Genomic DNA, 56,487 nt, shown 5'->3' on the forward strand with positions numbered 1-56,487 from the left:
AATATTGATAAAGGGAGGTATGAAATATGGAAAAAGTATATCAATACAGCAAACTTTACAAATATTTTAAAGAAAAAATAGAAAACGGATATTATAAGCCGGGAGACTTAATACCTCCGGAACCTGAAATAGAAAAGATGTTTGGCGTAAGCAGAACTACCGTAAGAAAGGCTGTTGACCTACTTTCAAGAGAAGGATTTTTAAAAGCTCAACAAGGTAAAGGAACGGTTGTAACAGACAATAAAACAATGCAAAGTTTAAATCATGTAACGTCTGTTTCTGAAACATTACGACATAAAGGTTATGAAGTTAAACCTAAAAATATATTTATAGATTCCGTTGCTGCGGATGATTTTATTAGTGAAAAACTTGGAATAGAAAACGGAACTGTAATAATAAGAATTCAAAGAATACAGCTTGCAAACAATATTCCAATAGCAATAGTAAAAAATTATTTAAGAAAAGAAGATGTTCCGGATATCATTAAAAAGCAGGATGAAATCACATCTTTATATGCATTCCTTGAAAGAGAATATGGAATAAATTTCGATTCTGCAACAGAATTAATTTCTGCAAAGAATGCAACTTTTGAAGAAAGTCAAATGCTTGATGTTGCGGTTGGAACAGCTTTAATCGAACTTAAAAGAACATGTTATATGGGACAAAAACCTATATGTATAGACCATTCAAAAATCGTTGGAAGTAAATATGAACTTGAAATAGAAATGGTTGGTAGAGAAAAATAAAAAGAAACGCATGGCGTTTCTTTTTTTTTATTTGATTAATAAAATATTTAGTATATTATATTAATTAGTGTTACAGAATGATTTATAATTTAATGTTAATACTACATATATTAGTATAATATTAAATAATATCAATTAAAATATAATATATCTGAGTAGGTTTAAAATATAAATTCTTGATTTTCTTTTGTGATTTCATGAATATTTACATTTTTATATTTTTCTTTTATTTCTTTTAAATCCTCAATATATCTTAAATCTTCTCTAAAATGCATAGGAAAAACATCTTTTGTTTTAATTTCTTTTAAGAAGAAGTTAATGGCAAGTGTTGAGTTTTCATTTAATCTTCTATCCACCGGAATAAATGCATAATCAATAACTTCATTTTGTAAATATTCTTTTAACTTCATTATTTCATCTTGATAGTCTTTAGCTTCTTTTTCTTGTGTTTTTTTATCATCATTTTCCCAGTGCCACCAGTTTAAATCTCCGCTGTGGAAGAATATTTTTTCTTCTGCTTTTATTAAAAAACTTACTCCAAGGTCTGTTGAGCCAAATGTTTTTATTTTTATTCCATTTGTTTCAATTTCATCATAAGGCTTTATAAATATAATATTATCTTTTTTTCTTACTTTTATATCATCACTTAAAACACATAATCCTTCTTTTAGAATAAAATCGTTAAAGTGATCCATATGAGAATGAGTAGCAAAGCAAATTACTTTTTTATCTTTACTTTCAATTTTTATTTTGTTCATGGAATCAATTACAAAAATATAATCATCAAGTTCAATTAAAAATCCGCTGTTATACAAATATTTTACTTTCATTTTTTAACCTCCGCTTCACCAAATTATATCAAACAAGGGTTTAATTATAAAGGCAAATATGATAATATATAATTTAAGTTTAAAAATATTTTTATTAAATCGGAGGAAGATATGAAAGCAATTATCACAGTAATCGGGAAAGATAAAACAGGGATTATTTATAATGTTTCAAAAGTACTAAACGACTATGACGTAAACATTGAAGATATTTCTCAAACAGTTATGCAGGATTATTTTACAATGTTAATGCTTGTTAAAATAAACGAAAATAAAGCTTCTTTTAAAACAATTAAGGAAGAACTTGATAAATTATCTGAAGAAATTGGTTTATCAATAAGAATTCAAAAAGAAGAAATATTTGATACAATGCATAAAATTTAAGGAGTAAAACAATGATTATACAAAAAAAAGATGTAATGGATACAATCAAGATGCTTGATACCGAAAATTTGGATATCAGAACAACTACTCTTGGTATTTCTTTGCTTGATTGTTTTGACAGAAATTATAAAGTTGCAACAAATAAAATTTACGATAAAATAACAACAATTGCAAAAGACTTGGTAAAAACAGCAGATACTGTTGCCGATGAATATGGTATTCCAATTGTAAACAAAAGAATTTCCGTAACTCCAATAGCTCTTGCTTGTGCAAACAGTGTTGAAGAGTGGGTTGAGTATGCAAAAGCACTTGACAATGCAGCAAAAGAAGTTGGCGTTGATATTATCGGCGGGTATTCTGCTCTTGTTCAAAAAGGATGTACAACAAGCGACGTTTCATTCCTTGAATCAATTCCATATGCCCTAACAGAAACAACAAATATGTGTTCAAGTGTAAACCTTGGAAGTACAAAATCAGGAATAAACTTTAATGCTGTTAAGAAAATGGGTCCTATAATCAAAAAGACTGCATACATGACAAGAAATGATAACTCATTCGGTTGTGCAAAATTTGTAGTGTTTGCAAATGCCGTTGAAGATAATCCATTTATGGCAGGAGCTTTTCATGGTGTAGGAGAAGCTGAAAAAGTTATAAATGTCGGTGTAAGCGGTCCTGGTGTTGTTAAAACTGCACTTGAAGGAATGAAAGGTGCAACAGTTGACGAAATTGCTGAAACAATAAAAAGAACAGCATTTAAAATAACAAGAGCCGGTTCTTTAATAGGACACGAAGTAAGCAGAAGACTTGATGTTCCTTTCGGAATTTTAGACTTGTCTCTTGCTCCAACACCTGCAATAGGAGACAGTGTTGCTGAAATTCTTGAAGTAATGGGACTTGAAAGATGCGGTGCTCACGGAAGTACAGCTGCTCTTGCAATGCTTACAGACGCAGTTAAAAAAGGCGGTATCATGGCATCAAGTCACGTTGGGGGATTAAGCGGAGCTTTTATTCCTGTAAGTGAGGACAACAGAATGATTGCTGCAGTTGAAGACGGCTGTCTACATTTTGATAAACTTGAAGCAATGACAAGCGTTTGCTCTGTTGGACTTGACATGATTGCAATTCCATGGGAAACACCTGAAGATACAATTTCAGCTATGATTGCCGATGAATCTGCAATTGGTGTAATAAACAATAAAACAACTGCTGTTAGAGTAGTTCCTGTATATGGTAAGAAAGTCGGCGATAAAGTTGACTGGGGCGGACTTTTCGGAAGTGCACCTATTATGGAAGTAAACAGCTTCAGCAGTTCTGATTTCATTCAAAGAGGCGGAAGAATTCCATCTCCTGTACATTCATTCAAAAACTAAAGAAGGGAAAAGTATGAGACCTACATTAAAGATTAATTTAAACAAAATATACGATAATGCAATAACCGTAAAAGAAACTCTTGGAAAATACGGTGTAGACGTAACAGCTGTTACGAAACTACATTCCTGCAATGAAAGAATAGTTAAAACATTAATGGAAGCAGGAATAAAGAAGTTTGGGGATTCAAGAATAGAAAATCTTGAAAATATTAAGGATTTAGATGCTGAAAAATGGCTTATAAGACTTCCAAGCATTTCAATGGCAGATGAAGTCGTAAAATACAGCGATGTATCCTTAAACAGTGAATATGATACGGTAAAAGCATTAAACGAGGCTGCAAAATATCAAAACAAAACTCACGATATATTATTAATGTTTGATGTGGGCGATTTAAGGGAAGGATATTTTGAAGAAAAAGACATCGTTGAAAATGCTAAAAAAATGAAAAATCTTTCCAATATTAATATAAAGGGTATAGCTACAAACTTAACCTGTTACGGGGGAGTTTTGCCTGATGAAAAAAATCTAACTCATCTTGTGAATGTAAACAAACTTCTTGAAAGTGAGTTAAACCAAAAGCTTGAAGTGGTTTCAGGCGGAAATTCAACAAGCTATACTTTATTTAGAGAAGATAACCCTATTGAAGGAATAACCAATATAAGAGTCGGTGATACGATTTATTTTGGTAGAGACTGTACTTACAGAAGCCATATTGACGGTATGATAAAAGACGCTTTCATATTAAAAGCCGAGATAATAGAAATAAAAAATAAACCTTCAATTCCAATAGGCAAAAGAGGTTTTTCTGCCTTAAATTCAAAACCTGAATTTGTTGATGAAGGTATAAGAAAAAGAGCGATTTTATCTGTAGGAAAACAGGATATAGACCTTGATATGTTTCCTCTTGATACAAATACAAAAATCCTTGGAGGAAGCAGCGATCATTTAATTATAGATATCACAGACAGTAAAAATGATTATAAAATCGGTGATACATTTGAACTTTTTATGTATTATACGGCTACACTTAGAGCCTTTACTTCAAAATATGTTGTTAAGGAGTTTATAGACTAAATGGAAGAAATATATTTGGATAACGCCGCCACAACCATGTGTTATAAAGAAGCGGCAAAAGAAATAGAAAAATATCTTTTATATGACTATGCAAATGCATCAGCCGTTCATAAAAAAGGGTTTGAAGCCGGTAAAATATTAAAAGAAACAAAAGATAACTTACTTAATTTTTTAAACATAAAAGAAAATAGAAGAGTCATTTTTACATCCGGTGCAACGGAAAGTGTAAATATGGCTATTAAAGGAACAATAAGAAAAATCAAACATCCCGAAAATATCAATATTATTACAACTAATATCGAACATCCTTGTGTTACAAATGTATTTCATTATTATGAAGATTTGAATGTAAAAATAAAATATGTTCCAGTTAATAAAAACGGTGTAATAAATTTAGAAGAATTAGTAAACAGTATTGATAAGAATACAAAACTTATAAGCATAATTTATGTAAACAACGAATTTGGTGTGGTTCAGGATGTTGAAAAAATAATAAAAAAAGTAAAAGAAAAAAACGAAAATGTTCTTGTTCACATAGACGCAACTCAAGCTGTTGGAAAAGTTGATTTAAAACTAAAAGATGCTGATATGATTTCCTTAAGTGCTCATAAATTCCATGGTCCAAAAGGAATAGGAGCTTTAGTATTAAAGGAAAACATAACTCTTCTTCCACTTCTTCACGGAGGTGGGCAACAGGAAAGTTACAGAAGCGGAACAATAAACACTCCTTTAATTGCAGGCTTAAACGAAGCAGTTAAAATTACAAATAAAAACTTTGAAGAAAATAAAAAGATTTTTAAAGATTTGTTTTTATATACGGTAAATAAACTATCTTCTGAGATTAAAGATTATCATATTAATACTCCTTATGAAAAAGCCGATATTTCTTATCATATTTTAAATGTAAGTTTTAAAGGTATAAAAGGAGAAGTACTTCTTCATATGCTTGAAGAAGATAATATTTATGTTTCCGTTTCAAGTGCTTGTTCTTCAAGAAACACAACAGTAAATAGCATATTAAAGGCAATAGATGTTGATGATGATTTAATAAACGGAACTATAAGAATAAGTTTTAGTGAATTTAATACAAAAGAACAAATTGATGTTTTTATTACAAAATTAAAAGAAAACATAGAAAGATTACATCTTTTAAATAAAATGAGTAGGTAGAAAATATATGAATAAAATAATAATGGTAAAATATGGAGAAATAAGCCTAAAAGGTCTTAACAGAAAATTCTTTATAGATTTACTTCAAAAAAATATTAGACTTTCTCTAAGAAAATTTGAGAATGTAAAACTGCATACAATTCAAAGCAGAATTATAGTAAGCGGATATAATGAAACTGATGAAGAGGCCATTATAGAAAGGCTTAAGAAAGTATTTGGGATTGTATATCTTACAAAGTGCTACGAACTTGAAAAGGATATGAACAAAATCAAAGAAGTAGCTCTTAAAGTAATGAAAGAGGGGAATTACAAAACTTTTAAAGTAGAAACAAAAAGAAGCGATAAAAAATTCCCTATGAAATCTCCTGAAATAAGTAAAGATGTAGGGGCTTATGTACTTATCAATACAGATGATTTAAAGGTTGACGTAAAAAATCCTGATACAATTTTAAAAGTTGAAATAAGAGAAAATGCATATGTTTATGCAGGAGATATAAGATGTATTGCTGGACTTCCTGTAAACAGCAGCGGAGTAGGCGGACTTCTTTTATCAGGTGGACTTGATTCTCCTGTTGCAGGATACTTAATGAATAAAAGAGGAATGAAAGTTGTAGGACTTCATTTTCACAGCTATCCATTTACAAGCATGGATGCAAAAGAAAAGGTTAAAGACCTTGCAGAAGTTTTAAGCGATTATAACATGGGTATAACTCTTGTAAATGTTTCTCTTACAAAAATTCAAGAAGCAATTATAAAAAACTGTGAAGGCGAATATTTAACCGTAATTCTTAGAAGATATATGATTAAAATTGCCAACAGATTAAAAGATAAATTCGATTTAAAAGCTCTTATAACAGGTGAAAGCCTTGGACAAGTTGCATCTCAAACTATTGAAGGAATTTCTTGTACAAATGCTTGCTCTAAGTTACCTATTTTAAGACCATTAATTGCTTTTGATAAAACTGAAATAGTGGATATATCAAGAAAAATCGGTGCTTATGACATTTCAATAAGACCATATGAAGACTGCTGTACAATATTCGTTCCAAAACATCCTATAATTAAACCTAAACTTGAAAGAGTTTTGGAAGAAGAAGCAAAACTTGATATTGATGATTTGGTAGATGAAGCAGTAGAAAATATTGAAATTATTAAATTATAAAAATAAAACTGAATAAACGACAAATTAAGGCTTATTTTTTAAATTATTTGGAGTAATATATAAAAAAACCGTTTAAGGAGTTAAGTTTTGAAATATACTATTACACAAGCATCAAATATTTTAAATTGTAAGCCTTATTTATTAAGATTTTATGAAGATGAGTTCGGGCTTGAAATTCCAAGAAGTTCAAACAACAGAAGATATTATACAACAAGGGAAATAGATATTTTTCGTTACATAGAATCTCTTAAAGACGAGGGAAAGAAAAACAAAGAAATTAAAGAAACTTTATCGGAAAGCAAAAATAAAATTATTTTTGAAGAGATTGAAGAAGAAAAACCGAAAGAAGAAGAAAATAACATAACCTGCCTTATAAAGACAATAAATTCTCTAAGAGAAGAAATAGAAGAATTAAAAAAACAGGATAACTTCAAACAAAGAGATGAACTTATTACAGAAAACGCAAGGCTTAAAATGAAATTAAAAGAAAAGACTTATGAAAATTCAATTTTAAAAGAAAAATATAATGCCTTAAAACAATCAAGAAAAAGAAGCCTTTTTAAATTTGAATAAACAAGGAATAACTTTCCAGTGTATTTTAAAATATTACGTCCATAATATAAGTATAACACTTATAAATGGAGGTGAAACAAATGACTAAAAAAGAAGCTAGAAAAGGCTTAGACCAATTTAAAAAACAAGTTGCCAGTGAACTTAGCATTAACCTTAAAGAAGGATATAATGGTAATTTAACTAGCAAAGAAGCCGGTTCAATCGGTGGTGAAATGGTTAAAAGAATGGTTGAATCTTACGAAAACTCTATGAAATAGTAAGACTTAATCATTTTGATTAATATAAAAAGGAAACGGTTTTCCGTTTCCTTTTTTAATTTAGTGAATTATTTGTATTTATGTTTTAAATAGGTATTTTTAATAAGATTAAATTCATGTTTATAAATTAGTATTTTTAATAAAATCTTTTCTTAATGAATATGTTATATAAAATATCTATAAAAATACTCTTTATTAAAGGTTAAATGTATTTAAAAAGATTAAAAACTATTGACAAAAAGGGGCTTTATACATATACTGGTATTAAGTGGTTATATGTGGTTATAGCACATATTATATAAGGAGGCGTTAATATGGCTTATGTATCAATGAAAAAAATGTTAAACGACGCAAGAGAAGGCTCTTATGCAATAGGAGCGTTTAACATAGTAAATTACTTAACGGCAAAGGCTGTGGTAAGTGCCGCAGAAGATTTGAACGTACCTGTTATTTTACAAACTTCGGTAAAAACAGTAAAACAATTTGGAATTGAAGAATTTATTTCTTTCTTAAGACCTATATGTGAAATGGCAAAGGTTGATGTTGCCATTCATTTGGATCACTGCACAGACATTGAATATGCGAAAAAATGCATAGATGCAGGCTGGAGTTCTATTATGTTTGACGGTTCTAAAACACCTCTTAAAAAGAACATAGAAGATACTTTAATTGTTAAAGATTACATAGCAGGTAGAGATATTACTCTTGAAGGCGAAGTAGGAAGTATTGTAGGTGTTGAAGATGATATAGTCGTTCATGCAAACGATGCTGCTTATGCAAATAAAGAAGACTGCGAAAAATACTTAAAAGAAACTGGAGTAGATTTCCTTGCTCCTGCAGTTGGAACGGCTCACGGGGTATATAAAGGAGAAATAAGATTAAACTACGATTTATTTAAAGAAATTGATTCCATTTCACCTGTACCTTTGGTTCTTCACGGTGGAACAGGCTTAAGCGATGAAATGTTCAATACTTTAATTGATTTAAGAGCAAGCAAGGTAAATATTTCAACAGCAATAAAAATTGCTTACTGCGATAGTATGTATGAATACTCTTCTACTCATAGGGATGAACATAATCCTTTAACATTGGACGATTATGTATATAAGAAAATTTATGACCTTGCATACAAACACATAAATTTCTTTACACTTAGAAAGGGGAGCGTAAACAATGAGTGATTATAATTTTAAACCTAATTATTTATGTGATATGCATTGTCACACTACACGTTCGGATGGACTTTGCACACCAAAGGAACTTATTGATTTGGCAGCAAAATCAGGAATGAAAGTTTTAACTATTTCTGACCATGATATGCTTCCTCCAAAAACAGTAGAAGTAGACGGAAAAGAAGTTGACAGTGTAGAATATGCAAAAAATAAAGGTGTACATTTATTAAAAGCCTGTGAATTTTCATGTGATACTGATGTTGATGATGTTCACATGGTTGCATATGGCTGTGACTTTGAGGATAAAAAAATTAAGGAAGTAATGGAAGATATAGCAAACAGCAAAATAGAAAGCTATAAGGATTTCTTAAAAAGATTAAATGAGTGCGGATATGAAATATCTCTTGATGAAGTTCTAAATTACGGAGGACAACAAAGGAGCGAAAAAGAACTTCAAAAGAAACTTATTTTTAACTTAATGGCAGACAAAGGATATACAAAAACATGGTCTGACGCAAAGAAACTTTCTAAAAAAGATGAAAGATTAAATGTTAGAAGAAGAAAACCAAATCCTGTAGACATAATAAAAATAGTTCATGATGCAGGCGGTATAATAGTTCTTGCTCATCCTTACTTAATAGCTGATAAAGTGGTTTTAGATGGAAAAGAAGTATCAAGAAGCGAATATATAGAAAATCTTATTAAAAACGGTTTAGACGGCGTAGAGGCAAGTTATACCTACGATAAAACAAGCTACACCGGAAACATGAAAAAAGAAGATATAATAAACGAAGTAAGAAATACATATAAAGATAAAGTAAAAATAATCTCAGGCGGGTCTGATTTCCACGGAGACCATAAAAAAGATTCTGACAATCCAAGATTTATAGGTGAATGCGGAATTGATTATGATTATTTCATTAACAACGAATTACTAAAAAAACTTATATAAACAAAAGGAGAATAAAATGGCAGTAGATTTTAGTAAACTAACCAAAAAAGATGTGGGTAAGCTTTTTGATTATGCGAGCCTTGCAAAAGATTTAACGGAAGAAAAAGTAAGAATGGGATGTAGAGAAGCAATTAAATATAATTGTAAGGCATTTTGCTTTTCTTCTTCATACTGGACAAAAGTAGTTGCAGAAGAACTACAAGGAACAGACTTACTTGTAGGCGCTGGAATAGGTTTCCCTCTTGGACAGCAAACAAGCGCCGTAAAAGCTTTTGAAGCTGAAGAAGCTGTAAAAATGGGAGCTACCGTTCTTGATAACTGCATGAACGTGGGGGCAATGAAAGATAAAAAATACGATGAAATAAAACAAGAATTTAAAGATTACGTTAATGCTGCAGGCGGAGTACTTACAAAAATGATAATAGAATGTTGTATGCTTACTGATGAGGAAATAAAAATAGCCTGTGAACTTTGTGCTGAAACAGGAATTGATTATGTTAAATCATCTACAGGACACTACGCAGGACCTACTCTTGAACAAACAGTATTAATGAGAGACTGCTTAAAAGGAACAAATACAAAATTAAAAGTTTCAGGAGTAAAAGCTCCAAAACCTCAAAATGCTTATGCATACTTAATGGCAGGTGCAGAACTTATAGGAACACAAGATGCTCCAATGATTATAGATGCTCTTGATTTAATGAGGGAAGTTGGTATTGTGCCAAAATATGAAGGTTAGATAATAAAATCCTTTCAATAAAAACTTTTTAAGTTTTAACACGGTAAATTTTTACCGTGTTTTTTTATATTTTTTATCTATATGCAAAAGATAAACAGAAAGGAGGTTATTATGTTAAATAAACAAAAGATAGCTATAATCGGTCTTGGCATGGTTGGTTCAAGTATTGCATTTTCCTTAATGCAGGAAGGAATTTTTTCCGAAATTGTCTTAATTGATAAAGACAGAAAAAAAGCAAAGGGAGAGGCTATGGATTTAAGTCATGGGATACCTTTTTGTGAAAGTATTAATATTTATGAAGGGGACTATGATGATATAAAGGATTGTTATGTAGTTATTATAACAGCAGGAGCAAATCAAGAAAAAGGGGAAACAAGACTTGACTTGATAGATAAGAATTTAAAAATATATAAGTCCATTATTCCAAATATTACAAAGACAAGTTTTGAAGGAATACTTCTTGTTGTTTCAAATCCCGTTGATATTTTAACTTATGTTACTCTAAAACTATCCGGATACGATAAAAAAAGAGTAATAGGAAGCGGAACGGTTCTCGACAGTGCAAGATTTCAGTATATGCTGGGAAGACACTTAAATGTTGACAGTAAAAGTATCCATGCATTTATTATAGGAGAACATGGAGACAGTGAACTTGCTGTATGGGATAGTTCAGATATAGGAGGAATGAAAATAAATAACTTCTGTGAACTTAGAGGACATTTTAATCATGAACAAGCAATGAACGAAATATTTAGCGGTGTAAAAAACAGTGCATATGAGATAATTGAAAGAAAAGGTGCTACTTATTATGGTATTGCAATGGCAGTAAAAAGAATATGTACTGCTCTTGTAAAAGATGAACATTCCATTCTTCCCGTTTCAAGCTATATTGACGGTGAGTATGGTTTAAATGATATATGTATAAGTATTCCAAGTATAGTTTGTATGAAAGGGATTGATAAAGTTTTGGAAATTCCTCTAAGCAAAAGGGAAGATGAAAATTTATTTAATTCTGCATCTAAACTTAAAGATGTTTTAGAAAGTCTTAAATTGTAAGAAATCTTTTGTAAAAAAATAAAGGGGATAACCCTTTATTTTTTATAGTGTTCAATTGCTTCATCTACATCAAAAGTCATTTTTCCGTCATCAAAAACGAAGAAAGGAACTCCTATTGTACTTCTTTGTCTTACCTTTGCAAATTCGTTAAGATTATCTCTTAGTTTTAAAAATTCTTTCATTGAAGTTGTATCTTCAGTTATTTCAATAAGTTCATAATTAATGTTTTTTTCTTTTAAAAGTTTTTTTGCATTTATACAATCTATACAACTGTTCATACCATACATTTTAAAACTCATATTTAATACCTTCTTTCTGTTTTATATTATGTCATAAATTAAAATGTGATATTATTTAAAAACAAAATATTTTTGACCATTGTAACTTACAATATACAAACACATATCGACTATTATTTTTGCATAATATACATTTATTCCAAGATATAAGTTTGCGCCCTTTGTAAGTATTCCGCTAAGTCCTGCAACAATAAATACCAAAACATAGTATTTAAACATTGTTTTGCCAACGTGACCGTCATTTTTAAAAACGAACTTTCTGTTTAAAGTATAATTAAACAGGGAAGAAATAAGCCTTGCAATGTATGTTGCGGTTATTGTAGGTATGCCGATAAATGTAAACAGACAAAAACTTAAATAATCAAGTATGGCAGAAGAGGTGGAAGAAAGAATATATTTTATAATTCTTTTATATACTCTGTAAGAATCCCTTAAAGTATCATAGTGAGAGGATTCATTATCGTTTATGTATACAACGCTTATTGGCTCTTGAATAACCTCAATATGTCTATTCTTAAGCTCAAGCAAGATATTCATTTCAAATTCATATCTTTCGCCTTCAATGTCTATTATTTTTTTAAGCATTTCAACACTAAATCCTCTAAGACCTGTTTGTGTGTCTACTATTTCATCTCCGTTATTTAAAAATTTGAAAATCTTTCTTGTTACTGTATTTCCAAATAAACTTCTAAGAGGTGTTGTTTTGTCGAAATGTCTAACGCCCAAAATAAGTTTGTCGGGATTTTCATCGAGTATTTTTTCGATATTCAAAATATCTTTTGGTAAATGCTGTCCGTCTGCATCTGCGGTAACAGCGCTTAAATTATGTTTAATACAATATTCAAATCCCGTTTTTAAGGCTCTTCCTTTACCTTTATTTTCTTCGTGAACAAGAACTGTACATCCCAAATCCTCGACTTGTTTAAAAATATCCTCAAATTCTTTTCCGCTTCCGTCATTTATAATGAGAATTTTCTCATCATGTTCAATTAATTCTTTTACAACTCCGATAAGTTTTTTATCGGGTTTGTAGGCAGGAATAAGAATAACAGGATTTATGTTTTTGTACTTCATAAATTCCCTACCTTTTAATATATGTCTTTTTTATATTTTACCAAAAAAACATAAAAAAATAAATGATAAAAAAAATTATAATTATTCTAAAAATTTTGATATAATATTTTAGTATTTAAAAAAGGGAGGCTTATAATGAACAATCAAAAAAACGGGGCAATATATATCGTTATGGCTGCTTTTTTATGGAGTTTAAACGGTGTACTTATAAAATACATTCCATGGGATGCAATGGCAATAAGCGGGGTTAGAGCGTTTTTATCTACAATTACTTTAATTTTAATTAAAGGAAGCATGAATTTTAAAATAAATAAACACGTTATATGCGCCAGTATATCATATATTACAATGGGCATTTTATTTGTGTACGCAACAAAACTCACCACTGCCGCAAATGCAATAATACTTCAGTACACGGCTCCTATATTCGTTATAATTTTATCAATTATATTCTTTAAAAGTTTCCCTACAAAAAAACAGGTGTTTACGGTTATACTTGCATTTATAGGTGTAATAATATTCTTTATGGAAAAAGTAGGTTCAGGAGCAATGCTTGGAAACATTCTTGCAATTCTTGCTGGGATTGGATATTCCGGTGTATTTATCTTTAATTCATACGAAGATTCAAATACTTTAGATGCGACAATTTTAGGTAATGGTTTAATATTTTTAATTTCAGTACCGACATTACTTCAAAATAATCAACCGGCTCTTAATATGGCAGGAGTATTTGGAATAATTATTCTTGGTATATTCCAAATGGGTGTATCTTATGCCTTATTCTCAAAAGGTATAGAAAGAACGGAAAGCGTAGATGCTTCCTTAATTTCAATGTTAGAAGCAATATTAAATCCAATTTGGGTTGCTCTTGTAATAGGGGAAATCCCAAGTATAACGACTTTTATAGGTGGTGCACTTGTTTTAATAGCGGTTATGTATAATATTTTAAATGGCAAAAATGATAATTCAGGACTTGAAAATCAAGGTCAATGATGATATAATACATAAGGTATTTTGCCGATGTGGTGAAATTGGCAGACGCAACGGACTCAAAATCCGTCGATAGCAATATCGTGTGGGTTCGAATCCCACCATCGGCACCAGCTTGGATATATTACTGTAAAGCCTAAATGGTTTTACAGTTTTTTTATTTTATAAATATTTATTCAAATATTTCAAAGTGCGGTATTTAATTAAACTTATTTTTAATATTTCAGTAAATTATTTTTTGTTTATAAATATTCTTTTCAACTTAAAAATTTTCAATGCAAAATTATTTGAATAATAAAATTTATATAAACATTAAAGTTTGATATTTTAAATAATTTGATAATATGATATTATTTTGTAGCTTTATATTTAGGATATAAGTTTAATAAATATTTTAAAGGAGAGCTTATTATATGAAAGATTGTCATGTGCATACTAATCTGTCTCATGATGGAATATCTACATTCAAAGAGTACATCGAAACTTCTAAAGAAAAAAATGTTGATGAAATAACTTTCACTGAACATTGGGATGATTATACAGGTTTAGATACAAAATTAAAAATGTTAGATGTGTCAGAATATAGAAAAGAATATTTAAAATATAAAGATGATTCTATATTAAAAACAAATTTTGGCATTGAAATAGGATTACAGCCAGATATTGTAGATAAAGTTGAAACAATGGTAAAGCAATATCCTTTTGATTTTGTTATAGGCTCATCTCATATTACTTGTAAAAAAGATATGGCAATGGATAAAAGTTTTTTTAGTGGTTTATCCAGAAAAGAAGCTTATTTAAAATATTTTGAAGAAGTTCTTGAAAATATAAAATTATATAATGAGTTTGATGTTTATGGTCATATTGATTATGTAGTAAGATATGGGGGATATTCTAAAAAGAAAATAGAATATGAAGAATTTAGTGAAGTATTAGATGAAATATTACTATTACTAATAAGAAAAGATAAAGGAATAGAAGTTAATACTTCAGGGCTTAGATATAACTTAGGTAACCCTCATCCAAATTTTGATATAATCAAAAGATATAAACATTTAGGGGGAAAGATAATTACGGTAGGTTCAGATGCTCATAAGGCTGATGATATTGCTAATAATTTTAATATTGTATTTGATATCCTTGAAGATATCGGCTTTAAAGAAATTGCATTTTATCATAATAGAAAACCTGATTTTTATAAAATAAGTTCTTTAAGATAATATAAATATTATTCTTTTTATAATTTATAAACTACTTTAAAATAATTAAAGTAGTTTATTTTTGTTTTGAAATTTCATAACTATTATCTATAAATTTATAAATCTCTTTTGTATCAATTGTATCGTCTAATTTTAATGTTATCCAATTTTTTTTATTCATATGATAGCCTTTAAATATTTTTTTATTGTCTATAATACTTTCTATTTTATCTTTTTGATATCTTAATACAATTATGTCTACTAGTTTATCCGATTCAATTTCAAGTTTCTTTTCTTCTAAAATCAACAATAAACCATACCACTTATTATTTATCTTATTTCTCCAAATTGCATTTGTGGGAAATTTCTTCCATAAAAATTCTAAATCATCATCATATTTATCTTTTATGTATTTAATGACTTCTTTTGTTTGCTTATTTTTAAATATATTTGAAACACTACATTTTTCAATAATATCATTTAAAATATCTTCATATTCTTCTTTTATTCTACCTATGAATTTACCGCTGGAATTTTTAATATCTACCATGACATATTCATCATTAGTCATTAAATCCAATACTTTGGAAGTCTTTTTTGACTTTGAAATGTTAATTATAACTTGAAAGTTATTGTCATTAATATTTTTTTTAAATGTATATGTGTTTTCTTTACAAATAAATCCGTATTTTATAAGTTTATCATATTGTATTTTTCTATTTTTAAAAAGCTCTTCTATATTTCTCATATTTATTTCTCTTAATATTTAATTATTATAAAAGGACTGCCAAGCAGTCCTTCCTTTTTTTATTCACTTCTAAGAGCAAGTACGGGGTCTTCTTTTGCCGCTTTTTTAGATGGAATTATTCCGCCTATTAATGTTAAAACAATACTTAAAATTATAAGAATTATTGCTGCGCTAATAGGTAGGGAAGCTTTTACATTTGCTCCATCGGAAAGAATATATATAAGTTTATTTATAGGTATAAGCGCAAGTAATGAGATTCCAACACCCAAAACTCCCGCAAGAGCACCTATTATAATGGTTTCTGCATTGAATACCTGCGAAATATTTCTCTTTGAGGCTCCCATTGCTCTTAATATACCAATCTCTTTTTTCCTTTCAAGTACACTTATATAAGTTATTACACCAATCATAATGGAAGAAACAACAAGGGAAATAGATACAAAGGCTATAAGAACATAACTTACGGTGTCAACTATGTTTGTAACTGAACTCATCAGCGTTCCTACCATATCCGTAAATGAAATTACTTTATCTTCATTGCCTTCTTTTTCCATTCTTTCGTTATATTCGTTTAGTAAATTTGTTATTGATTTATTTCCTTCAAAATCTTTTGGATATATATCAATACCACTTGGTTCATTAGGATTTGCATAGTTTAATTTCTTCAAGTTATTTTCATAAGTAACGCTTTCTTTTGAAAGAAGGGAAGTAAACAGTTCCGAAAGTTCCTCTTCGCTCATGTTCATTTTGAAAGCTCCCGCAAAAGTTGAAGGGTCGATACTTATGGCATTTGAAATTGATTCGCTTAAACTTTGCATGCTTTTTTGCATTTGTGCTTGAATGGAATAACTTATTTGACCAGTTACTTCACTCATGTATTTATCCATAATGTCATTAACTTGTTCTTCCACGTTTTGTGATTTTATAATCTCTGATAAATTCTTTATTATGATTTGTCTTGCTTCGTCGGTTTTAAGGTAATCATTTATTGATTGGGCTAAGTCTTCAGAATTGCTTAAATCATTATCTTTTGCATATTCGCCATATCCGTCTAATACTTCAGAGAATATATTCTGCATTTCTTCATTTGAAATGGAACCGCCATTTTTGATTGTTTCATTCAGCCTTTTGTTTATAATGTCATTAGCTTCACTTGAACTTAAATATTCTGAAAGTCCTTTACTTACTTTGTTTACGTCACTGTCAGGATTGTTTTTTACGTATTCTTCATATCCCTCTAAAAGTTCTTTAATTATCTTTTGAGTGTCTTTATCGGTTATTGTAAAATCAATTTCATTTAAAATATCATTTAAGTCAAGTTCAGGCAGAGATTTTTCATTAATAAGCCCGCTTAAATCACCAAAATCTACTTTAATTTTACTTTGGTCAAATTTAAAAGCAGACTGTAATGCATTTGTATCAACTTGCATTAGTGAGTTCATATCAAAAGCATTATCATTTCCTTCATCATCAAAACTTTTACCTGTAAATACGTTTATATCAGGATTTTTAAGTTGTTGTTTTACTATCTCGCTGTTTTTGGCATTATCCATAACATGAGTTGTAAGGCTTTGTGGGTAACATATTCCCATTGATAACATAATGCTTGATGCATCTTCTTTAGGTTGTACTACTCCAACGATTTTTAAGTCTTCACCGTTTTTTACGACCTTTTTCATGTATTCTGTATTATCGGTTTTATCACGCCATAGGTTATAATTTGAATCATATTCATAACAGTCGCTGTTATCAACAAGTTTAAATGTTTTTCCTATTATATCATCATATGAGTATTCACCGAGATTTTCAGGAACAGTTACGTTTTTATCATTTGAAAAATCTTTTACCCATTTATCAAGTTCGTCATAATCCCTAAGTCCCAAAGTATAAAGTAAAAAGTCGCTCATTCCACCATTTGATGATAAAACAAGTACACATTCATTGTAATTTTCTGGCCATTTTCCCGCTTTTACATCGTATTGATTAATATATAAATTTTCATCACTTGGCATTTGGAAAAATACGTTTGTACTCATCATACTTGACATAAAAGAGTTGTTTGAAGTCCCGGAGCCTATACCAAGACTTGTAAATGTTATATCAGGATTAACCTGTCTTATTTCATCATCTTTTTGTAAATATATCCTAGGAGAAACATCGTATTTGTATTCTATATTTTTTGCATAGTTATCAATAGGACATTCATCGCTTTCTAAATATGTTTTTAGTGATTTTAAATCGTTTGAGCCAATAGTTGAAAACATATTTGTAAGCTGTTTGTTTATTTTTATTTCTGAATCCTTTTGTTCGTTATTTGTATTTTGTATATTAATCATTGAAGTTAAATCAAAACCCGAACTTTGTATTTGTAAAGGGTATTCGGATAATGTATCTTCTTCTATTGATTTAATATAGGAGTTTACACCGTTTGACAATGAAAGTATCAATGCAATCCCAATTATACCAATTGAACCAGCAAATGATGTAAGAATAGTTCTTCCTTTCTTTGTCTTTAAGTTGTTAAAACTTAAAGAAAGAGAAGTTAAAAAAGACATTGCCGTTTTCCCGAATTTTTTATAAACCGATTCAACCTGGTTTTCTTCATTAATTTCAAAAGGGTCTGAATCTGAGCGTATTTTTCCGTCTCGTAAATTTACAATACGGGTTGCATATCTTTCAGCAAGTTCCGGGTTATGGGTTACCATTACAACCAAACGGTCTTTTGCAACTTCTTTTAAAAGATCCATAACTTGTATGCTTGTTTCACTGTCAAGAGCTCCCGTAGGTTCATCTGCAAGAACAATATCAGGGTTATTTACAAGAGCCCTTGCTATTGCTACTCTTTGCATCTGTCCGCCTGATAACTGATTTGGCTTTTTGTGCATTTGCTCTTTTAAACCTACTTGTTCAAGGGCATTTATTGCTCTTTCTTTTCTTTCTGATTTGTCTATACCTGAAATGGTAAGAGCAAGTTCAACGTTTGAGAGTATTGTTTGATGTGGTATTAAATTATAACTTTGAAATACAAATCCTATTGTATGATTACGATAAGAATCCCAATCTCTGTCTTTGTATTCCTTTGTTGATACTTCATTGATTATCAAATCTCCGCTGTCATATCTATCCAGCCCTCCGATAATATTCAAAAGTGTTGTTTTACCGGAACCGCTCGGACCTAAAATAGCAACAAATTCGTTGTCTCTTAAATTCAAACTTACGTCATCTAATGCTTTTTGAACTAAACTTCCGGTTTTATATTGTTTGCTTATATTTTTTATTTGAAGCACAACTAAACCTCCAAAATTTTATAATATGCCGTAATTTCTTAATCTGTTTTAGCATTTTGATATATGATGTAATTTTAACATATTTGTATTTAACTTTATATAGTTTTAATGTAATATTTTTTATTTTAAATTATTCATAAAAATAAAAAAAGACCGATTAATCGGTCTTTTAATACCAGTCGTGTTTTTCATTTCTGTCTAAACTGTTTATTTTTTCCATCTCTTCATTGGTAAGTTCAAAATGGTAAATTTGCGTATTTTCTTTTATATGTTCAGGATTACTGGAGCCTGGAATAACAATAACACCTTTTTGTAAATTCCATCTTAATATAACTTGTGCAGCTGAAACATTATGATTATTTGCAATTTCTACAATTGTTTCATCATTTAAAAGCTCACTTGTATGTCCTCTTCCTCCAAATGGATACCATCCCTGAACTACAATTCCCTTATCTTGAATATATGGAATAACATCATTTTCTTGATAATAAGGATGTATTTCATTTTGAACTAAAGCAGGTGTTATATCTACTTGAGGTAAAAATTCTTCAAGTTCTTCAACATACCAGTTTGATAATCCTATTGAATGTATTTTACCTTCTTTAACGTATTTTTCCATTTCCTTATAAGCATTAACATCATTTTCTCCGGGATGATGCAAAAGCATCATATCTATATATCCAATATCAAGTTTTTCCAAAGCCATATCTATTGCTTCTTTAGGAGAAGAAAACTGGGTAGGGTATATCTTTGTAATAACAAATATTTCTTCTCTTGGAATTTTTGAATCTCTTATTGCTCTTCCAATTTCTTCTTCATTATGATACATATAAGCTGTATCAATAAGCCTTACTCCACTTTTAAGTGCACTGCTTACTGACTTATAAGCCGTATCGCCGGTTAGGGAATAGGTTCCTATTCCATTTAGTGGCATTTCGTAGCCGCTGTTTAACATAACCGTTTTGGTTGAAAAATTAAAATTAGAGTTATTAAAATTATTCATACTTACATAATCCTTATTTTTGTTTGTAAAATAAAATATAATTCCTATTAAAAATATAATTATTAATACAAAAGAAATAATATATTTTATTTTTTTATTCTTTTTCATTTTATTGCCCTTACTTATTTAATTTTTTTAATATATAAGAAAAATTTTCTCCTAAATTAATCATATTTTCAAGGGCCTCTTTATCACTATTTACATCTTTAGGCATTTCCCCAAAACCAATATTCCAGTAAGTTGACCCGACAACAATCATCTCATGATTTAAGAAAAAATGATTTAATGTATCTATTGTATTTAAAAGCCCACCCCTTCTTCCTACACTTAGACCTGCAGATAGTTTATGTTTAAACAAACCGGGATTCATATCTAAAACGACACTTGCTCTTTCAAATAGCCTACACTATTGAAGAAATATTTGCGCTGTAAACAGGAGAGCCTAAAATAATTCCGTCTGCTTTTTTCATAAGTTCAAATACTTCATTAAATTTATCACCATTAAAAGAACACTTTTCTTTTCCATCACATGTAAAACAAGCTTTGCAGGGGTTAATTATTTCTCCTGACAGTTCAATAAGATTTGTTTCTATACCTTTTTTATTTATCTGATTTAACACCGTTTCAAGCATTATTTTAGTATTTCCATCTTTTCTTGCACTTGCACTTATAGCTAAAACATTCATAAATTACTTCCTTTATTTTAAATACATATTAAAAAATTCTTCAATTTTATCAAATGGAATAATATCTGTTCTGTCATATAAATCTGTGTGTACTGCACCAGGTATAATCATTAACTCTTTATTATCTATGTATTTATTATCCTTTATCATGTCTTTATATGCGTCTTTGCTGAAATAACATGAATGTGCTTTTTCTCCGTGTATTACTAATACGGCACTTCTTATTTCATTTGTATATTTTAAAAGAGGTTGATTCATTAAAGACATAGTTCCAATTACATTCCATCCGCCATTTGAATTTAAGCTTCTTTCATGATACCCTCTTTGTGTTTTATAATAATCATAATAATCTTTAACAAAGAAAGGAGCATCTGCCGGTAGGGGATCTACAACTCCACCACCTAGTTTATAACTTCCATTTTTATAATCTTGTGTTCTTTGTGTGTTAAGTGCTACACGCATTTTATATCTTTCTTCTTCGCTGTCAGCTCCATCAAAATATCCCTTTGCCGCAACTCTAGACATATCATACATAGTAGATGAAACAGTTGCTTTTATTCTTGTGTCAATTGCTGCAGTATTAAGAGCCATTCCACCCCAGCCACAAATTCCGATAATACCTATTTTTTCGCTGTCAACATCATCTCTTGTAGATAAATAATCTATGCTTGCTTGAAAATCTTCAGTGTTTATATCTCCCGATGCCATATATCTTACGTTTCCACCACTTTCACCTGTAAATGATGGGTCAAAAGCTATTGTTAAAAATCCTCTTTCAGCCATTATTTGAGCATAAAGTCCGCTTGATTGTTCCTTTACTGCCCCAAAAGGTCCACAAACGGAAATTGCAGGAAGTTTACCTTCTTTATCTTTAGGCTTATATAAATCTGCTGCCAATGTTATTCCAAAACGGTTGTGAAAAGTTACCTTAGAATGTTCAACCTTGTCGCTTTTTTCAAAAACTTTATCCCATTTATCTGTTAAATTTAATTTTTCTTCTACCATTTTATATATCTCCTTTTATATTATTTTTCTTTATGTTATAATTGTAGTACCTTGAGTGAACTCTATGTCAAGGAAAAAAATAAAAAAATAGGAGTTTTATTATGTATACAATAGGAGAGGTTTCAAAATTATTTAATATTTCTATCCATACTTTAAGATTTTATGATAAAGAAGGTTTGTTTATAAATTTAAAAAGGGATAAATCAGGGAAAAGAAACTTTGATGATGTTGACTTAGAAGCTATAAGACTTATAGAGTGTTTAAAAAAATCCGGAATGAAAATAAAAGATATTAAAGAGTTTATGTATTGGTGTTCTCTTGGAAATGAAACATTAGAAAAAAGAAAAGAGATGTTTTATAAACAAAGAGAGAATATAATAAAAGAAATGAATGAATTAAAAAAGGTTCTTTCAATGATTGAATATAAATGTTGGTATTATGAACAGGCTTTAAAAGATGGAAATGAAGATAGGTTAAAAAACATATCTATGGATAATATACCTAAAAATATTCCAGAGAGGATAAAAAATTTTTTCATACAAGCCCATTTATAAAATATTAAATTAACATTAATAATCAATTAATGTTCTATGTAATATTGTCGATTTATGATACAATATTAAAATGTAAGGAGAATAATATATGGAAAAGATATGTCCAAAGTGTAAAAGCAAACATATTGAAGAAATGATATACGGTCTTATGTATTTTGAAGCTTGTGAAGCAATGGGGAAAGATGAAGGATTTTATGGCGGATGTTTTGAAGATGAAAAAACAAGACCTGATTACATATGCCTTGACTGCGGACATAAATGGAAATAAATATCATATATTAAAAGATTACAATGAACATGGAAAAAGACCTGAACAGGACGTTTATAAGCACTGTTAACGTTCCTGCAGATACAAAAAAATATTTTATAGAACAAACTAAAGAATTTAAAGAAGCAATTATGATGTATGGCTGTGCAATAAGAGAAGTTAAAACTAAACTTGAAGTTTTAAATGATGAACTTGCACTTAAAAGAGCTAACAGTCCAATAGAGTTTATCAAGTCAAGAATCAAAAAACCTGAAAGTATAGCCGCAAAATTAAAAAAAGAAGGATATGAAGTATCCGTAGAATCGGCTATGGAACACCTAAATGATATTGCGGGAATAAGAATAGTTTGTTCTTTTATTGATGATATATATGCACTTGCAAAAATGATTGCAAAACAAGATGATATTACTGTCATAGCCGTAAAGGATTATATTAACAACCCTAAGGAAAACGGATATAGATCTTATCATATGATTGTGGAAATACCAGTGTTCTTTTCTGATAAAAAACAAAATTTAAGAGTTGAAATTCAAATTAGAACAATAGCAATGGACTTTTGGGCAAGTTTGGAACATCAGCTTAAATACAAAAAAAATATAGAAGAAGAAGAAAAAATTATAAATGAATTAAAAGAATGTGCAACCCTTATTTCTTATACAGATATAAAAATGCAAGAAATAAGAGATAAAATTCATTTGGAAAGCGAAGCATAATGCTTTTGTTGACATATATTTTATCTTGTGGTAGCATAGTTTTATAAATAAAATATACAGGGGAGCTTTTTGCTGAGAGGAATTTATTCGACCCTTAAACCTGATTTGGATAATGCCAACGTAGGAAGAAATAATAAGTAAATTTTAACGAGAATCCTAATTGGTTTCTCGTTTTTTTATATTAGGAGGAATGAAATGTTAAAAGAAATTTTGGAAAACGTAAAAAACAATACACCACTTGTACATAACATTACAAACTACGTAACTGTAAATGACTGTGCAAATATACTGCTTGCTTGTGGAGGTTCTCCGATAATGGCGGATGATGAAGGAGAAGTAGAAGAAATAACAAGTATTTGCAGCGGTTTAAATATAAACATAGGAACTTTAAATAAAAATACAATTCCTTCAATGTTACTTGCAGGAAAAAAAGCAAATGAACTTTCTCATCCTGTTATTCTTGACCCTGTAGGAGCAGGTGCTTCAACTCTTAGAACAAATACAGCAAATGAACTTTTGAATAACGTTAAATTTTCTGTAATAAAAGGTAATATTTCCGAAATTAAAACTCTTATGGCAGGAAGCGGTACAACAAAAGGGGTTGATGCCGATATAGCTGATAAAGTAACTGAAGAAAATATAGACGATGTAATAAAATCTTTAAAAGAATTTTCAAAACAAACAGGTGCTGTAATAATAGTTACGGGAGAAATTGATATTGTAACTAATGATAAAGATGCTTATATAATAAAAAACGGACATGCTGTAATGTCTTCAATAACAGGAACAGGCTGTATGCTTTCAGCTATGACTTGTGCTTATATATGTGCAAATACAGACAATATGTTAAAAGCCTGCCTTGCAAGCGTATGTTTAATGGGATATGCAGGGGAAAAAGCATATGAAAAAATGGTTGAAACAAAAGCCGGTAACTCATCATTTAGAAATTATTTAATTGATGCTATTTACAATATGTCAGGTGAAGAACTTGATAAGGGGGCAAAATATGAACACAGATAAAAAAGATATGCTTTTATATGCCGTAACGGACAGAATGTGGAGTGAAGAAAAAGGATTAAAGGGGCAAATCAAAGAAGCTTTAGAGGGAGGAATAACTTTTTTACAGCTTAGAGAAAAAGAATTAAGTGATGAAGAATTCTTAAAAGAAGCATTAGAAATAAAAGATATGGTAAAAGAGTATAATATTCCTTTTGTAATCAATGATAACGTAGAGGTTGCAATAAAATGTGATGCAGACGGAGTACATGTAGGTCAAAGCGACATGAAAGCTACGGACGTTAGAAGTAAAATAGGAAAAGATAAAATCCTAGGCGTTTCTGCTCATACTCTCGAAGAGGCTATAGAAGCAGAAAAAATGGGAGCTGACTATCTTGGAGTCGGAGCAGTATTTTCAACTTCAACAAAGTTAGATGCCGATGATGTATCTTTTGAAACACTAAAAGAAATATGCGACAGTGTAAATATTCCCGTTGTTGCAATAGGGGGAATAAGTAAAGATAATATTTTAAAATTAAAAGGAAGTCATGTTGACGGAGTTGCAGTTGTATCTGCAATCTTTGCAAGCAAAAATATAACTGAAGATACAAAAGAACTTTTAAGTCTATCTAAAGAAATGGTAAAAGGAGAATAATATGAAAAAGGTTTTAACAATAGCTGGTTCTGATTCAAGCGGAGGAGCCGGAATACAAGCCGATATAAAAACAATAACAGCTCATAAACTTTATGCGATGAGTGCAATAACGGCTCTAACAGCACAAAACACAACAGGAGTTTACGGTGTTTTAGATGCAGATGCAGACTTTGTAAAAAATCAAATTGATTGCATTTTTACTGATATAAGACCTGATGCGGTAAAAATTGGTATGGTTTCAAACAGCGATATAATCAATGCCATAGCAGATAAACTAATTGAGTATAAAGCAGAAAATATTGTTGTTGATCCTGTAATGGTTGCAACAAGCGGAAGTAAGCTTATAAGTGATGAAGCAAAAGATACTTTAATAAACAGACTTCTTCCACTTGGAACAATAATCACTCCTAATATTCCCGAAGCTGAAGTTTTATCGGGTATGAGTATAAAAAGTGATGAAGACATGATTAATGCAGCAAAAGAAATATCTAAAAACATTGACAGTGCAATTCTTATAAAAGGCGGTCATTATGATAAAAACGCAAATGATCTTTTATATGATAATGGAGAAATTTTCTGGTTTAAGGGAGATAGAGTAGATACTAATAATACTCACGGAACAGGCTGTACTCTTTCTTCTGCAATTGCTTGTAATCTTGCAATGGGCTATTCTAAAGAAGAAAGCATTAAAAATGCAAAAAATTATATAACAGGAGCCCTAAAGGCAGGGTTAGATCTTGGAAGGGGAAGTGGACCTTTAAATCATATGTATAATTTATAAAATAGAAACCTGTAAATATTTATATTTGCAGGTTTTTTATTATTTTAAGCATATAATTTATGTGGAGGAAATAATGTAAATTAAAATAATTCTAAAAAAGTTGTTTGTTATGGTTAACAAAATACAAATTATATGATAAACTATATAAACTAAATGAAAGGAGATGGAATATGAATAAAAAAGTCTTAAGAGTAATAGTCCCGATTTTAATTGTTTTAGTAATCGGTGGAATATATATATTTAAAAATATTGAAGAAAGCAAAAAGGTAGATGATAACATAAATATAACAAGTCTTAATATGGATGAACTTAAAAAACAAAATCTTCCAATCATTCTAAATTTTTCAAGTTCAACATGTCCTCCATGCAGAGAAATGGAACCTACAATACATAATCTTGCAAAAGAGTATCAAGGAAAAATTATCATTAAAACAATTAATATAGATGCTAATGTCAGCGGTATAGAAGATTTTCCAATAAGAGTTACACCGACTATTTTCTTCTTTGATAAAAACGGCAAACCTTATTCACCAACACAAACTCCAACAGTAGAGCTTGTAAAGTATACATCTAAAGATACTAATGAACATTTATTTACCGCAAGAGAGGGAATATTAAGCGAAGAAGAATTCAGAGCAATATTTAAAGATTTGGGAGTAGAATAATATGAATCAACTAATAGAAAGTTTATCAAACATAATAGCTTCAAGCTCTGCTTTTGCTCCATTATTTGCTTTTTTGGCAGGAATATTGGTTTCATTTACTCCATGTTCCTTATCCTCAATACCTTTGATAGTAGGTTATGTAGGGTTAAACAGCAAAAAAGAAACGAAAAACCTATTTTTATTAAGCGTTGTATTTGCTCTTGGAACAGCACTTACATTTACGCTTTTTGGTGTAGTTTCAGCACTGATAGGAAACATACTTTCTCTTTCAGGTAAATGGTTTTATATTTTTCTTGGAATAATAATGGTTTTAATGGCTCTTCAAACATTGGAACTTTATAATTTTATACCCTCAACAAACTTGGTTGCAAAAAACGGTAAAACGGGATATATAGGAGCATTTATATGCGGTATACTTGCAGGTGTTTTTTCTTCTCCCTGTTCAACTCCCGCTTTGGTTGTTATTTTAAGTTTTGTTGCATCAAAGGGAAGTTTATTAATGGGAATAATAATGTTATTTTGTTATTCTGTGGGACACGGTATATTAACAGTTCTTGTAGGTACCGGCATTGGATTTACAAAAAATTTGAACAAAAGTGAAAAATATGCAAAAGTACAGTTTGTAGTAAAAATCCTACTTTCAATTTTAATGCTTCTCATAGCTTTCTATATGTTTTATTTAGGCTTTTAAAGACACGTTATGTGTCTTTTTTATTTAAAATATTTGTAAAATTAAAGTAAATACTTTATGCTTTTTAACAATAATTAAGTTAAATTTTATATAATAGAAAGGCAAATTATATAAGATTAAAGACAGCAAAAAAAATATTAAAAGTTTTGTTTTGGAATGTAAAAAACTTTAAAAATTTTCATATTTAATATATAATTAATTTTCAAAATACATTTTAGAAAGGCATAATATGAAATATTTTTATCAATTTTTAATCATTTGTTTAATAACTTTTGTAAGTGAGCTGTTAAATTATATAATACCGCTTCCGATTCCAAGCAGTATATACGGTCTTGTAATAATGCTGATACTTCTAAAATCAAATATACTTAAATTAAGTTATATAAAAGACGTTGGCGGTTTTTTACTGGATACAATGCCTATAATGTTCGTTCCTATAGGAGTAGAAATAGTTACGTTATTTACGGTTTTAAAGGAATTTTTGTTTCCTATGACAATAATCGTTTTTGTAACTACAATTATTGTTATGGTTGTAACGGCGCATGTTTCACAATTTGTAATAAATAAAGATAAGGAGAATGTGAATAATGGAAATAATTAAAAATTCTCTTTATTTTGCGGTTTTAATAACAATACTTGGGTATTTTTTAGGGGATATAATAAGAAAAAAAACAAAGTTAAATGTTTTTAATCCTATACTTATTGGCATTATTTTTGTAAGTATTATATTAAGTGTTTTTAAAATTGACTATGATGTTTATTATGAGGGCGCAAAATATATAAGCTACTTCCTAACCCCTGCGACAATATGTCTTGCAATACCTTTATACGAAGAATTTGAAACACTTAAACACAATTTTGAAGCAATTATAATAGGGATAACTGCAGGAGTACTCTCAAGTCTTGGAAGTATTTTATTGTTTTCATACTTATTTGCTTTGACTCATGAGCAATATGTTACTCTTCTTCCAAAGTCAATTACTACGGCAATAGGAATGACTGTAAGTGAACAATTCGGAGGAATTGCTTCAATAACGGTTGCCGTAATAATAATAACCGGAATACTTGGGAATTTAATGGGAGAATATATCCTAAAAATATTTAAGATTAAGCACCCTATATCTAAAGGGCTTGCAATAGGAACAGCTGCTCATGCGGTAGGAACAGCCAAGGCTCTTGAAATGGGAGAAGTCGAAGGTGCTATGAGCGGACTTTCCGTAGCCGTATCGGGACTTATAACTGTGGTTCTTGCGGGAGCATTCGTAAATTTTTTATAAAAGAGGTTTAACATTGAAAGTAATAATTTCACCTGCAAAGAAAATGAAAATTGCATATGATGAAAAAAAGGAAATTACAACTCCTGTATTTTTTAATAAGGCAAAACAGCTTGCAAAAATAATAAAGAAGTTTTCGCCTATGGAAATAGAAAGTATTATGAAAGTAAATCCAAAAATAGCAATGGAAACTTTTGTTTACTATAATGATTTCTTTGATTTTAAGCATGAAATACCTGCAATATTATCTTATAACGGTCTTCAATATACACATATAAAAGCAGAAGAATTTAAGGAAGAAGATTATGAGTTTGTAAACTCTACCATTAGGGTAATAAGCGGTTTATACGGCATATTAAAACCTTATGACGGTATTTGTCCCTATAGACTTGAAATGCAGTGTAAACTTGATATAGACGGTAAAAATTTATATAAATTCTGGGCAGACAGTATTTATAAGGAATTATATAAGGATAATGAAGAAGTAATCAATCTTGCCTCAAAGGAATATTCAAAAGTTATTACGCCATATTTAAAAGATGAAGATAAATTTATCACAGTTGATTTTAAGAGTTTTCATAAAGGGAAAATTAGGACTATTGCAACTGAAGCTAAAATGCTAAGAGGGGAAATGGTAAGGTATATAGTTGATAAAAAGATAAATAATAGTGATAAATTAAAAGAATTTTGTTATAATGGATATAGTTTCAGTGAAGAATATTCAAATGAAAATAATTTTGTTTTCTTCAAAATTTAAGGAGGGAATATTATGTTAGAACAAGGTATAAAAGCACCTGATTTTACACTTAACGATAAAGACGGAAAAGAAGTAAGTTTATCTGATTTTTTAGGAAAGAAAGTTGTTCTTTATTTCTATCCAAGGGATAATACTCCTGGATGTACAAAACAAGCCTGTGGATTTAGAGACAACTATGATAAATACAAAGATAACGACATTGTTGTAATCGGAATAAGCAAAGACAGTGAAAAGTCTCATTCTAATTTTATAAATAAACATGATTTACCTTTTATTCTTCTTTCAGACCCTGAACTTAAAGCAATTCAGTCTTATGATGTGTGGAAAGAAAAGAATATGTACGGTAAAAAAAGCATGGGTGTAGTAAGAACTACTTATATTATCGATGAACAAGGAAATATAGAAAAAGTTTATGGTAAAGTTAAAGCTGCAACAAATGCTGAAGATGTTCTTATGGATCTTGGCATAATGTAAAAAAGGACTGTCAGGTCCTTTTTTTATTTTATTTCCATATATGTTTCATAGTAATCGTACTTTTTACCCTCGAAATCCGTCATTAAATACTTTGCAATCATTTTACCTGTTTTATAGCCCATATCAGTTAAGTTTTTAATATGAAAATCTAAATTTGTATTTAGGTTATAATAATCTTGTTTTAAGATAAATTTTACATATTTCTTGTTTTTGTCTTCTTTTTCCTGCCAAAGAATTTTATCTTCTTTGTTTATACTATTTAATATAAAACCGTATTTCATTTCTTCGTTCTTTTCTTTATAAAATACAAAGTTTTCGGGAGAGTTTATATATTTTGAAAGAATTTTTTTGTTATTTATATCAAAGTTTACGATATATTTTATATTTTCTATTTTATCTGCTTTTTGATAAGGGTTATTTATAAGTTCATAATAAATTTGTATTTGATTAATTCTTTTTTCGATTAATGTTTTTGTATATTTTAGTTCGTTAATATTTTTATCTATGTTTTCTTTGTTTTTGATTAAAACTTTTTCTATTTCATTAACATTTTGATTTTCCATTTTTTTTATTTCTTTTATAGAAATATTTAGTTTTCTGTATAAAGCTATGTCGAGGATTTCAAATATTGATGAAACATCAAACTCCCTATAATCATTTTCTTTATTTCTTTTTAAGTTTATCAGCCCTTCGCTTTCCCAGTATCTTAGAGTTGATCTTGGTATATTTAGAATTTTGGAAATCAGCCCTATATTATATTTGTTTTCCATTTTATTACCTCAAAATTAATTTTATCTATATTATATATATTTTACTCTTGACATTCAAGTTACTTGAAGGTTTATAATGTTCAAAGTGAAATTATAAGGAGGAATGAATAATGAATAATAATATAGCAAAAGAATTTAATCTTATATCTTTAATTAAGTTTAGTTTTCCCACTATTATTATGATGCTGTTCATGTCTCTTTACACAATAGTTGACGGAGTATTTATATCAAGAATAGTAGGGGTTAACGGACTAAGTGCAATTAACATAATAGAACCTCTTTTAAATTTATTTTTCGGGGTTGGAATTATGTTCGGTACCGGAGGAAGTGCCATAATAGCAAAAAAGATAGGGCAGAAAAAAGACGAAGAAGCAAATGGAGATTTATCTCTTATTGTAATTACAATTATTGTAATAAGCATGATAATGTCTATATTTTCTGTATTATTTTTAGATAAAATAATAAATTTTTTAGGTGCAAGTGAAATATTATTTGGATATTGCCATGATTATTTGAGCATAAATTTAAGATTTGCTCCACTTTTAATGCTTCAACTTGTATTTAGCAGCCTTTTTGTAACTGCCGGAAAGCCAAACTTAGGACTATTTTTTACTGTTCTTGCAGGAATAACAAACATAATACTTGATTATGTATTTATGGTTCCTTTAAATATGGGAATAAAAGGTGCTGCATGGGGAACGGTTATAGGATATATGATTCCTGCAACATCGGGATTAATATTTTTTATAATAAACAAAAAAGGACTTCATTTTTCAAAAATAGACAAAAACCCTAAAGTAATAACTGAAGCTATGTTTAACGGTGCATCGGAAATGGTTGGACATATTTCAATGTGTATTACAAACTGGATGTTTAATATATCATTAATGAAAATGCTTGGAGAAAACGGAGTTGCCGCAATATCACTGCTTCTCTATGCGCAGTTCTTGTTTAATTCAATGTATATGGGATTTTCAAGCGGGGTTGCTCCGATATTTAGTTATAACTTTGGAAGCGAAAACAAAAAACAGCTTCAAAAAGCCTTTAAAAACAGTATTAGAATAATTTTGGTATCTGTAATATGTATATTTATTCTATCATTGTTATTTTCATCTAAGGTTGTAACTATATTTATACCTGTAAACAGCGAAGTTTATACAATAGCAACAAGAGCATACTTGTTATTCTCTATAACATTCTTGTTTTCAGGATTTAACATTTTTGCCTCTGCAATGTTTACGGCTCTTTCAAACGGTAAGGTTTCAGCGATAATATCATTTATGAGAACATTCGTTTTTATATCAGGTGCAATTATGCTTCTTCCTTTGTTTATGGGAGTTGACGGAATGTGGCTTGCAATACCGACAGCAGAGATACTTGCATTAATGGTTTCTTTGTTCTTCATAATTAAAGAAAAAAACAGATATAATTATATTTAATATTTAAAGGGATAGAAATTAATCTATCCCTTTTTATTTGTGATATAATATTAAAATAGTTTATATTTTGGAGGAAAGTATGGCAATAGATTTAGTAAAAGAATATTTTGATAAATTTAATATGAAAGATAAAGTCATGGAGTTTGAAACTTCAAGCGCAACAGTAGAGCTTGCTGCAAAAGCACTTGGAACAACAGGAGCAAGAATTGCAAAAACTCTTTCTTTTTATGATAAAAATGAAGAAGAAGGAGGATGTATTCTTGTTGTTGCTGCAGGAGATGCTAAAATTGACAATAAAAAATTTAAAACAAGATTTTCACAAAAGGCAAAGATGTTATCTATGGAAGACGTTGAAAAATATACAAATCATAAAATAGGAGGTGTATGTCCTTTTGCAAACCCTGAAAAAGTAAAAACATATCTTGATGAATCTCTAAAAAGATTTGATACGGTATTTCCTGCTTGTGGAAGTTCTAATTCAGCAATAGAACTTAATATGGAAGATTTGTTTAAATATTCAAATGCTTTAGATTGGGTTGATGTTTGCAAGGACTGGTAATAATGGATTTTAAAATTGAACAATGGGATTTAAAATATGTAGATGATGTGGTAAAATACGCAAATAATAAACGTATTGCCGATAATTTAAGAGATATTTTTCCTTATCCTTATACAAAGGAAAATGCTGAATTTTTCATAAAAGACTGTATTAATAATGATATTAACAATATATTAAAAGCCATAACGGTAAACGGAAAAGCAGTGGGAAGCATATCCGTTATAAAACTAAATGATGTAAATAGAAAAACTGCAGAAATAGGATACTGGATAGGGGAAGAATTCCAAAATAAAGGAATAATGAAAAAAGCTGTAAAAATGGTTATGAAAGAAGCTTTTGAAAGAATGGATATAATAAGAATAGAAGCAGAAATATTTGAAACAAACATTCCATCAAAAAAAGTTCTAGAAAATAACGGCTTTAAATTAGAAGGCAGAAAAGAAAAAAGCATATTTAAAAATGGTAAAATAATGGATAGCTTGATGTATTCCATCGTAAAATAATCAGATTTGTTTTTTATAGAGTAAAATAAAAGAAAATTAAAAGATATTTCATTTTGAAATGTCTTTTTTTAGATATTGTTAATATATGTTTAGTTATTGTTAATAGTATTGTTTTTTTTATGATGATATAATATGAAAAATTATGATAAAAAAAGGGAAAAAATGAAATTAAAAAATATTATAAATATTATATTATTAATACTCATGATTATTTTTGGCGTTTTTAATATTTTCGAAATAATTATGCCTCAAAATTTAAGTTTGCTTTTAATGCAATTTTTCTTTTTTACTTTAGTTTTAGTTAAAAGTTTCGAATTTAAAAACAAAGGAGATAAAAAAGGATTTTTCTTTTTTTTATCTATTTCAATAATATGTTTAACGTTAAACTTTATAAGTATTGTTACTTAAAATAAATTAAATTTATTTTAAATTTATTATTGTAAAACCATTTTTTTACCGTTATAATATATACGAACAAAAGTTCTGTATGGTGATTCAAATGAAAATAAACGAAATTAAATGTAAAACGGCAATAAACAAACTTTCAAAATCAAGGCTTCCGTACAGTTTGGATTTAAATATTTACAGAGGATGTTCTCATAAATGCAGTTATTGCTATGCTCTTTATTCAAATAGTTACTTAGGTTCAACTGATTTCTTTAATGATATATTTGTAAAGAAAAATATACTTGAAGTATTGGAAAAGGAGCTTAGAAAGAAAAAAGACGATAAAATCATAAATATGGGAAGTGTAACGGATTCATATCAGCCTTTGGAAGAAAAATATGGACTAATGAGAGAAGTATTAAAACTTATGATTAAATATAATCAGCCTATTACTATTTCCACAAAATCCGATTTAATTTTAAGAGATATTGATTTAATTGAAAAGCTTTCAAAGAAAACATATGTGAATATTGCTTCAACAATAACGGTAATGGACGAAAAAATAAGAAAATTAATTGAGCCTTATTCTAAAAGCAGTATTCAAAGGATTAATATGTTAAAAGAAATAGGAAAGACAAATGCAAATACTGCTATTCATATGATGCCAATTATTCCATATATTACAGATAGCATAGATAATATAGATAAAATTTTTTATTTAGGAAAACAAATAAACGTAGACTATATTTTAACTGGCTCTTTAAACTTAAGAGGGCAGACAAGAAGTTATTTTCTTAATTTTATTAGAAAAAATTTTAGTGAAGAATATAAAAAAATAGAGAAACTTTATGAAAGTTCCTCTACTTTAAATAAAGAATATTTAACAAATCTTAATAAAAAGATATATTTTATAAGAAAGAAATATAATATTAGTTCAAATTACATGAAAAAAATAAACGAACATTATAATAATATAGAACAGCTTAGACTGTTTTAATTATTTTTCTTTTATTCTAAATATGAAATAAAATATAAGTGCTATTACTCCTATTCCAAGAAATGTTGATTTAACCGTTTCAAATAAATCCGGAAGAGTTATAAACTTTTGTAATATTCCTATAACAAGTTCAAGTAAAATAAATATAAAAGCCGTATTTATTGCAATTTTGCTTTTTTGCATATTTTCTTCCTTTCCAAATAAGTTTCTTTATAGTTGACATTTGAATACATTTAAAACATATTGAATTATTTTTGTTTTCTTTGAGCGATGAAGCCATTCATCATAAGTAATTTCATCGCAGTCTTTCATAATATCATCAATCTGTGTTTTTATATCTTTAATGAAAGGTTTGTCTGTTATAAAAACTCCGTTTTCATATTGAATATAAAAACTTCTGAAATTCATGTTTATTGTGCTTATTATTCCCGCAAAATCATTTAAAATAATTTTACTATGCAAATATCCTTTATTGTATTCGTAAATTCTTACACCGTTTTTTAAAAGTCTTCCAAAGTTAAATTCACTTAAATATTTGTTTGTTTTCTTATCGAAATGTTTTGGTGTAACAATTCTTATATCTACACCGCTTTTACCGCATAAACAAAGTACGTCTATCATTTCATCGTCCAAATTTAAGCACGGTGTGGTTATATATAAAGTATCTTTTGCTGTATTTATAAGATATTTATACATATCTTCCGCAAATTGAACATAATTTGAAGGTCCGTCTGCAAAAGGCTGGCATATTACATCATTTCTTATATCATGACTTGGTCTGTATTTTTCTATATCACTTATTTTATGGTCAGTTGTATTCCACATTCCTATAAATACTAATGTAAAACTCCAAGTTGCATCTCCTGTAATTTTAAGAGAACAGTCTTTATAGCTTTCATGTAAGATGTTGTTCCAATTATTATCTTTTATGTCGATTCCGCCTGTATAAGATATGTTTCCGTCAATTATAATTATCTTTTGGTGAAGTCTATAATTATAATATTGTTTTGATGCATTTTTGTGTATTGCATTAAATATGGTAACTTCTATACCTTGTTCTTCAAGACGTTTTTTTACGTTTGCGGGGATTTTTAAAATAGACCCTACATCATCATACATAATCTTTACTTCAACGCCTTCACTTGCTTTTTGTTTTAAAATATTAAATATTTTATCAAACAAGTCACCTTTTGAAAGAGTAAAAACGCTTATAAAGATAAACTTCCCGGCATTTTTTATATCTTTAACTATATTTTCAAAGGTTTCTTCACCTGAATAATAAAAGTCAAGTGAATTGTTTTTATAAGGAGGGAAGGAGTAGTTTGTAAGATATGAAGATAAGCGTTGTGAATCATCATCTTCTATTTCACTTAAAACCTTTCCGTCCATATTTTGATAAGAATTTACCTTATCTATTTCATCCTGCATTTTAGTATGTTTTCTTATATGTGAATGAGATTTTCCCCATAAATCATACATAATATGTCCAACAATTGGAAGAAGCAGAACTATACCAATCCATAACATTTTATATGCGGAGTTTCTTTCATCGGCCATTAAATGAATTAAAACCAAAATACTAAATATTTCAATTATTACATAGGCAAAAACAGCATGTTTTTTTAATAAATACGTAAAAATAAACATACAAAAAATTTGAATAATAAATAATAATATTATAAAAAATATTCTTAAAAAAGTATGAACACGACCTAAATGTTTTTCTTTCATAAAACTACCTTTCAATATAAAAAGTCCGATATAAAATATTTTAATATCGGACTTTATTTTTTTTAATTAATTTATCACTTGAAGAAGATACTGCAATTGCACCGCTTTTTATACAGTCGATAACTTCTTCTTTATATTCTATTAAACCACCCGATATTATAGGTATATTAACTTTTTCTTTTATTTTTCTTATTGCTTTTGGAGCAATCCCCGGTAATATTTCAACAACATCCGGTTTTACTTCTTTTATAAGTTTTGAACAAGATGAAATTGTAGGGGAGTCAATAACAAAAACTCTAAGTATGCTTATTAAGTTAAGTGATTTTGCTTTATTTATTATTGATTTTTTTGTTGTAAGTATTCCATCGGGTTTTGTAAGTTTATAAATGTATTCCAGTGCCAAAGGTGAAGATGAAAAGCCCGGTATTAAATCAACATGTATAAAAACAAGTTTTCCGGCTTTCTTTATTTTTCTTACTTGTTCTATTAAATGATTCATGTCTATATGGATTATAAATACTGCTTCTGCTTTGCTTTTTATGGCTCTGTCAACTTCTTCTTCTGTTCTAACAGATGCAATAATAGGATTTCTCTTTAGTGCTTCAAAAAAATTATTGTTCATATGTACATTATCCTCCAAATTCCTGATATATTATATCATTAAGAACAAAAAAAATAAACCCAATATAACTTTAAATTATATCGGGTTTTTAATGGATTTTACATTTTATTATTATTTATTAATTATCTCTTGTTACAACAAGGTCAACACCGGTACCGCAGATATCTTTTTTAGCAATATCTCCGATTTTAACAGGGGATTTTAAAGTAATACTGTTTATTTCGTCCATTACTTCAAATATTTTTGCTTTTGGAACAGTTCCGTTTGTTCTTACGCTTGTTACAGCGTCTTTCCCTCCTTCAACTTTTACTGTTGAAGTTATAACTCTTTTAGGTTCTACAACTTCTTCTCTTGCGTATTTATCACCTCTTGGACAGAAGTTGCCTTCTACTGAAAATACTTCTTTTCCTTCGTATTCAACTGTTAAACTACAACCTCTTGGACAGCATATACAAGTTAATTCTCTTTTCATTATTCTGCCTCCTCAATTTCAAATGTAAGTTCGCCTTTTTGGTCTTTGATTAAATCTTTTTTAATTGTTATGTTAATCATTTCACCAGGTAAGAATTTAAGCTCTTTCTTTCTGTATATTTCTTCACCGTTTAGTTTTACAACAACAAATCCTGTTGGAACAACCCTGTTTACTCTCATAAACATTGATACATCTTCATCTAAGTTTGTTGTTGAAATATTTTGAGGAATAGTGTAAGAGATAGGAAGAACTGCTTTTGTTTTTAAGTCTTCTTTTACTGTATCGCCGTTTTTAATATAGTCGGCTGCACCTTTTCCTGCAATAAATCCTTCTGTTGAAACGAAGTCAACCATATCATGAACTTGTAAAACATTACCACAGGCAAATACACCAGGGATACTTGTTTGTCTGTTTTGAGATACGAATGGTCCTCTTACTTTAGGGTCAATTTCAATTCCTGCCATGTTAGAAAGTTCATTTTCAGGAATTAAACCAACTGATAATAGAAGTGTATCACAAGGAATTGTTTCTTCTGTTCCAGGAATTGGTTGTCTGTTTTCGTCAACTTTTGCAACTACAACAGCTTCTAATCTTTCGTTTCCTTTAATATCTACAACAGTATGAGCAAGTTTCAAAGGAATGTTAAAGTCATCAAGACATTGAACGATGTTTCTTTGTAGTCCGTTAGAGTAAGGCATTAACTCAAGAACACATTTTACTTTTGCACCTTCTAATGTCATTCTTCTTGCCATAATTAATCCGATATCACCTGAACCTAAGATAACAACTTCTTTACCAACCATATAACCTTCCATGTTGATAAATCTTTGAGCTGTACCGGCAGTCATAACACCGCTTGGTCTTGCTCCAGGAGTGTTTAAGGCTCCTCTTGTTCTTTCTCTGCATCCTGTTGCAAGAATAACAGCTGTAGGTTTTATTGTTTGATATCCCATTTCTTTATTAAGAAAATGAATTGTTTTGTCTTCTTCAAGTTTTATAACCATAGTGTCAAGCATTACATCAACACCAAGTTCTTCAACTGTTTTTATATCTCTTCCCGCATATTCCGGACCTGCTAATTCTTCTTTGAATCTGTGAAGTCCGAAACCGTTATGTATACATTGGTTTAAGATACCGCCAAGTCTTACGTCCCTTTCAAGAATAAGTATATCTTTAACTCCGTTTTCTTTTGCGGCAATCGCACTGCTTAGTCCCGCAGGACCTCCGCCAATAATAACTAAATCGTAATTTTTCATATTAGTTTTTGCCTCCCTTTCCAAGCTTTCCTGTTAGGATATAAGACTCTTTACCTTTTTTAGTAACATCTTCGTAGTTCATTCCGTATTCTCTCTTAATGATTTCCATTACTCTTGGAGAACAGAACCCACCTTGACATCTTCCCATGCCGGCTCTCATTCTTCTCTTAACACCATCAAGAGTTGTTACTTTAATACCTCTGTGTAATACATCAACGATTTGACCTTCTGTAATTGTTTCGCATCTACAAATTACTCTTGCAAATCTTGGGTCTTTTTTAATTAATTCGTTTATTTCATCTTGTGACATTTTTGCCATGTCAACATATCCTCTTCTGTTAGGATTAAAGTCTTTGTTTTCTTCTAAACTTAGTCCTGCTTCTTTTAATATATCAACAAGCATTTCTGCTATTGCATAAGAAACAGTAAATCCAGGAGACTGAATTGCTGCGGCATTGATAAAGCCTTTTGTTGAGCTTTCTTCGATTATGAAGTCTTGAGAGTCTGTTACGGCTCTTAGCCCTGCAAATTGTGTAATAACTTTGCTTTTATCAAGTTTATTTATAAGGAATCTATCTGTTTGTTTCCAAACATCATCTAAAGTTTTTGCGTCTGTTGAAACATCTTCTTTATCATCAACATATTCTGCATTTGGTCCTACAAGTACGTTTCCGTCATGTGATCTTGTAAGAGCAATACCTTTTGAATGAGCTTTTGGAGTAGGGAATATAACCGGGTGAACTTTACTAGATTCACATGAATCAAGTAACATATATTCGCCTTTTCTTGGTGTGATTTTAAAGTTTGTTTCACAAATCATGCTTGAAATTTTATCTGCATAAACACCTGCTGCGTTAATAACGTATTTTGCTTTGTATTCATTATCTTTTGTTTTTACTGTAAATACATTATTTTCTTTTGTTATGTCAGTTACTTCTTCGTTTAAGAAGAATTCTACACCGTTATCAATAGCATTTTCAGCTAATGCAACACAGTATTGGAATGGCATTGCAATACCTGCTGTTTTACAGTATAGGGCAGCTTTAACTTCGTTTGAAATATTAGGTTCTATTTCATGAATTCTGTCAATATCGATTATTTCTGTTTCTACACCGTTTTTATTTCCGTTTTCTTGAAGCTTTTTAAGTGTTTCAATATCTTCATCATCAAAAGCTAAAACAAGTGAACCGCATCTTGTATGACCAAAGTGAAGTTCATTATCAAGAATTGTAAAAAGTTCGTTTCCTCTTTTTGATAATTTAGCTTTAAGTGTTCCGTATGTAGCGTCATAACCACCGTGAATCATGCCGGAATTTGCTTTTGATGTCCCACAAGAAACATCTTCTCTTTTTTCAAGTACTGCTATGTCTAAATTGTACTTAGAAAGTTCTCTTGCTGCTGAACAGCCTACAACACCTGCACCGATAACCAGTACATCATAAATTTCTTTCATTACTTCCTCCTTATAAATACAAAAAAACAACATAAAACACCTACGAATATAAGTGTAATATGTTGCGGTTTCTCTATCATTCTCTTCCGCTATTTAATTGTACATTTTTTATTTTTGTATATTATATATCTTTTCGTAAATAATTTCAATAGTTTTGTGTTACTTTTGTAAACTTTTTTTATTTATATGGAAATTGTCATGATTTGATTATATTGATAGACCTATATAAAAAGGGAATTCTATACATATTTTACTGTATATTTTTCATTTAATAATTACTATTTATAATGATTATAAGTTTACCTCTATATTTATTTATACAAAAAATATTTATGTAAAATATAATATATATTTATAATTTAAACACAAAAAGCACCTATGAAACATCATAATGTTTATACTATATAACATTAAATTTACTTTACAAAATGTTGAAATAATGGTAACATAATTATGTTATTAAGATTTAAAAAGGAGATACGAACATGGGAAAATACGGTGAAAGAGCAAAAAAATTTCATGATGAAAAATATAACTGCTGCCAGTCTGTAGTTTTGGCATTTAGCGACGAAATTGGAATAGAAAAAGACAAGCTTGCAAAACTTGTAGCAAACATGGGCGGTGGATTTGGATATGCAGGAGAAGTATGCGGTGCTGTTTCTGGTATGGCAATAGTTTCAGGATACCTTGGTAAATGGGATATTCCAAGTGACCAAGAAAGCAAAAAAGAAAGTTATGATACAATAAAAGAACTTGTTGAAGAATTTAGAGAAAAAAATAATTTTTCAAGATGCCCCGAACTTTTGGAACAAAGACACAGCGGTGGAACAACTTGTCTTGAACTAATCGGAATAGCAGCAGACATGGTTGCTGAAAAAATGGGTCTTGAATAAAGGAGAAGAAATGAACGCTTTAAAAGATAAAGTAATAATCGTAACAGGAGCAACAGGCGGAATAGGAAGTGTTATAGTAAGAGAAATGGTAAAAAACGGTGCGAAGGTTCTGCTTTGTGATATAAACGAAGAAGCTCTTGTAAAACTAAGTGATGAGCTTGGGGAAAATGTAAAATATTATGTAGGGAACTTGTGCGATAAAAAGGTATGTGAAAATATAGCAGCATACTGTAAAAAAGAATTTGGAAAGCTTGATACATTAATAAACAGCGCAGGAGTTGCATTGAGAAAACCTCTTTTAGAAGTTACAAAAGAAGAGTTTATGAAGTTATACGAAATCAACGTATATTCAAATCTTGCAATGACACAGGCCTGTTATGAAATGTTAAAAGAATCAGAAAATGCCGATATAATTTCAATAGTTTCATCTTCAGGTGTTTATCCTCATTATCATCAAGGTGCGTACTGCTCTACAAAATTTGCTCAAAAAGCATTAAACGGAGTTTTAAATATAGAGTTATTTGAAGATGACATAAGAGTACATAATTTATACCCTTCTGCCGTTGAAACACCAATGGCAAAAATTGCAAGAGGGGATTTAAAAGAAAATATGTCTTGCAAACCTGAAGAAATTGCAGAAATTATTACTTTTGTATTATCACACAGAAACAATTCTGTTCTTGACGATATAGTTATAAGACGATATACAAAACGTCCGGATGAAATGTAAAAAGGTATGTATTAAAAATGGAAGAGTTTGATAAAAAAGCAATAGAATTTGGTGCTGTAACAGCAAAAATGATTGACCCTGAAACTGTGGTAACTGCTCCATGGACTTTAAATAAATGTAAATACGGTTGTAAGAATTATAATAAAAGACAATGCTGTCCTCCAATTGCACCAACATATAAAGAAACAAGAGAACTTTTAGAAGTTTATAAAGATGTTTTGCTTATACAATGTTTGGATCCATACGATGTAAACAAAGTAATAAGAAAAATGCTTGATTATCTTGGTAAAAACGGATATTACAAAGCATTGGGATTTGGTGCGAAAAAATGCGAAATATGCAGGGATGAATATAACGAAGAATGTACTTTTCCAAATTGTAAGCATGCAGATAAAGTAATACCTCAAATGGACGGAAGCGGTATAGATGTTATACAAACGGTGATTAACAACGGATACGAAGAACATGGCGTAAAAGGATGGGGAAGAAAAGACGGTTTTAAAGTTCTTCCTCGTGAAGATGGAGGAAAGGACTGGAGTGAATCCAAAATAAACTTCTATGGTTTAATAATGATTGAATAAAAAAGGAGGATACCCTCCTTTTTTTATATATTATAAATATGATATTATACAATATATTTTAATATTAAATAAAAAGGATATATAAATTATGGAACAATTAATTAAAAAAGCAGTTGAGTTTGGCTCACTAAATGCAAAAATTAAAGATACAAACTCAGTGGTAATTCTTTATGATGCAAAAGAAAAATGCAAAGAGGGGTGTCCTTTTTATGATAAAAAGCAAGGCTGTCCGCCTTCTTCTCCTCAATATAAGGAAATAGAAAATATATTAAAAGAATATAAAAAATGTATGCTTATTCAGTGTGAAAATATGGATAAAGTTGATAATGTTCTTAGGGAAATAAAAAAATACTTAAAGGAAGAAGATAAAGAGTGCTTTATTTTTGGAGCTAAGGTATGTAATGCATGTGAAGAATTTTATAATGAAAAATGCACTTATCCGGATTGTAAACATAAAGGAGAGGTTATACCTCAAATGTCGGGATGTGGAATAGATGCTTTAAAAACAGCTTTAAACATGGGGTATAGTGAAAATGATTTTGTTATACAAAAAAACGATTATAAAAATGAAGATATAAAATTTTATGGAATGGTCGTATTTTAAAAGAGGCTTAGCCTCTTTTTTATTTTAAATTAAGTTGTAAAAAAAATTTAATCGTATATAATAAGCATAGTAAAACATATGGGGAGAATAAAATGTATTATACATATATGTTAAGATGTGAAGATAATTCAATCTATACGGGTATTACAACAGATGTAAAAAGAAGAATGAAAGAGCATTTTGAAAGAGGAGAAAAATGTGCCAAGTATACTCTAAAACATCATGCAAAAAAACTGGAAGCCGTATGGGAAAGTGAAAACAGAGCTTTATCTTCCAAACTTGAGTATAGAATAAAAAGACTAAGTAAAATAGAAAAAGAAAACCTAATAAAAAAACCAAGTAAATTTAACATATATTTTAAAGATACATTAACCATAGATGAATATAAATATATAGATATAAAAAATTTAGATAAAGAGAGGAAAAAATAATGAAATTTGTAACATGGAATGTAAACGGGCTTAGAGCTTGTGTAAATAAAGGATTTATGGACTTTTTTAATGAAATTGATGCAGATATTTTTGCAGTGCAGGAAACAAAACTTCAAGAAGGACAAATTGAACTTGAAATGGAAAACCACCATGATTACTGGGACTATGCTGAAAAGAAAGGGTATTCCGGGACTGCGTGCTTTGCTAAAAATGAACCTATAAGCGTAAAATACGGTCTTGATGATGAAAAATTTTCAAAAGAGGGAAGAGTTGTAACTCTTGAATATGATAATTTCTATTTTGTAAATGTATATACTCCAAATTCACAAAACGAATTAAAAAGACTTGATTACAGAATGGAATGGGAAGATTATTTTACAGATTATTTATGCGAACTTGATAAGAAAAAACCTGTTATTTTATGTGGAGACTTGAATGTTGCACACACTGAAATTGACCTTAAAAACCCTAAAACAAATAAGAAAAATGCAGGATTTACAATTGAAGAAAGAGATAAAATGACAGCTTTACTATCTAAAGGTTTTGTTGATTCATACAGATACCTTTATCCTGACACTACGGGAGTATATACATGGTGGTCATATCGTTTTAATGCAAGAAATAATAATGCCGGATGGAGAATTGACTACTTTATAGTAAGCGATAGAATAAAAGATAAAATAAATGACGTAAAAATATGCTCTGACGTAATGGGTTCTGACCATTGTCCTGTTTTAATTGATATTGATTTATAAATGGAAGTAAAAAATATTACAAGAGATGATATAAATAAACTTGCTAATATTTTAACTAAAAACGAGATAAAAGAACTTACCTATAACCTTAAAAATGAAGATAATAATTTACGTTATAATTCATTTTTGATATTAAGACAAAGAAGCAAAATAAAAGAAGATGTGTATTGCTATTTTGATGTGTTTAAAGAAATGCTTTATAGTAAAAATCTATATCATAAACATATTGCAATTTACCTTATTGCGCAAAACGCAAAATATTCAAAGAAATATAAGGATAATAAATTTAGTTTTCTTCTAAAAGGATACCTAAATTGTATAGATATTAAAAACTATATCCTTTCAAGGCACACTATCCAAAGCATTAAAATTTGGATAGATTATTACCCTGAATACGCAAAAAAAGTAGCTTATTATCTAATGAATATAAAGGTAAACTTATATAGAAAAAGTGGGAGAGAACTTATTTTATTTGATATAAAACAGACTTTAAAAAAGATAAACAAAATAATAGAAGACGATAAAATAAAAAGTTATATTTTAAATTAATAGATAATTATAAATTATAATTATTATAAATTACAATCATTATAATTTATATTATTGTTATATATATCATATATTAGTAGAGGGATAAAATGATTAGTTTAAAAGCTGCGTACGAATTAGTATTAAAAAATAATCCTGAAATGAAACTTTATAAATGTTTTGAAACACCTTATAGATTTGTTTTTGAAATCTATCCAAAGGAAATAGATTTTAAAAAAGGAATAAGTTATGCTAGTTCGGTTATTTATAATGTTGAAAAAAATACCGGAAAATATAGAGAAGATTCCTTGGGAGATTCTTTTTACATGCTTGAAGAAGAAACTTTAAGAGAATATACCGATAAAGAATTAAGGCATTTAAAATAAGGTATATTTTCTTTGTTTATAAATTATATTGTAAAAATATTATATAAAACCTACTATACAAAATTCATATGTCAACCAATATTATAATTAATGTTGACATATGAATTTTTGTTTTATAATATATTTATGGGTGAAAAACATGAATAAAGATAAAATACTTGAAATATTAAAAGTGAAAAGCGGAGAAATTGTTTCAGGGGGCTTTATAGCAAATAAACTTAACATATCGAGAAATGCCGTTTGGAAGAATATTAACCTGCTTAAAAACGAAGGTTATGATATATCTTCCATAAAAAACAGAGGATATATGCTAAATAGCGATATAAGTTATTTAAACAAAGAAGAAATAGAAAAATTTCTAAATACCATTTTAATAGGAAGAGAACTTGAAATAGTTGAAAGCATAGATTCTACTCTTAACTATTTTAAAAATATGGAAAATAGTGAAAAAAGAGAAGGAAGAACCATAATAGCAAATGAACAGACTTTAGGCAGAGGAAGAAGAGGAAGAAGTTTCTTTTCCCCAAAAAATTCAAATGCTTTTATAAGTGTTTTGTTAAAACCAAAATTCAGCATAAGCGACATAAATTTAATTACTATAATATGTGGTTTAAGTGTAGTGGAAGCAGTTAAGGAAATATGCGGTATTGACTGCGACATTAAGTGGGTAAATGATGTTTATATAAATGGAAAAAAGATTTGCGGAATTTTAACAGAGGGAATTTTAAGTGTTGAAAACGGAAGTATAGACAGTGTGATTATAGGAGTTGGAATAAATATAAACCGTCCAAAAGATACACCCGTTCCAAAAGAAATAGAAGATATAGTTGGGTTTGTAAATGACTTTACGGGAAAGAAAGAAAACAGAAATAAGTTTATAGCAAAATTTTTAAATGCCTTTGAAAAAAGATATATTAATTTTGACAAAAAAGCTTTATATGAAGAATACAAAGAAAAAATGCTATACTTAAACGAGGAAGTAACTTGTTTTATCGGAAATGAAACAATTCAAGGAACCCTTGTTGATTTAAACAAAGATTTTTCTATTAAGATAAAAACAAATGAGGGTGAAATAAGGAATTTTAACAGCGGTGAAATAAGTTTAAGAAAAAGAGGAATAAAAATGTAAGGAGTAATTATGGACAGTAAACTAAAATTTAGATTTGCAAAAAAAGAAGATACAGGCTTAATTCTTGATTTTATTAAGAAGCTTGCGGAATATGAAAAACTTCTTGACGAAGTGGTAGCAACAGAAGATTTACTTAAAGAATGGATTTTTGAAAAGGGAAAGGCAGAAGTAATATTTCCTTTATATGATGGAAAAGAAGTTGGATTTGCTTTATTCTTCCATAATTTTTCAACATTCCTTGGAAGAAGCGGAATATATCTTGAAGATTTATTTATCTTGGAAGAATACAGAAATAAAGGTATTGGAAAAGCAACTTTAAAAGAACTTGCTAAAATTACAGTTGAAAGAGGCTGCGGAAGACTTGAATGGTCATGTCTTGATTGGAACAAGCCAAGCATAGATTTTTATTTATCTCTAAAAGCCGTACCAATGGAAGGATGGAGCGTTTATCGTTTAACCGGAGAAAGTCTAAAATCTCTTGCAAAATAAAATTAATTTAACATAAAACAGCACTTAAAAACAATTAAGTGCTGTTTTTATTTTCTTGTTACAATAAAGAATTTTAATGTGATAAAGAATAAATAATAAATTAAAATTTTGATTTTATTATATTCTTTTATAACAAATTCATATAATTTCATTATGACAAAATCATTTATCCAAAGAATGTAAAATGTTTTTCGAGGTGGGATATATGAGTTTTAAAAAGAAACATTTTTTTGTAATTTTTACTTATGTACTTGCATATTTATTTTTTAGGAGAGTAAAGAATCCTTCTTTGAATTACATATGTACTCTTTATTATAAAGATAGATTTATTTCATTTAAAGGTTTTTTAGATACGGGAAATCTCGTTAAGAATTCAAAGGGAAAAGATGTAATAATAATAGACAAAGACATTATTAAAAATCTTTTAAATTTGAATTTATCTTTTAAAACAATGAATTACAACGATTTTTTTAATACATATAACAAACTTCCTTTCGATTTAAAACAAAGACTTTCTTATACATTTTTAAATTATCAAAGAGAAAAAATTATTTTACCTATCTTAAATTTAGACAAAATCATTATAGAAAAAAAGGATTTTAAAAAGACAATTTATAATCCATGTGTTGGAGTATTAGATATTAATGAGTCGTTGGCTCTTCTTCCGTTATCAATATTAAAATAAACAGGAGGCTTTATGTTTAAATTATTTACTTTGTTTAAAAAAAACAAAAAGAATAAATTATTTTTTATTTCGGGTTCTTATATGTTACCTCCTCCTTTAACAAAGGAAGAAGAAGCAAGAATTTTGAATGAACTTCAAAAGGGTGAAAATAATGCTGCAAAAACAATTTTGATAGAGAGAAATTTAAGGTTAGTAGTATATATAGCAAAAAAATTCGATACATCTTCAACAGGGGTGGAAGATTTAATTTCAATCGGAACAATAGGACTTATAAAAGCAGTTAAAACATTTAAAGTAGAAAAGAACATAAAACTTGCAACTTACGCATCAAAATGCATAGAAAACGAAATATTAATGCATCTTAGAAAAGTAAACAGAATAAAAGGCGAAATATCTCTTGATGAACCTTTAAACGTAGATTATGACGGAAACGAGCTTTTACTTTCAGATATACTGGGAACAGCAACAGACCCTGTAAAAGATAAAATAGACAGAGATGTTAACAAGGAAATTATGCTTGAAGCAGTTAATAATTTAAAAGAAAGCGAAAAAGAAATCATAAATTATCGCTTTGGCTTAAACGGAAAAGAGAAGAAAACTCAAAAAGAACTTGCAAATATGCTAAATATTTCTCAGTCTTATATATCAAGACTTGAAAAAAGAATAATATCCAATTTAAAAAAAGAAGTGAAAAAGATGTGTACATAAGAAGGTTTATACCTTCTTTTTTTAATAAATAACCTAACTTTGAATAAAAGGTATTTATTTTATTTTAAAATAATGTTATTATTTATCTTAGAATATTTAAGAATAAAATTCTAACAAATATACACTTTTTATATTTCTTAATACTAAGAATTTTTTTTTATTACAATTTTAAAATATTATTCTTAATAATTTTATAATCTGCCTTTTTAAGATAAGGTAAAAATATTTAAGGAGTATTATTTTGAATTTAGAGGATATTATAAGCGGTTACGATTATGAGTTAACCAAGGGGAAAAATATAGAAAACATAAAAATTGACAATATAGAATTTGACTCAAGAAAGTGCAGTAAAAACACTTTATTTGTTGCAATAAAAGGTTACGAAACCGACGGACATAAATACATAAAAAGCGCAATAGAACTTGGAGCAACAGTAGTTTGTCATAGTGAAGAACTTGATAAATATGAGGAAAACATAGTATATATAAAATGCAAAAATACAAGAAATGCACTTGCATATTTTGCAAATAAATTTACTTCTTTTCCAAGCAAGGAACTTAAGTTAATCGGAATAAGCGGTACAAACGGTAAAACGTCTTTTTGTGATATGGCGGGAACATTATTTGAAAATTTAGGTTTTAAAAGCGATTATATAGGAACTTTGGGAAGAAAAAATACAAAACTTGAAGGTCAAATAATAAGAACAACTCCTGAAATCACAGAACTTACAAAAGACTTCAGAGAAATGGTAAATAATAAAGTAGATTATTGTTTTATGGAAGTTTCATCCCATGGTCTTGTTTTGGACAGGGTAAGCTATTTGAATTTTTACATAGGTGTATTTTCAAACTTATCTCAAGATCATTTGGATTTTCATAAAACAATGGAAAATTATTATCAGGCAAAGAAAAAACTTTATTATATGGTTGATAAATTCAGTATTATAAATACAGACGATAAATACGGTAATAGACTTTATAATGAGTTAAAAGAAGATAAAATAAACGTAATTTCCTTTGGCATGAATGAAGACTGTGATTATAAAATAGTAATAAACGATTTAAGTTTGGAAAAATCCGATTTTACTTTGGTAAATAAAGACAAAGAATATAAATTTAAAACTTACAGTATCGGAAAATTTAACATATATAACATTGCACCGGCGATAATAATTGCTCTTTTGGAAGGTTTTTCTTATGAAGAAATAAAAAATGCAATTAAGAAATATCACGGTACAAACGGCAGAGTTGAAAAAATCCATAAAGACATATTTATAGATTATGCACATACTCCGGACGCAATGGAAAATGTATTAAAACTCGTTAAAGAAGTAAGCAGTAAAAAAATTACTCTTGTGTTTGGATGTGGAGGAAACAGAGATCATGGGAAAAGACCTATGATGGGAAGTATCGGTGAAAAATACGCCGATAATATAGTCTTAACAATGGACAATCCAAGAAAAGAAAACAACGACGATATAATAAACGATATCCTAAAAGGAATAGAAAACAAAGACAAAGTTAAAGTTATAAATGATAGAAAAGACGCTATAAATGAAGTTGTAAAACATAAATTAACAGATGAAAACGAAATTGTACTTATTCTTGGAAAAGGACATGAAACTTATCAAGAAATAGGGGATAAAAAGATATTTTTCTCTGACAGAGATGAAATTTTAAATGCATTAAAAAATTAAATTACATATTTTAGATGGGAATAACAATGGAAAGAAAGAAAATATATATAGTTCTTACAAGCACAAGAACAATCTTGGCAAGAGCAATAAAATTATGTGCAAAAGAAACTTACAATCATGTTTCTATATCTTTGGATAAAGAGCTTAATGAAATGTATTGTTTCGGAAGAAGAAGTCCAAGAAATCCTTTTATAGCAGGATTTATAAAAGAAGACTGGGATAAGGGCTTCTATGCTGTATATAAAAATATACCTTGTCTTGTTTATGAATGTGAAGTAGACGATGAGGTTTATAATAACATAAAAGGGATAATTGAATATTTTTATTCAAATAAGTTTTCATATAAATTTAATATAATCGGACTTGTAGGAAATGGAATAGGGCTTGACATACAAAGAAAAAATAGATATTACTGTGCTGAATTTCTATCCTATCTTTTTGAAGAAAGCGGATTTTATTCATTTAACGAAGCCCATACAAGAAGACGTCCAATGGATTATAAAGAATTTTTAAATAGCAAATTAATATACAATGGTTATATAAGTGAATATAAACATAAATGTGAACAATTAATATAAAGGATAAATAATATGAAATTGATTTTAGCTGTTCTTGCAGGACTTATATTTATTGTATTAGTCTTTTTATATGCAAGAGGACTTATGCAGAAATATAATAAAAGAATTGATTCTACAGCAAGACACTACGGATACAGAAATTATAAACATATGGCAAAAGAAGCAGAAAAAAAAGAACAAAGAATATTAAGACAAAGAAGAATAGAGCAGAAATTTAAAAGAGAGGAGTGGCTAAGAAGACATGGAAGGTAAAATAAATTTTTCGGCATCTTCACCTGTTATGCCAAAGGAAGTAATAGAAAGAATAAATAAAAATATAATAAACTTCAAAAACAGCGGGTTTTCAGCCTTAGAACTTAACTATAAAAATCCTCTTTTTATTGACTTAATGAATGAAACACGTGAAATACTTAAAAAACTTCTTCATCTAAATGATAATATGGAAATATTATTTATAAACGGAGGAGGCAGTATGCATTTTGACATGGTTCCTCTAAACTTTACAAATGAAGATGATACGGTAAGCATAATAAACAGTGATTTATGGACAAACAATGCAGTAACGGAGGCGAGAAAATATGCTAATGTAGATGAAATAAATCTAATAAACCATAAAGGTCCGCTTCCAAAAATTACATTAGATGACATAGATAAAAACAGTAAATATTTGTTTATGTGTACAAACAATACTTCATCAGGTTCTAAGTTTAATAAAGATAAAATACCTGATGTAGAGGGAATACCATTAATTTCCGATATGACATCAAATTTGTTAAGCGAAACATATGATATAAACAAATTTGATTTATCTTTTGCAAGCAGTGCAAAAAATATGGGAACAAGCGGTATCAGTGTTGTAGTTATAAACAAAAATTTATTTGAGATAGAAACAAACAGAAATGTTCCTAAAATTCTATCCTATAAGGACTATTATTACTCGGGCAACTCCTTTACAACTCCAAATACGTTTGCGGTATATATCATTTACGAAATGGTTAAGTACCTTTATGAAAATGGCGGGGTAGAGGAAATTGAAAAAATAAACATTGAAAAATCCAATTTACTATATGATTTTATAGATAACAGTAAATTTTACGATAATGACATCGTAAAAGAAGACAGATCGGTAACTTCCTTGATATTTAAAACAAAAAATAACGATAATTTTATCAAAGAAGCAAAAAAACATGATATAATAAACATCAGTACCTCCATGAATAATGCCGTTAGAGTAGGGCTTTATAATGGAGTAAGCATTGAAAATGTGAAAAAACTGATAGACTTTATGTATGAGTATGAAAAGAAAAACATTTAAGGAGAGTGTCAAAATGTACAAAATCAAAACTTTTAACAAAATTGCTGAAGAAGGATTAAGTTTACTTGGAAAAAATATAGAGGTACAAGACTCTAAAGATTATGACGGAATTATTTTAAGAAGCTTTAATTTAAAAGAAGAACCTATTTCAAAAGAATGTAAAGTAATTGCAAGAGCCGGAGCAGGATATAATAACGTTCCAGTTGAAGAATGTACAAAAAACGGTGTTGTTGTAATGAATACACCTGGTGCAAACGCAAACGCAGTAAAAGAGCTTGTATTATGTGCATTCCTTATGGCTGCAAGAAATATTATCAAAGGAACAAAATGGGTTCAATCTTTAGAAAAAAACGAAGATGTAACAAACATAATTGAAAAAGAAAAATCAAACTTCAAAGGTAACGAACTTGCAGGTAAAAAAGTTGGAGTTATCGGTCTTGGAGCGATCGGTGTTTTAGTTGCAAACGCACTTGACTCTTTAGGTATGGAAGTTTACGGTTATGACCCATACTTATCAGTAGAACACGCTTGGAGCATAAATAAAAACATTAACAGAAGTTATGATATTGAAAAAATATTTGAAAAATGTGATTTTGTAACAATCCACGTTCCTTTAATGGAATCAACAAAAGATACAGTAAATAAAGAAATTTTAGATAAAGCTAAATACAATATTAAAATCTTTAACCTTGCAAGAGGTGGGCTTGTAAATGATGATGATATTTTAGAAGCTGTAAATAGTGGTAAAGTTTCTTGTTATGTAACAGATTTCCCTAATGAAAAATTACTTGGAAACGAAAATATCATTTGTATTCCTCACCTTGGAGCATCTACTCCGGAATCAGAAACAAAATGTGCTGTAATGGCAGCAAGACAAGTAAGAGAATACTTAGAAAATGGTAATATTATAAACAGCGTTAACTTCCCTAACTGCGATTTAGGAGCAATAGAATCAAAAGCAAGAATTTGTATTATTCATAAAAACATTCCTAACATGGTTGGACAATTTACTGCATTACTTGCAAGCAACGATGTAAACATCGCAAACATGATTAATAAAAGTAAAGGTGAAAATGCTTACACAATGATTGATACTGATACAGATGTAAGCGAATATATCGAAGAAACATTAAATAATGTTGAAGGTATAGTTTCTGTGAGAGTACTACATAATGACTAATAATTTATCTAATTTAGATGTTATAATCATAGGAGGAGGTGCTGCCGGTATTATGGCGGCTATCTCCTCTTTAGAATGTAATAAAAAAGTTTTGTTAATAGAAAAAAACGAAAAAATAGGCAAAAAGATTTACATAACAGGTAAGGGAAGATGCAACGTAACAAACAATAAAGATATATCGGAATTCTTTGACCATATAGTTAAAAATAAAGAATTTTTATATAGTGCATTATACACTTTTGATAATACACGTCTTCTTGAAATGCTTAACAAAAACGGACTAAAAACAAAGGTTGAAAGGGGAGACAGAGTTTTTCCCGTATCAGATAAAGCAAGTGACGTTACAAAAACTCTTTTAAACATAGCTAAAAAATATCCTGATTTTAATATAATGTATAATATAGAATTAAAGGATATAATTCTAAACGAAAATAACGAAGCCATAGGGGTTTTGCTTAATAATAAAGAAAAAATATATGCTAAAAACATTATCCTTGCAACAGGGGGTAAAAGTTATCCTTCTACAGGAAGTGACGGATACGGATATATAGTTGCAAAGAAACTTGGGCATAAGATTATAAATCCAGTACCTGCCCTTGTTCAGATGCTAAGCGATGATAAATGGGTTCATGACCTTATGGGGCTTACTCTTAAAAACGTAGATGTAACTTTAATGATAAAGGGTAAAAAGAAAAATTCACAGTTTGGAGAACTTCTATTTACCCATAAAGGTATATCAGGGCCTACAATCCTTTATTTAAGCAATTTTATTAATATGGATAAGTTACCTGAAACAAAGATAAAAATTGATTTAAAACCTGCTCTTGACTTTAAAACTCTTGAAAAAAGAATTATAAGGGATTTTGAAAAGAATCAAAATAAAATGGTGAAAAATTCACTTGATTTACTTCTTCCAAAATCACTTGCGGCAAAAATCATAGAACTAAGCAAAATTAATAAAGAAAAACAGATAAACCAAATAACAAAAGAAGAAAGAAAAATCATTTTAAATTTAATCAAAGACTTACAAGTTAATATAACAGGTCTTGGAAGTTTTAAAGAAGCAATTATAACAAACGGAGGAATAAACGTAAAAGAAATAAATCCTTCTACAATGGAATCAAGACTTATAAAAAATCTATTCTTTGCCGGAGAAATAATCGACGTTCATGCTGTTACAGGTGGATATAATTTACAAATTGCTTTTTCAACCGGTTATCTCGCAGGACAAAATTTACATTAAGAACGCATAAGCGTTCTTTTTTTATAAAAAAAAGAAGGAAAAATCCTTCTTTTAATTTTACGAGAACATTCTTATTACACCGATAACTTTTCCCAAAATCTGACAGTCTGTTGAGTAAATAGGCTCAAAAGCTGGGTTTTCAGGTTGTAATCTTATCCTGTTTGGTTCTTTAAAAAATGTTTTTATAGTTGCTTCATTTTCTATTAAAGCAACAACCATATCATGATTATTTGCGGTATTTTGTTTTTTTACTATTACCATGTCACCATCAAGTATTCCCGCATCTTTCATACTTTCACCTTTTACATTTAGCATAAAACATTCTTTTGTCCCAACAAAAGAACTTGGAAGGGGATAAGTATCTTCAACGTTTTCTTCAGCCAAAATAGGAAGTCCTGCCGCAACGTTTCCGATTATAGGAACATTTATGACATCATCTAACATACTAACTTCATCATAACTTGGTTCATTATTTGTAAAAGGAGAAAACCCAACAACTTCAATAGCTCTTTGTTTTGATACTCCTCTTTTAATATAGCCTTTTTTCTCAAGGTTGTTTAACTGGTTATGCACTGAAGAAGTTGAAGTAAGACCAACATTTGCTCCTATTTCTCTTACTGATGGCGGATAACCTTTATCTTTAAGTTCTTGTTTTATAAACTCTAATATCTTTATTTGAATTTTGGTTAAATCATTATACATAAAAATGACCTCCTATATTTCTATAATTATATTATACATAAAAAACGAACATTGTCAAACTTATGTTCTAAATTCTTCAAAAATTTGTTCTAAAGATATTGACAAATAGAACAACTGTTTGGTATAATACAACCATAGAAAACGAACAAAAGTTCTTTTATATTAATAGGGGGACAAAAAAATGAATCAAAGAAATAATTTAAACAAACAAAGAAGAATGAGAATGATAAGAAGAAGAAAAGCAAGATTAAGAAAAAGAATCATTTGTACTGTTATGATTATGTTTATAATTGCTATGATTCCTTCTTTTATGAATAATATTAAGGCTAAAAACTTATATGATGTACATTATAAAGTTTATACCGTTCAAGCAGACGATACTATATGGGATATAGCACAAAATATTACTGATGAAAAAACAGATGTAAGAGAAACTATATATAATATTGAGAAATTAAATAATTTTGATAAAGGATATTCTTTAAATGTCGGACAGACAATTAAACTTCCAACTTATTAATTTTATTTTTTTTAACATAACAATCGAACAAATTATCTAATATTTAATTTTAACATGAATATATGTTCGATACACATTAGCTCCCGACCCTCTTTAGGGATAATATAAACATATTGTAAACTCTAAAAAAAGACTGGCTGGCAGTCTTTTTTTAGTATATTTTAAATTATATTAATCTTCTCTTAGCTTTGTAACTCTAGCTGCAATTTTTCTTCTTTCTTCCTCAATGGCTGCATAATGTTTTTTAGTTGTATTTACATCTTTATGTCCAAGAACATCTGCAACAAGATATATGTCTCCTGTTTCTTTATAGAGATTTGTTCCGTATGTACTTCTTAATTTATGAGGTGAAATATTTTTAAGAGGTACTACAATCTTTGTATATTTTTTTAGCATCTTTTGAATTGAACTTTGAGTCATTCTTTTGTGCTGCAAAGATAAAAACAAAGCATCTTCCTCTACATCAACTTTTTCTCTATCTTCCTTAAGATATCTAAGCAGGGCAGACCTAACTTCTTCTGGCATATAAAGAATTGTTTTATTTCCACCTTTTCTCGTTACCACAAAACTGTCATTGTCAAAATCCACATCGTTTATATTCATTCCGACACATTCACTTATACGAATTCCTGTTCCAACAAGCAAAGTAACAATTGCAAGATCTCTTACTTTTGTTTTGTTGTGATATTTAAGCTGTGAAGGAGTTAGGTTTTTACCTGTCTCTATTTCATCAAGAAGATTTGCAACCTCGTTTGGTTCAAGTCTTACAATAGGTTTTTCGTAGTTTTTAGGCAAATCAACAAGCACTGTAGGATTTGTTTTTATAAGTTCTTTTTTAAAATAGTATTTATAAAAAGAACGAAGGGTGGAAAGTTTTCTCATTTTTCCTCTGTTTGAATTTGATAAACTTACCTTAGCTTCATCATTTTTATAATGACCTTTTGTGTAATAAGACAGATACTCGCTGAAATCTTCAAGATCGACTGCCTTAATATAATCAAGGTCACTTAAACATATATCTTTTATATCTTTATAATGTGTAAATTTAGGATGATTTTCTATTAAATATTCAAAGAATATTTTTAAATCCATTGCGTAAGCTATTCTCGTTTTAATGGAGGTGTTTGCGGAAATTCCTCTAAAAAATGTATTTGCAAATGAAGGAAGATATTCAATTTGTTTTCTTAGCTTAATGTTTAATTTATTTGACATTTCTTTACTGTAATCAGCCATTTTTACCTCCAAAATAATTATATAAACAATTATATTACATTATTTTGAAATTTCAAAGTCTTGTGTGGTATAATAGAAAAAGTTTAGTAAATTAAAGGGGTATAGCATGAATAAGACATTTAAAGAGGCTTTTAAAGTAACAATGCCGGTACTTCTTGGATATTTGTCTATCGGGCTTGCGTTCGGACTTATGATGCAAAGTATCGGGCTTAATTTTATATGGGCAGGGGGAATGTCCCTTGTAATTTATGCAGGAACACTTCAATATTTGGCTGTTATGATGTTTCAAACAGGAATGAGTATGATAAGT

General features: G+C 29.0%; 69 protein-coding genes, 1 tRNA gene and 1 riboswitch (1 of these 71 cut by a window edge). Of the genes, 52 read left to right on the forward strand and 18 right to left on the reverse strand.

What is annotated here, in order from left to right:
• Positions 1-26 precede the first annotated feature (26 nt).
• Positions 27-746, forward strand: coding sequence for a GntR family transcriptional regulator (locus M6G78_RS00260; RefSeq protein WP_138269017.1), 720 nt, complete (start codon positions 27-29; stop codon positions 744-746).
• A gap of 161 nt (positions 747-907) precedes the next feature.
• Here M6G78_RS00260 and M6G78_RS00265 read toward each other — a convergent pair whose 3' ends face one another.
• On the reverse strand, positions 908-1,576 hold the full coding sequence (locus M6G78_RS00265; RefSeq protein WP_253229233.1) for an MBL fold metallo-hydrolase: 669 nt from the start codon (positions 1,574-1,576) through the stop codon (positions 908-910).
• Positions 1,577-1,687: 111 nt separating this feature from the next.
• Here M6G78_RS00265 and M6G78_RS00270 point away from each other — a divergent pair, with 111 nt between their 5' ends.
• From M6G78_RS00270 to M6G78_RS00320, 11 genes are all read left to right on the forward strand, one after another.
• Positions 1,688-1,957 (forward strand): ACT domain-containing protein, encoded by a 270-nt coding sequence (locus tag M6G78_RS00270; RefSeq protein WP_138269015.1) that lies wholly within the window; start codon positions 1,688-1,690, stop codon positions 1,955-1,957.
• Positions 1,958-1,974: 17 nt separating this feature from the next.
• Entirely contained in the window at positions 1,975-3,327 is a 1,353-nt protein-coding gene (locus M6G78_RS00275; protein WP_253229511.1) for a DUF711 family protein, read from the forward strand.
• 13 nt (positions 3,328-3,340) lie between these two features.
• A complete protein-coding gene (locus tag M6G78_RS00280) occupies positions 3,341-4,402 on the forward strand; it encodes an alanine/ornithine racemase family PLP-dependent enzyme (RefSeq protein WP_253229234.1) in 1,062 nt (353 codons plus the stop codon).
• On the forward strand, positions 4,403-5,572 hold the full coding sequence (locus M6G78_RS00285) for a cysteine desulfurase family protein (RefSeq protein ID WP_253229235.1): 1,170 nt from the start codon (positions 4,403-4,405) through the stop codon (positions 5,570-5,572). It begins immediately after the preceding gene.
• A gap of 7 nt (positions 5,573-5,579) precedes the next feature.
• Positions 5,580-6,734 (forward strand): tRNA uracil 4-sulfurtransferase ThiI, encoded by a 1,155-nt coding sequence (gene thiI, locus M6G78_RS00290; protein ID WP_253229236.1) that lies wholly within the window; start codon positions 5,580-5,582, stop codon positions 6,732-6,734.
• A gap of 87 nt (positions 6,735-6,821) precedes the next feature.
• A complete protein-coding gene (locus tag M6G78_RS00295; RefSeq protein WP_253229237.1) occupies positions 6,822-7,307 on the forward strand; it encodes a MerR family transcriptional regulator in 486 nt (161 codons plus the stop codon).
• 80 nt (positions 7,308-7,387) lie between these two features.
• Positions 7,388-7,564 (forward strand): alpha/beta-type small acid-soluble spore protein, encoded by a 177-nt coding sequence (locus M6G78_RS00300; protein WP_253229238.1) that lies wholly within the window; start codon positions 7,388-7,390, stop codon positions 7,562-7,564.
• A 314-nt stretch (positions 7,565-7,878) separates the two neighbouring features.
• Positions 7,879-8,745 carry a class II fructose-bisphosphate aldolase gene (locus tag M6G78_RS00305; RefSeq protein ID WP_253229239.1) on the forward strand — a complete coding sequence of 289 codons (867 nt, stop codon included), beginning with the start codon at positions 7,879-7,881 and terminating at the stop codon, positions 8,743-8,745.
• Positions 8,738-9,688, forward strand: a complete 951-nt coding sequence (locus tag M6G78_RS00310; protein ID WP_253229240.1) for a PHP domain-containing protein — start codon at positions 8,738-8,740, stop codon at positions 9,686-9,688. Before M6G78_RS00305 ends, M6G78_RS00310 begins: the two co-directional genes overlap by 8 nt.
• Before the next feature lie 16 nt (positions 9,689-9,704).
• Positions 9,705-10,427 carry a deoxyribose-phosphate aldolase gene (deoC, locus tag M6G78_RS00315; protein WP_138269007.1) on the forward strand — a complete coding sequence of 241 codons (723 nt, stop codon included), beginning with the start codon at positions 9,705-9,707 and terminating at the stop codon, positions 10,425-10,427.
• A gap of 111 nt (positions 10,428-10,538) precedes the next feature.
• On the forward strand, positions 10,539-11,483 hold the full coding sequence (locus M6G78_RS00320; protein ID WP_253229241.1) for an L-lactate dehydrogenase: 945 nt from the start codon (positions 10,539-10,541) through the stop codon (positions 11,481-11,483).
• Positions 11,484-11,518: 35 nt separating this feature from the next.
• Here M6G78_RS00320 and M6G78_RS00325 read toward each other — a convergent pair whose 3' ends face one another.
• Together M6G78_RS00325 and M6G78_RS00330 are read right to left on the reverse strand one after the other, a co-directional pair.
• The gene (locus tag M6G78_RS00325) at positions 11,519-11,782 is read right to left on the reverse strand and encodes a glutaredoxin domain-containing protein (RefSeq protein WP_253229242.1); all 264 of its coding nucleotides are present in this window, start codon (positions 11,780-11,782) and stop codon (positions 11,519-11,521) included.
• A 51-nt stretch (positions 11,783-11,833) separates the two neighbouring features.
• The gene (locus M6G78_RS00330; RefSeq protein ID WP_253229243.1) at positions 11,834-12,856 is read right to left on the reverse strand and encodes a bifunctional glycosyltransferase family 2/GtrA family protein; all 1,023 of its coding nucleotides are present in this window, start codon (positions 12,854-12,856) and stop codon (positions 11,834-11,836) included.
• A 135-nt stretch (positions 12,857-12,991) separates the two neighbouring features.
• Here M6G78_RS00330 and M6G78_RS00335 point away from each other — a divergent pair, with 135 nt between their 5' ends.
• From M6G78_RS00335 to M6G78_RS00345, 3 genes are all read left to right on the forward strand, one after another.
• Entirely contained in the window at positions 12,992-13,849 is an 858-nt protein-coding gene (locus M6G78_RS00335; protein WP_253229244.1) for a DMT family transporter, read from the forward strand.
• A gap of 23 nt (positions 13,850-13,872) precedes the next feature.
• Positions 13,873-13,959: transfer RNA gene (locus M6G78_RS00340), tRNA-Leu, on the forward strand.
• A 300-nt stretch (positions 13,960-14,259) separates the two neighbouring features.
• Positions 14,260-15,066: a histidinol-phosphatase HisJ family protein gene (locus tag M6G78_RS00345; protein ID WP_253229245.1), complete on the forward strand. Its 807-nt coding sequence runs from the start codon at positions 14,260-14,262 to the stop codon at positions 15,064-15,066.
• Positions 15,067-15,121: 55 nt separating this feature from the next.
• Here M6G78_RS00345 and M6G78_RS00350 read toward each other — a convergent pair whose 3' ends face one another.
• The 6 genes from M6G78_RS00350 to M6G78_RS00375 form a co-directional block, all read right to left on the reverse strand.
• Positions 15,122-15,793, reverse strand: coding sequence for an MmcQ/YjbR family DNA-binding protein (locus M6G78_RS00350; RefSeq protein ID WP_253229246.1), 672 nt, complete (start codon positions 15,791-15,793; stop codon positions 15,122-15,124).
• Between the two features lie 59 nt (positions 15,794-15,852).
• Positions 15,853-19,080: an ATP-binding cassette domain-containing protein gene (locus M6G78_RS00355; protein WP_253229247.1), complete on the reverse strand. Its 3,228-nt coding sequence runs from the start codon at positions 19,078-19,080 to the stop codon at positions 15,853-15,855.
• 169 nt (positions 19,081-19,249) lie between these two features.
• Positions 19,250-20,191 (reverse strand): aldo/keto reductase, encoded by a 942-nt coding sequence (locus M6G78_RS00360; RefSeq protein ID WP_253229248.1) that lies wholly within the window; start codon positions 20,189-20,191, stop codon positions 19,250-19,252.
• 10 nt (positions 20,192-20,201) lie between these two features.
• The gene (locus M6G78_RS00365) at positions 20,202-20,453 is read right to left on the reverse strand and encodes a flavodoxin family protein (RefSeq protein ID WP_243112244.1); all 252 of its coding nucleotides are present in this window, start codon (positions 20,451-20,453) and stop codon (positions 20,202-20,204) included.
• A 31-nt stretch (positions 20,454-20,484) separates the two neighbouring features.
• A complete protein-coding gene (locus M6G78_RS00370) occupies positions 20,485-20,769 on the reverse strand; it encodes a flavodoxin family protein (protein WP_243112243.1) in 285 nt (94 codons plus the stop codon).
• Positions 20,770-20,781: 12 nt separating this feature from the next.
• The gene (locus M6G78_RS00375; protein ID WP_138269497.1) at positions 20,782-21,774 is read right to left on the reverse strand and encodes an alpha/beta hydrolase; all 993 of its coding nucleotides are present in this window, start codon (positions 21,772-21,774) and stop codon (positions 20,782-20,784) included.
• Positions 21,775-21,875: 101 nt separating this feature from the next.
• Here M6G78_RS00375 and M6G78_RS00380 point away from each other — a divergent pair, with 101 nt between their 5' ends.
• From M6G78_RS00380 to bcp, 12 genes are all read left to right on the forward strand, one after another.
• Positions 21,876-22,328, forward strand: coding sequence for a MerR family transcriptional regulator (locus M6G78_RS00380; RefSeq protein ID WP_138269496.1), 453 nt, complete (start codon positions 21,876-21,878; stop codon positions 22,326-22,328).
• An 88-nt stretch (positions 22,329-22,416) separates the two neighbouring features.
• Positions 22,417-22,596 carry a hypothetical protein gene (locus tag M6G78_RS00385; protein ID WP_138269495.1) on the forward strand — a complete coding sequence of 60 codons (180 nt, stop codon included), beginning with the start codon at positions 22,417-22,419 and terminating at the stop codon, positions 22,594-22,596.
• 23 nt (positions 22,597-22,619) lie between these two features.
• Positions 22,620-23,309 carry a GTP pyrophosphokinase family protein gene (locus M6G78_RS00390; protein WP_138269494.1) on the forward strand — a complete coding sequence of 230 codons (690 nt, stop codon included), beginning with the start codon at positions 22,620-22,622 and terminating at the stop codon, positions 23,307-23,309.
• Between the two features lie 48 nt (positions 23,310-23,357).
• Positions 23,358-23,454: riboswitch (TPP riboswitch) on the forward strand.
• A 50-nt stretch (positions 23,455-23,504) separates the two neighbouring features.
• Complete coding sequence (thiM, locus tag M6G78_RS00395) at positions 23,505-24,329, forward strand: hydroxyethylthiazole kinase (protein ID WP_138269493.1); 825 nt, start codon at positions 23,505-23,507, stop codon at positions 24,327-24,329.
• The gene (gene thiE, locus M6G78_RS00400) at positions 24,316-24,960 is read left to right on the forward strand and encodes a thiamine phosphate synthase (RefSeq protein WP_138269492.1); all 645 of its coding nucleotides are present in this window, start codon (positions 24,316-24,318) and stop codon (positions 24,958-24,960) included. The genes thiM and thiE overlap by 14 nt, the downstream gene beginning before the upstream one ends.
• Before the next feature lies 1 nt (position 24,961).
• Positions 24,962-25,741, forward strand: coding sequence for a bifunctional hydroxymethylpyrimidine kinase/phosphomethylpyrimidine kinase (gene thiD, locus M6G78_RS00405; protein ID WP_253229249.1), 780 nt, complete (start codon positions 24,962-24,964; stop codon positions 25,739-25,741).
• A 170-nt stretch (positions 25,742-25,911) separates the two neighbouring features.
• Positions 25,912-26,406 (forward strand): co-chaperone YbbN, encoded by a 495-nt coding sequence (locus M6G78_RS00410; RefSeq protein WP_253229250.1) that lies wholly within the window; start codon positions 25,912-25,914, stop codon positions 26,404-26,406.
• 1 nt (position 26,407) lies between these two features.
• Entirely contained in the window at positions 26,408-27,097 is a 690-nt protein-coding gene (locus M6G78_RS00415) for a cytochrome c biogenesis protein CcdA (RefSeq protein WP_253229251.1), read from the forward strand.
• Between the two features lie 229 nt (positions 27,098-27,326).
• Positions 27,327-27,698 (forward strand): CidA/LrgA family protein, encoded by a 372-nt coding sequence (locus M6G78_RS00420; RefSeq protein ID WP_253229252.1) that lies wholly within the window; start codon positions 27,327-27,329, stop codon positions 27,696-27,698.
• Complete coding sequence (locus M6G78_RS00425; RefSeq protein ID WP_253229253.1) at positions 27,685-28,374, forward strand: LrgB family protein; 690 nt, start codon at positions 27,685-27,687, stop codon at positions 28,372-28,374. The genes M6G78_RS00420 and M6G78_RS00425 overlap by 14 nt, the downstream gene beginning before the upstream one ends.
• Before the next feature lie 13 nt (positions 28,375-28,387).
• Positions 28,388-29,128, forward strand: a complete 741-nt coding sequence (gene yaaA / locus M6G78_RS00430) for a peroxide stress protein YaaA (protein WP_138269486.1) — start codon at positions 28,388-28,390, stop codon at positions 29,126-29,128.
• 12 nt (positions 29,129-29,140) lie between these two features.
• Entirely contained in the window at positions 29,141-29,602 is a 462-nt protein-coding gene (bcp, locus tag M6G78_RS00435; RefSeq protein ID WP_138269485.1) for a thioredoxin-dependent thiol peroxidase, read from the forward strand.
• A gap of 23 nt (positions 29,603-29,625) precedes the next feature.
• Here the strand turns inward: bcp and M6G78_RS00440 are convergent, their stop codons facing one another.
• The gene (locus M6G78_RS00440; protein WP_253229254.1) at positions 29,626-30,372 is read right to left on the reverse strand and encodes a MerR family transcriptional regulator; all 747 of its coding nucleotides are present in this window, start codon (positions 30,370-30,372) and stop codon (positions 29,626-29,628) included.
• 110 nt (positions 30,373-30,482) lie between these two features.
• Here M6G78_RS00440 and M6G78_RS00445 point away from each other — a divergent pair, with 110 nt between their 5' ends.
• From M6G78_RS00445 to M6G78_RS00465, 5 genes are all read left to right on the forward strand, one after another.
• Positions 30,483-31,811, forward strand: a complete 1,329-nt coding sequence (locus M6G78_RS00445; RefSeq protein ID WP_253229255.1) for an MATE family efflux transporter — start codon at positions 30,483-30,485, stop codon at positions 31,809-31,811.
• Positions 31,812-31,890: 79 nt separating this feature from the next.
• Entirely contained in the window at positions 31,891-32,370 is a 480-nt protein-coding gene (locus tag M6G78_RS00450; RefSeq protein ID WP_138269531.1) for a YbaK/EbsC family protein, read from the forward strand.
• A 2-nt stretch (positions 32,371-32,372) separates the two neighbouring features.
• Positions 32,373-32,873 (forward strand): GNAT family N-acetyltransferase, encoded by a 501-nt coding sequence (locus M6G78_RS00455; RefSeq protein ID WP_253229256.1) that lies wholly within the window; start codon positions 32,373-32,375, stop codon positions 32,871-32,873.
• A 132-nt stretch (positions 32,874-33,005) separates the two neighbouring features.
• Positions 33,006-33,281, forward strand: coding sequence for a hypothetical protein (locus M6G78_RS00460; protein WP_253229257.1), 276 nt, complete (start codon positions 33,006-33,008; stop codon positions 33,279-33,281).
• Positions 33,282-33,372: 91 nt separating this feature from the next.
• Positions 33,373-34,257, forward strand: a complete 885-nt coding sequence (locus tag M6G78_RS00465) for a radical SAM protein (RefSeq protein WP_253229258.1) — start codon at positions 33,373-33,375, stop codon at positions 34,255-34,257.
• Here the strand turns inward: M6G78_RS00465 and M6G78_RS00470 are convergent, their stop codons facing one another.
• From M6G78_RS00470 to M6G78_RS00495, 6 genes are all read right to left on the reverse strand, one after another.
• The gene (locus M6G78_RS00470; protein ID WP_253229259.1) at positions 34,258-34,440 is read right to left on the reverse strand and encodes a hypothetical protein; all 183 of its coding nucleotides are present in this window, start codon (positions 34,438-34,440) and stop codon (positions 34,258-34,260) included. It lies immediately after the preceding gene.
• 27 nt (positions 34,441-34,467) lie between these two features.
• Positions 34,468-35,988: a phospholipase D-like domain-containing protein gene (locus M6G78_RS00475; RefSeq protein ID WP_253229260.1), complete on the reverse strand. Its 1,521-nt coding sequence runs from the start codon at positions 35,986-35,988 to the stop codon at positions 34,468-34,470.
• A gap of 40 nt (positions 35,989-36,028) precedes the next feature.
• Entirely contained in the window at positions 36,029-36,610 is a 582-nt protein-coding gene (locus M6G78_RS00480) for a glycerol-3-phosphate responsive antiterminator (protein WP_253229261.1), read from the reverse strand.
• A 118-nt stretch (positions 36,611-36,728) separates the two neighbouring features.
• A complete protein-coding gene (locus tag M6G78_RS00485; protein ID WP_138269537.1) occupies positions 36,729-37,082 on the reverse strand; it encodes a DUF1667 domain-containing protein in 354 nt (117 codons plus the stop codon).
• Positions 37,082-38,338 (reverse strand): NAD(P)/FAD-dependent oxidoreductase, encoded by a 1,257-nt coding sequence (locus M6G78_RS00490; RefSeq protein ID WP_253229262.1) that lies wholly within the window; start codon positions 38,336-38,338, stop codon positions 37,082-37,084. The genes M6G78_RS00485 and M6G78_RS00490 overlap by 1 nt, the downstream gene beginning before the upstream one ends.
• Before the next feature lies 1 nt (position 38,339).
• Complete coding sequence (locus tag M6G78_RS00495) at positions 38,340-39,791, reverse strand: NAD(P)/FAD-dependent oxidoreductase (RefSeq protein WP_253229263.1); 1,452 nt, start codon at positions 39,789-39,791, stop codon at positions 38,340-38,342.
• Positions 39,792-40,276: 485 nt separating this feature from the next.
• Here M6G78_RS00495 and M6G78_RS00500 point away from each other — a divergent pair, with 485 nt between their 5' ends.
• From M6G78_RS00500 to M6G78_RS00585, 18 genes are all read left to right on the forward strand, one after another.
• Positions 40,277-40,684 carry a C-GCAxxG-C-C family protein gene (locus M6G78_RS00500; RefSeq protein ID WP_253229264.1) on the forward strand — a complete coding sequence of 136 codons (408 nt, stop codon included), beginning with the start codon at positions 40,277-40,279 and terminating at the stop codon, positions 40,682-40,684.
• A 10-nt stretch (positions 40,685-40,694) separates the two neighbouring features.
• On the forward strand, positions 40,695-41,414 hold the full coding sequence (locus M6G78_RS00505) for an SDR family oxidoreductase (RefSeq protein ID WP_253229265.1): 720 nt from the start codon (positions 40,695-40,697) through the stop codon (positions 41,412-41,414).
• Between the two features lie 17 nt (positions 41,415-41,431).
• The gene (locus tag M6G78_RS00510) at positions 41,432-41,995 is read left to right on the forward strand and encodes a DUF2284 domain-containing protein (RefSeq protein WP_253229266.1); all 564 of its coding nucleotides are present in this window, start codon (positions 41,432-41,434) and stop codon (positions 41,993-41,995) included.
• An 88-nt stretch (positions 41,996-42,083) separates the two neighbouring features.
• Positions 42,084-42,599 carry a DUF2284 domain-containing protein gene (locus M6G78_RS00515; protein ID WP_253229267.1) on the forward strand — a complete coding sequence of 172 codons (516 nt, stop codon included), beginning with the start codon at positions 42,084-42,086 and terminating at the stop codon, positions 42,597-42,599.
• 92 nt (positions 42,600-42,691) lie between these two features.
• Positions 42,692-43,030 carry a GIY-YIG nuclease family protein gene (locus M6G78_RS00520; protein WP_253229268.1) on the forward strand — a complete coding sequence of 113 codons (339 nt, stop codon included), beginning with the start codon at positions 42,692-42,694 and terminating at the stop codon, positions 43,028-43,030.
• Entirely contained in the window at positions 43,030-43,785 is a 756-nt protein-coding gene (locus M6G78_RS00525; RefSeq protein ID WP_253229269.1) for an exodeoxyribonuclease III, read from the forward strand. Before M6G78_RS00520 ends, M6G78_RS00525 begins: the two co-directional genes overlap by 1 nt.
• On the forward strand, positions 43,786-44,334 hold the full coding sequence (locus M6G78_RS00530; protein ID WP_253229270.1) for a hypothetical protein: 549 nt from the start codon (positions 43,786-43,788) through the stop codon (positions 44,332-44,334).
• A gap of 89 nt (positions 44,335-44,423) precedes the next feature.
• Entirely contained in the window at positions 44,424-44,699 is a 276-nt protein-coding gene (locus M6G78_RS00535) for a hypothetical protein (protein WP_253229271.1), read from the forward strand.
• A 139-nt stretch (positions 44,700-44,838) separates the two neighbouring features.
• Positions 44,839-45,828, forward strand: coding sequence for a biotin--[acetyl-CoA-carboxylase] ligase (locus tag M6G78_RS00540; RefSeq protein ID WP_253229272.1), 990 nt, complete (start codon positions 44,839-44,841; stop codon positions 45,826-45,828).
• 9 nt (positions 45,829-45,837) lie between these two features.
• The gene (locus M6G78_RS00545; RefSeq protein ID WP_253229273.1) at positions 45,838-46,317 is read left to right on the forward strand and encodes a GNAT family N-acetyltransferase; all 480 of its coding nucleotides are present in this window, start codon (positions 45,838-45,840) and stop codon (positions 46,315-46,317) included.
• Positions 46,318-46,522: 205 nt separating this feature from the next.
• A complete protein-coding gene (locus M6G78_RS00550; RefSeq protein ID WP_253229274.1) occupies positions 46,523-47,002 on the forward strand; it encodes a sigma-E processing peptidase SpoIIGA in 480 nt (159 codons plus the stop codon).
• A gap of 12 nt (positions 47,003-47,014) precedes the next feature.
• Positions 47,015-47,710 carry an RNA polymerase sporulation sigma factor SigK gene (gene sigK / locus M6G78_RS00555; RefSeq protein WP_253229275.1) on the forward strand — a complete coding sequence of 232 codons (696 nt, stop codon included), beginning with the start codon at positions 47,015-47,017 and terminating at the stop codon, positions 47,708-47,710.
• Positions 47,711-47,951: 241 nt separating this feature from the next.
• On the forward strand, positions 47,952-49,406 hold the full coding sequence (locus M6G78_RS00560) for a UDP-N-acetylmuramoyl-L-alanyl-D-glutamate--2,6-diaminopimelate ligase (RefSeq protein ID WP_253229276.1): 1,455 nt from the start codon (positions 47,952-47,954) through the stop codon (positions 49,404-49,406).
• Between the two features lie 26 nt (positions 49,407-49,432).
• Positions 49,433-49,984 (forward strand): hypothetical protein, encoded by a 552-nt coding sequence (locus M6G78_RS00565; RefSeq protein WP_253229277.1) that lies wholly within the window; start codon positions 49,433-49,435, stop codon positions 49,982-49,984.
• A gap of 12 nt (positions 49,985-49,996) precedes the next feature.
• Complete coding sequence (locus M6G78_RS00570; protein ID WP_138268966.1) at positions 49,997-50,236, forward strand: hypothetical protein; 240 nt, start codon at positions 49,997-49,999, stop codon at positions 50,234-50,236.
• Positions 50,226-51,299, forward strand: a complete 1,074-nt coding sequence (serC, locus tag M6G78_RS00575; RefSeq protein WP_253229278.1) for a 3-phosphoserine/phosphohydroxythreonine transaminase — start codon at positions 50,226-50,228, stop codon at positions 51,297-51,299. Before M6G78_RS00570 ends, serC begins: the two co-directional genes overlap by 11 nt.
• A 13-nt stretch (positions 51,300-51,312) precedes the next feature.
• Positions 51,313-52,479 carry a phosphoglycerate dehydrogenase gene (locus tag M6G78_RS00580; RefSeq protein WP_253229279.1) on the forward strand — a complete coding sequence of 389 codons (1,167 nt, stop codon included), beginning with the start codon at positions 51,313-51,315 and terminating at the stop codon, positions 52,477-52,479.
• The gene (locus M6G78_RS00585; RefSeq protein ID WP_253229280.1) at positions 52,472-53,722 is read left to right on the forward strand and encodes an NAD(P)/FAD-dependent oxidoreductase; all 1,251 of its coding nucleotides are present in this window, start codon (positions 52,472-52,474) and stop codon (positions 53,720-53,722) included. Before M6G78_RS00580 ends, M6G78_RS00585 begins: the two co-directional genes overlap by 8 nt.
• A gap of 57 nt (positions 53,723-53,779) precedes the next feature.
• Here the strand turns inward: M6G78_RS00585 and lexA are convergent, their stop codons facing one another.
• Positions 53,780-54,424 carry a transcriptional repressor LexA gene (gene lexA, locus M6G78_RS00590; RefSeq protein WP_253229281.1) on the reverse strand — a complete coding sequence of 215 codons (645 nt, stop codon included), beginning with the start codon at positions 54,422-54,424 and terminating at the stop codon, positions 53,780-53,782.
• A gap of 181 nt (positions 54,425-54,605) precedes the next feature.
• Here lexA and M6G78_RS00595 point away from each other — a divergent pair, with 181 nt between their 5' ends.
• Entirely contained in the window at positions 54,606-54,944 is a 339-nt protein-coding gene (locus M6G78_RS00595) for a LysM peptidoglycan-binding domain-containing protein (RefSeq protein WP_138268971.1), read from the forward strand.
• Positions 54,945-55,115: 171 nt separating this feature from the next.
• On the opposite strand, the gene M6G78_RS00600 is transcribed toward M6G78_RS00595, so the two are convergent.
• Entirely contained in the window at positions 55,116-56,177 is a 1,062-nt protein-coding gene (locus tag M6G78_RS00600; protein ID WP_253229282.1) for a tyrosine-type recombinase/integrase, read from the reverse strand.
• A 106-nt stretch (positions 56,178-56,283) separates the two neighbouring features.
• Between M6G78_RS00600 and M6G78_RS00605 the strand changes: the two genes are divergently transcribed.
• Positions 56,284-56,487 carry the 5' end (the start) of an AzlC family ABC transporter permease gene (locus M6G78_RS00605; protein ID WP_253229283.1) on the forward strand. It continues 501 nt past the right edge of the window, so only the first 204 of its 705 coding nucleotides appear in the window; its start codon is at positions 56,284-56,286; the stop codon falls past the right edge of the window.

It is taken from the genome of Anaerofustis sp. NSJ-163, assembly GCF_024135845.1.
Taxonomy (GTDB): domain Bacteria; phylum Bacillota; class Clostridia; order Eubacteriales; family Anaerofustaceae; genus Anaerofustis; species Anaerofustis butyriciformans.

Coding starts and splice junctions, on each gene's coding strand:
- M6G78_RS00260 (WP_138269017.1), top strand. CDS start 27: ATGGAAAAAGTATATCAATACAGCAAACTTTACAAATATTTTAAAGAA.
- M6G78_RS00265 (WP_253229233.1), bottom strand. CDS start 1,576: ATGAAAGTAAAATATTTGTATAACAGCGGATTTTTAATTGAACTTGAT.
- M6G78_RS00270 (WP_138269015.1), top strand. CDS start 1,688: ATGAAAGCAATTATCACAGTAATCGGGAAAGATAAAACAGGGATTATT.
- M6G78_RS00280 (WP_253229234.1), top strand. CDS start 3,341: ATGAGACCTACATTAAAGATTAATTTAAACAAAATATACGATAATGCA.
- M6G78_RS00285 (WP_253229235.1), top strand. CDS start 4,403: ATGGAAGAAATATATTTGGATAACGCCGCCACAACCATGTGTTATAAA.
- thiI (WP_253229236.1), top strand. CDS start 5,580: ATGAATAAAATAATAATGGTAAAATATGGAGAAATAAGCCTAAAAGGT.
- M6G78_RS00300 (WP_253229238.1), top strand. CDS start 7,388: ATGACTAAAAAAGAAGCTAGAAAAGGCTTAGACCAATTTAAAAAACAA.
- M6G78_RS00305 (WP_253229239.1), top strand. CDS start 7,879: ATGGCTTATGTATCAATGAAAAAAATGTTAAACGACGCAAGAGAAGGC.
- M6G78_RS00310 (WP_253229240.1), top strand. CDS start 8,738: ATGAGTGATTATAATTTTAAACCTAATTATTTATGTGATATGCATTGT.
- deoC (WP_138269007.1), top strand. CDS start 9,705: ATGGCAGTAGATTTTAGTAAACTAACCAAAAAAGATGTGGGTAAGCTT.
- M6G78_RS00320 (WP_253229241.1), top strand. CDS start 10,539: ATGTTAAATAAACAAAAGATAGCTATAATCGGTCTTGGCATGGTTGGT.
- M6G78_RS00325 (WP_253229242.1), bottom strand. CDS start 11,782: ATGAGTTTTAAAATGTATGGTATGAACAGTTGTATAGATTGTATAAAT.
- M6G78_RS00330 (WP_253229243.1), bottom strand. CDS start 12,856: ATGAAGTACAAAAACATAAATCCTGTTATTCTTATTCCTGCCTACAAA.
- M6G78_RS00335 (WP_253229244.1), top strand. CDS start 12,992: ATGAACAATCAAAAAAACGGGGCAATATATATCGTTATGGCTGCTTTT.
- M6G78_RS00345 (WP_253229245.1), top strand. CDS start 14,260: ATGAAAGATTGTCATGTGCATACTAATCTGTCTCATGATGGAATATCT.
- M6G78_RS00350 (WP_253229246.1), bottom strand. CDS start 15,793: ATGAGAAATATAGAAGAGCTTTTTAAAAATAGAAAAATACAATATGAT.
- M6G78_RS00360 (WP_253229248.1), bottom strand. CDS start 20,191: ATGAAAAAGAATAAAAAAATAAAATATATTATTTCTTTTGTATTAATA.
- M6G78_RS00365 (WP_243112244.1), bottom strand. CDS start 20,453: ATGAATCCCGGTTTGTTTAAACATAAACTATCTGCAGGTCTAAGTGTA.
- M6G78_RS00370 (WP_243112243.1), bottom strand. CDS start 20,769: ATGAATGTTTTAGCTATAAGTGCAAGTGCAAGAAAAGATGGAAATACT.
- M6G78_RS00375 (WP_138269497.1), bottom strand. CDS start 21,774: ATGGTAGAAGAAAAATTAAATTTAACAGATAAATGGGATAAAGTTTTT.
- M6G78_RS00380 (WP_138269496.1), top strand. CDS start 21,876: ATGTATACAATAGGAGAGGTTTCAAAATTATTTAATATTTCTATCCAT.
- M6G78_RS00385 (WP_138269495.1), top strand. CDS start 22,417: ATGGAAAAGATATGTCCAAAGTGTAAAAGCAAACATATTGAAGAAATG.
- M6G78_RS00390 (WP_138269494.1), top strand. CDS start 22,620: ATGAACATGGAAAAAGACCTGAACAGGACGTTTATAAGCACTGTTAAC.
- thiM (WP_138269493.1), top strand. CDS start 23,505: ATGTTAAAAGAAATTTTGGAAAACGTAAAAAACAATACACCACTTGTA.
- thiE (WP_138269492.1), top strand. CDS start 24,316: ATGAACACAGATAAAAAAGATATGCTTTTATATGCCGTAACGGACAGA.
- thiD (WP_253229249.1), top strand. CDS start 24,962: ATGAAAAAGGTTTTAACAATAGCTGGTTCTGATTCAAGCGGAGGAGCC.
- M6G78_RS00410 (WP_253229250.1), top strand. CDS start 25,912: ATGAATAAAAAAGTCTTAAGAGTAATAGTCCCGATTTTAATTGTTTTA.
- M6G78_RS00415 (WP_253229251.1), top strand. CDS start 26,408: ATGAATCAACTAATAGAAAGTTTATCAAACATAATAGCTTCAAGCTCT.
- M6G78_RS00420 (WP_253229252.1), top strand. CDS start 27,327: ATGAAATATTTTTATCAATTTTTAATCATTTGTTTAATAACTTTTGTA.
- M6G78_RS00425 (WP_253229253.1), top strand. CDS start 27,685: ATGGAAATAATTAAAAATTCTCTTTATTTTGCGGTTTTAATAACAATA.
- bcp (WP_138269485.1), top strand. CDS start 29,141: ATGTTAGAACAAGGTATAAAAGCACCTGATTTTACACTTAACGATAAA.
- M6G78_RS00440 (WP_253229254.1), bottom strand. CDS start 30,372: ATGGAAAACAAATATAATATAGGGCTGATTTCCAAAATTCTAAATATA.
- M6G78_RS00445 (WP_253229255.1), top strand. CDS start 30,483: ATGAATAATAATATAGCAAAAGAATTTAATCTTATATCTTTAATTAAG.
- M6G78_RS00450 (WP_138269531.1), top strand. CDS start 31,891: ATGGCAATAGATTTAGTAAAAGAATATTTTGATAAATTTAATATGAAA.
- M6G78_RS00455 (WP_253229256.1), top strand. CDS start 32,373: ATGGATTTTAAAATTGAACAATGGGATTTAAAATATGTAGATGATGTG.
- M6G78_RS00460 (WP_253229257.1), top strand. CDS start 33,006: ATGAAAAATTATGATAAAAAAAGGGAAAAAATGAAATTAAAAAATATT.
- M6G78_RS00465 (WP_253229258.1), top strand. CDS start 33,373: ATGAAAATAAACGAAATTAAATGTAAAACGGCAATAAACAAACTTTCA.
- M6G78_RS00470 (WP_253229259.1), bottom strand. CDS start 34,440: ATGCAAAAAAGCAAAATTGCAATAAATACGGCTTTTATATTTATTTTA.
- M6G78_RS00475 (WP_253229260.1), bottom strand. CDS start 35,988: ATGAAAGAAAAACATTTAGGTCGTGTTCATACTTTTTTAAGAATATTT.
- M6G78_RS00480 (WP_253229261.1), bottom strand. CDS start 36,610: ATGAACAATAATTTTTTTGAAGCACTAAAGAGAAATCCTATTATTGCA.
- M6G78_RS00485 (WP_138269537.1), bottom strand. CDS start 37,082: ATGAAAAGAGAATTAACTTGTATATGCTGTCCAAGAGGTTGTAGTTTA.
- M6G78_RS00490 (WP_253229262.1), bottom strand. CDS start 38,338: ATGAAAAATTACGATTTAGTTATTATTGGCGGAGGTCCTGCGGGACTA.
- M6G78_RS00495 (WP_253229263.1), bottom strand. CDS start 39,791: ATGAAAGAAATTTATGATGTACTGGTTATCGGTGCAGGTGTTGTAGGC.
- M6G78_RS00500 (WP_253229264.1), top strand. CDS start 40,277: ATGGGAAAATACGGTGAAAGAGCAAAAAAATTTCATGATGAAAAATAT.
- M6G78_RS00505 (WP_253229265.1), top strand. CDS start 40,695: ATGAACGCTTTAAAAGATAAAGTAATAATCGTAACAGGAGCAACAGGC.
- M6G78_RS00510 (WP_253229266.1), top strand. CDS start 41,432: ATGGAAGAGTTTGATAAAAAAGCAATAGAATTTGGTGCTGTAACAGCA.
- M6G78_RS00515 (WP_253229267.1), top strand. CDS start 42,084: ATGGAACAATTAATTAAAAAAGCAGTTGAGTTTGGCTCACTAAATGCA.
- M6G78_RS00520 (WP_253229268.1), top strand. CDS start 42,692: ATGTATTATACATATATGTTAAGATGTGAAGATAATTCAATCTATACG.
- M6G78_RS00525 (WP_253229269.1), top strand. CDS start 43,030: ATGAAATTTGTAACATGGAATGTAAACGGGCTTAGAGCTTGTGTAAAT.
- M6G78_RS00530 (WP_253229270.1), top strand. CDS start 43,786: ATGGAAGTAAAAAATATTACAAGAGATGATATAAATAAACTTGCTAAT.
- M6G78_RS00535 (WP_253229271.1), top strand. CDS start 44,424: ATGATTAGTTTAAAAGCTGCGTACGAATTAGTATTAAAAAATAATCCT.
- M6G78_RS00540 (WP_253229272.1), top strand. CDS start 44,839: ATGAATAAAGATAAAATACTTGAAATATTAAAAGTGAAAAGCGGAGAA.
- M6G78_RS00545 (WP_253229273.1), top strand. CDS start 45,838: ATGGACAGTAAACTAAAATTTAGATTTGCAAAAAAAGAAGATACAGGC.
- M6G78_RS00550 (WP_253229274.1), top strand. CDS start 46,523: ATGAGTTTTAAAAAGAAACATTTTTTTGTAATTTTTACTTATGTACTT.
- sigK (WP_253229275.1), top strand. CDS start 47,015: ATGTTTAAATTATTTACTTTGTTTAAAAAAAACAAAAAGAATAAATTA.
- M6G78_RS00565 (WP_253229277.1), top strand. CDS start 49,433: ATGGAAAGAAAGAAAATATATATAGTTCTTACAAGCACAAGAACAATC.
- M6G78_RS00570 (WP_138268966.1), top strand. CDS start 49,997: ATGAAATTGATTTTAGCTGTTCTTGCAGGACTTATATTTATTGTATTA.
- serC (WP_253229278.1), top strand. CDS start 50,226: ATGGAAGGTAAAATAAATTTTTCGGCATCTTCACCTGTTATGCCAAAG.
- M6G78_RS00580 (WP_253229279.1), top strand. CDS start 51,313: ATGTACAAAATCAAAACTTTTAACAAAATTGCTGAAGAAGGATTAAGT.
- M6G78_RS00585 (WP_253229280.1), top strand. CDS start 52,472: ATGACTAATAATTTATCTAATTTAGATGTTATAATCATAGGAGGAGGT.
- lexA (WP_253229281.1), bottom strand. CDS start 54,424: ATGTATAATGATTTAACCAAAATTCAAATAAAGATATTAGAGTTTATA.
- M6G78_RS00595 (WP_138268971.1), top strand. CDS start 54,606: ATGAATCAAAGAAATAATTTAAACAAACAAAGAAGAATGAGAATGATA.
- M6G78_RS00600 (WP_253229282.1), bottom strand. CDS start 56,177: ATGGCTGATTACAGTAAAGAAATGTCAAATAAATTAAACATTAAGCTA.